This is a genomic window from Xanthomonas cucurbitae (genome assembly GCF_002939885.1).
GTDB lineage: Bacteria > Pseudomonadota > Gammaproteobacteria > Xanthomonadales > Xanthomonadaceae > Xanthomonas > Xanthomonas cucurbitae.
In genome coordinates, this window is record NZ_MDED01000014.1 from 1 (window position 1) to 57285 (window position 57285).

General features: G+C 66.2%; 47 protein-coding genes and 1 pseudogene. 22 read left to right on the plus strand and 26 right to left on the minus strand.

Annotated elements, in window-relative coordinates:
* From XcuCFBP2542_RS19815 to XcuCFBP2542_RS09170, 5 genes are all read right to left on the minus strand, one after another.
* Positions 1–323, minus strand: a 323-nt coding sequence (locus XcuCFBP2542_RS19815; protein ID WP_211292989.1) for a hypothetical protein, incomplete at its 3' end; no start/stop codon positions are given.
* 138 nt (positions 324–461) lie between these two features.
* A complete protein-coding gene (gene bphP / locus XcuCFBP2542_RS09155) occupies positions 462–2366 on the minus strand; it encodes a bacteriophytochrome BphP (protein WP_104603281.1) in 1905 nt (634 codons plus the stop codon).
* A complete protein-coding gene (locus XcuCFBP2542_RS09160) occupies positions 2363–2956 on the minus strand; it encodes a biliverdin-producing heme oxygenase (protein ID WP_104603282.1) in 594 nt (197 codons plus the stop codon). The genes bphP and XcuCFBP2542_RS09160 overlap by 4 nt, the downstream gene beginning before the upstream one ends.
* A gap of 100 nt (positions 2957–3056) precedes the next feature.
* On the minus strand, positions 3057–4322 hold the full coding sequence (locus XcuCFBP2542_RS09165) for a TCR/Tet family MFS transporter (RefSeq protein WP_104603283.1): 1266 nt from the start codon (positions 4320–4322) through the stop codon (positions 3057–3059).
* A gap of 254 nt (positions 4323–4576) precedes the next feature.
* A complete protein-coding gene (locus XcuCFBP2542_RS09170) occupies positions 4577–6739 on the minus strand; it encodes a lytic murein transglycosylase (RefSeq protein WP_104603284.1) in 2163 nt (720 codons plus the stop codon).
* A 438-nt stretch (positions 6740–7177) separates the two neighbouring features.
* Here XcuCFBP2542_RS09170 and XcuCFBP2542_RS09175 point away from each other — a divergent pair, with 438 nt between their 5' ends.
* Positions 7178–8593, plus strand: coding sequence for an amino acid permease (locus tag XcuCFBP2542_RS09175; RefSeq protein WP_104603356.1), 1416 nt, complete (start codon positions 7178–7180; stop codon positions 8591–8593).
* A gap of 204 nt (positions 8594–8797) precedes the next feature.
* Here the strand turns inward: XcuCFBP2542_RS09175 and XcuCFBP2542_RS09180 are convergent, their stop codons facing one another.
* The 4 genes from XcuCFBP2542_RS09180 to XcuCFBP2542_RS09195 form a co-directional block, all read right to left on the minus strand.
* Positions 8798–11275: a GH92 family glycosyl hydrolase gene (locus tag XcuCFBP2542_RS09180; protein ID WP_104603285.1), complete on the minus strand. Its 2478-nt coding sequence runs from the start codon at positions 11273–11275 to the stop codon at positions 8798–8800.
* Positions 11276–11376: 101 nt separating this feature from the next.
* Positions 11377–13116: a sensor domain-containing diguanylate cyclase gene (locus tag XcuCFBP2542_RS09185; RefSeq protein WP_104603286.1), complete on the minus strand. Its 1740-nt coding sequence runs from the start codon at positions 13114–13116 to the stop codon at positions 11377–11379.
* Positions 13117–13144: 28 nt separating this feature from the next.
* Positions 13145–14353 (minus strand): glycerate kinase, encoded by a 1209-nt coding sequence (locus XcuCFBP2542_RS09190; protein WP_104603287.1) that lies wholly within the window; start codon positions 14351–14353, stop codon positions 13145–13147.
* Positions 14354–14432: 79 nt separating this feature from the next.
* Positions 14433–14825 carry a hypothetical protein gene (locus XcuCFBP2542_RS09195; protein ID WP_104603288.1) on the minus strand — a complete coding sequence of 131 codons (393 nt, stop codon included), beginning with the start codon at positions 14823–14825 and terminating at the stop codon, positions 14433–14435.
* Here XcuCFBP2542_RS09195 and XcuCFBP2542_RS09200 point away from each other — a divergent pair.
* Positions 14824–16674, plus strand: coding sequence for an Svx/AvrXca family virulence/avirulence protein (locus tag XcuCFBP2542_RS09200; protein WP_104603289.1), 1851 nt, complete (start codon positions 14824–14826; stop codon positions 16672–16674). The genes XcuCFBP2542_RS09195 and XcuCFBP2542_RS09200 overlap by 2 nt on opposite strands.
* On the opposite strand, the gene XcuCFBP2542_RS09205 is transcribed toward XcuCFBP2542_RS09200, so the two are convergent.
* From XcuCFBP2542_RS09205 to XcuCFBP2542_RS09215, 3 genes are all read right to left on the minus strand, one after another.
* A complete protein-coding gene (locus XcuCFBP2542_RS09205; protein ID WP_104603290.1) occupies positions 16649–16828 on the minus strand; it encodes a hypothetical protein in 180 nt (59 codons plus the stop codon). The genes XcuCFBP2542_RS09200 and XcuCFBP2542_RS09205 overlap by 26 nt on opposite strands.
* A gap of 48 nt (positions 16829–16876) precedes the next feature.
* Entirely contained in the window at positions 16877–17197 is a 321-nt protein-coding gene (locus XcuCFBP2542_RS09210; protein WP_104603291.1) for a hypothetical protein, read from the minus strand.
* Between the two features lie 111 nt (positions 17198–17308).
* On the minus strand, positions 17309–18475 hold the full coding sequence (locus tag XcuCFBP2542_RS09215) for a class I SAM-dependent rRNA methyltransferase (RefSeq protein ID WP_104603292.1): 1167 nt from the start codon (positions 18473–18475) through the stop codon (positions 17309–17311).
* Positions 18476–18736: 261 nt separating this feature from the next.
* Here XcuCFBP2542_RS09215 and XcuCFBP2542_RS09225 point away from each other — a divergent pair, with 261 nt between their 5' ends.
* Positions 18737–19693: a TerC family protein gene (locus tag XcuCFBP2542_RS09225; protein WP_104603293.1), complete on the plus strand. Its 957-nt coding sequence runs from the start codon at positions 18737–18739 to the stop codon at positions 19691–19693.
* A gap of 398 nt (positions 19694–20091) precedes the next feature.
* Entirely contained in the window at positions 20092–20877 is a 786-nt protein-coding gene (locus XcuCFBP2542_RS09230; RefSeq protein ID WP_104603294.1) for a rhomboid family intramembrane serine protease, read from the plus strand.
* An 85-nt stretch (positions 20878–20962) separates the two neighbouring features.
* Here the strand turns inward: XcuCFBP2542_RS09230 and XcuCFBP2542_RS09235 are convergent, their stop codons facing one another.
* Positions 20963–22063 (minus strand): glycerophosphodiester phosphodiesterase, encoded by a 1101-nt coding sequence (locus XcuCFBP2542_RS09235; RefSeq protein WP_104603295.1) that lies wholly within the window; start codon positions 22061–22063, stop codon positions 20963–20965.
* A gap of 252 nt (positions 22064–22315) precedes the next feature.
* Positions 22316–24628: a TonB-dependent receptor gene (locus tag XcuCFBP2542_RS09240; protein WP_104603296.1), complete on the minus strand. Its 2313-nt coding sequence runs from the start codon at positions 24626–24628 to the stop codon at positions 22316–22318.
* 196 nt (positions 24629–24824) lie between these two features.
* Here XcuCFBP2542_RS09240 and XcuCFBP2542_RS09245 point away from each other — a divergent pair, with 196 nt between their 5' ends.
* Positions 24825–25682, plus strand: coding sequence for an acid phosphatase (locus XcuCFBP2542_RS09245; RefSeq protein WP_104603297.1), 858 nt, complete (start codon positions 24825–24827; stop codon positions 25680–25682).
* Positions 25683–25835: 153 nt separating this feature from the next.
* Here XcuCFBP2542_RS09245 and mnmE read toward each other — a convergent pair whose 3' ends face one another.
* From mnmE to rpmH, 5 genes are all read right to left on the minus strand, one after another.
* Positions 25836–27176, minus strand: coding sequence for a tRNA uridine-5-carboxymethylaminomethyl(34) synthesis GTPase MnmE (gene mnmE / locus XcuCFBP2542_RS09250; protein ID WP_104603298.1), 1341 nt, complete (start codon positions 27174–27176; stop codon positions 25836–25838).
* A gap of 163 nt (positions 27177–27339) precedes the next feature.
* On the minus strand, positions 27340–27495 hold the full coding sequence (locus XcuCFBP2542_RS19585; RefSeq protein ID WP_158251444.1) for a hypothetical protein: 156 nt from the start codon (positions 27493–27495) through the stop codon (positions 27340–27342).
* A gap of 57 nt (positions 27496–27552) precedes the next feature.
* Positions 27553–29274, minus strand: coding sequence for a membrane protein insertase YidC (yidC, locus tag XcuCFBP2542_RS09255; protein ID WP_104603299.1), 1722 nt, complete (start codon positions 29272–29274; stop codon positions 27553–27555).
* 25 nt (positions 29275–29299) lie between these two features.
* Positions 29300–29737 carry a ribonuclease P protein component gene (rnpA, locus tag XcuCFBP2542_RS09260; RefSeq protein WP_104603300.1) on the minus strand — a complete coding sequence of 146 codons (438 nt, stop codon included), beginning with the start codon at positions 29735–29737 and terminating at the stop codon, positions 29300–29302.
* A gap of 38 nt (positions 29738–29775) precedes the next feature.
* Positions 29776–29916, minus strand: a complete 141-nt coding sequence (rpmH, locus tag XcuCFBP2542_RS09265; RefSeq protein WP_002805908.1) for a 50S ribosomal protein L34 — start codon at positions 29914–29916, stop codon at positions 29776–29778.
* 239 nt (positions 29917–30155) lie between these two features.
* Between rpmH and dnaA the strand changes: the two genes are divergently transcribed.
* The 11 genes from dnaA to XcuCFBP2542_RS09325 all read left to right on the plus strand — a co-directional run bounded on the left by dnaA (position 30156) and on the right by XcuCFBP2542_RS09325 (position 43281).
* Positions 30156–31484, plus strand: coding sequence for a chromosomal replication initiator protein DnaA (dnaA, locus tag XcuCFBP2542_RS09275; protein ID WP_104603302.1), 1329 nt, complete (start codon positions 30156–30158; stop codon positions 31482–31484).
* A 275-nt stretch (positions 31485–31759) separates the two neighbouring features.
* On the plus strand, positions 31760–32860 hold the full coding sequence (dnaN, locus tag XcuCFBP2542_RS09280; RefSeq protein WP_104603303.1) for a DNA polymerase III subunit beta: 1101 nt from the start codon (positions 31760–31762) through the stop codon (positions 32858–32860).
* 810 nt (positions 32861–33670) lie between these two features.
* Positions 33671–34777 (plus strand): DNA replication/repair protein RecF, encoded by a 1107-nt coding sequence (gene recF, locus XcuCFBP2542_RS09285; RefSeq protein WP_104603357.1) that lies wholly within the window; start codon positions 33671–33673, stop codon positions 34775–34777.
* Between the two features lie 113 nt (positions 34778–34890).
* Positions 34891–37335, plus strand: coding sequence for a DNA topoisomerase (ATP-hydrolyzing) subunit B (gyrB, locus tag XcuCFBP2542_RS09290; protein WP_104603304.1), 2445 nt, complete (start codon positions 34891–34893; stop codon positions 37333–37335).
* 67 nt (positions 37336–37402) lie between these two features.
* Positions 37403–38239 carry a CPBP family intramembrane glutamic endopeptidase gene (locus XcuCFBP2542_RS09295; RefSeq protein WP_104603305.1) on the plus strand — a complete coding sequence of 279 codons (837 nt, stop codon included), beginning with the start codon at positions 37403–37405 and terminating at the stop codon, positions 38237–38239.
* A gap of 205 nt (positions 38240–38444) precedes the next feature.
* Positions 38445–39251, plus strand: coding sequence for a M48 family metallopeptidase (locus XcuCFBP2542_RS09300; RefSeq protein ID WP_104603306.1), 807 nt, complete (start codon positions 38445–38447; stop codon positions 39249–39251).
* A 282-nt stretch (positions 39252–39533) separates the two neighbouring features.
* A complete protein-coding gene (locus XcuCFBP2542_RS09305; RefSeq protein ID WP_104603307.1) occupies positions 39534–40730 on the plus strand; it encodes a tetratricopeptide repeat protein in 1197 nt (398 codons plus the stop codon).
* 152 nt (positions 40731–40882) lie between these two features.
* A complete protein-coding gene (locus XcuCFBP2542_RS09310; protein WP_104603308.1) occupies positions 40883–41548 on the plus strand; it encodes an energy transducer TonB in 666 nt (221 codons plus the stop codon).
* 85 nt (positions 41549–41633) lie between these two features.
* Positions 41634–42395: a TonB-system energizer ExbB gene (exbB, locus tag XcuCFBP2542_RS09315; RefSeq protein ID WP_104603309.1), complete on the plus strand. Its 762-nt coding sequence runs from the start codon at positions 41634–41636 to the stop codon at positions 42393–42395.
* A gap of 46 nt (positions 42396–42441) precedes the next feature.
* Positions 42442–42864, plus strand: a complete 423-nt coding sequence (locus XcuCFBP2542_RS09320) for an ExbD/TolR family protein (protein ID WP_010364790.1) — start codon at positions 42442–42444, stop codon at positions 42862–42864.
* Positions 42865–42867: 3 nt separating this feature from the next.
* Positions 42868–43281, plus strand: coding sequence for an ExbD/TolR family protein (locus XcuCFBP2542_RS09325; protein WP_104603310.1), 414 nt, complete (start codon positions 42868–42870; stop codon positions 43279–43281).
* Between the two features lie 157 nt (positions 43282–43438).
* Here XcuCFBP2542_RS09325 and XcuCFBP2542_RS09330 read toward each other — a convergent pair whose 3' ends face one another.
* The 3 genes from XcuCFBP2542_RS09330 to cls all read right to left on the minus strand — a co-directional run bounded on the left by XcuCFBP2542_RS09330 (position 43439) and on the right by cls (position 46157).
* Positions 43439–44206, minus strand: a complete 768-nt coding sequence (locus XcuCFBP2542_RS09330) for a pyridoxine 5'-phosphate synthase (RefSeq protein WP_104603311.1) — start codon at positions 44204–44206, stop codon at positions 43439–43441.
* An 8-nt stretch (positions 44207–44214) separates the two neighbouring features.
* The gene (locus tag XcuCFBP2542_RS09335; RefSeq protein ID WP_104603312.1) at positions 44215–44484 is read right to left on the minus strand and encodes a hypothetical protein; all 270 of its coding nucleotides are present in this window, start codon (positions 44482–44484) and stop codon (positions 44215–44217) included.
* A 212-nt stretch (positions 44485–44696) separates the two neighbouring features.
* Positions 44697–46157 (minus strand): cardiolipin synthase, encoded by a 1461-nt coding sequence (cls, locus tag XcuCFBP2542_RS09340; protein WP_104603313.1) that lies wholly within the window; start codon positions 46155–46157, stop codon positions 44697–44699.
* Positions 46158–46292: 135 nt separating this feature from the next.
* On the opposite strand from cls, the gene XcuCFBP2542_RS09345 reads away from it, so the two are divergent.
* Positions 46293–47387, plus strand: a complete 1095-nt coding sequence (locus XcuCFBP2542_RS09345; protein WP_104603358.1) for a PA0069 family radical SAM protein — start codon at positions 46293–46295, stop codon at positions 47385–47387.
* Between the two features lie 247 nt (positions 47388–47634).
* On the opposite strand, the gene XcuCFBP2542_RS09350 is transcribed toward XcuCFBP2542_RS09345, so the two are convergent.
* Together XcuCFBP2542_RS09350 and XcuCFBP2542_RS09355 are read right to left on the minus strand one after the other, a co-directional pair.
* Positions 47635–48336 (minus strand): 2OG-Fe(II) oxygenase, encoded by a 702-nt coding sequence (locus XcuCFBP2542_RS09350; RefSeq protein ID WP_104603359.1) that lies wholly within the window; start codon positions 48334–48336, stop codon positions 47635–47637.
* A gap of 221 nt (positions 48337–48557) precedes the next feature.
* Complete coding sequence (locus tag XcuCFBP2542_RS09355; protein WP_104603314.1) at positions 48558–49898, minus strand: outer membrane protein transport protein; 1341 nt, start codon at positions 49896–49898, stop codon at positions 48558–48560.
* A gap of 216 nt (positions 49899–50114) precedes the next feature.
* On the opposite strand from XcuCFBP2542_RS09355, the gene XcuCFBP2542_RS09360 reads away from it, so the two are divergent.
* The 3 genes and pseudogenes from XcuCFBP2542_RS09360 to XcuCFBP2542_RS09370 all read left to right on the plus strand — a co-directional run.
* Positions 50115–50807 carry a rhomboid family intramembrane serine protease gene (locus XcuCFBP2542_RS09360; RefSeq protein ID WP_104603315.1) on the plus strand — a complete coding sequence of 231 codons (693 nt, stop codon included), beginning with the start codon at positions 50115–50117 and terminating at the stop codon, positions 50805–50807.
* Positions 50808–50878: 71 nt separating this feature from the next.
* The gene (locus tag XcuCFBP2542_RS09365; protein ID WP_104603316.1) at positions 50879–51199 is read left to right on the plus strand and encodes a DUF1820 family protein; all 321 of its coding nucleotides are present in this window, start codon (positions 50879–50881) and stop codon (positions 51197–51199) included.
* 130 nt (positions 51200–51329) lie between these two features.
* A pseudogene (locus tag XcuCFBP2542_RS09370) lies at positions 51330–51536 on the plus strand (D-2-hydroxyacid dehydrogenase family protein); the annotation flags it as partial.
* Positions 51537–51556: 20 nt separating this feature from the next.
* On the opposite strand, the gene XcuCFBP2542_RS09375 reads toward XcuCFBP2542_RS09370, so the two are convergent.
* Together XcuCFBP2542_RS09375 and XcuCFBP2542_RS09380 are read right to left on the minus strand one after the other, a co-directional pair.
* Positions 51557–53041 (minus strand): S41 family peptidase, encoded by a 1485-nt coding sequence (locus tag XcuCFBP2542_RS09375; RefSeq protein WP_170066974.1) that lies wholly within the window; start codon positions 53039–53041, stop codon positions 51557–51559.
* A 299-nt stretch (positions 53042–53340) separates the two neighbouring features.
* A complete protein-coding gene (locus tag XcuCFBP2542_RS09380; RefSeq protein WP_211292990.1) occupies positions 53341–54639 on the minus strand; it encodes a murein hydrolase activator EnvC family protein in 1299 nt (432 codons plus the stop codon).
* Between the two features lie 97 nt (positions 54640–54736).
* Here XcuCFBP2542_RS09380 and XcuCFBP2542_RS09385 point away from each other — a divergent pair, with 97 nt between their 5' ends.
* Together XcuCFBP2542_RS09385 and XcuCFBP2542_RS09390 are read left to right on the plus strand one after the other, a co-directional pair.
* Positions 54737–55393, plus strand: a complete 657-nt coding sequence (locus XcuCFBP2542_RS09385; RefSeq protein WP_104603318.1) for a DUF4097 family beta strand repeat-containing protein — start codon at positions 54737–54739, stop codon at positions 55391–55393.
* A gap of 55 nt (positions 55394–55448) precedes the next feature.
* Complete coding sequence (locus XcuCFBP2542_RS09390) at positions 55449–57260, plus strand: M28 family metallopeptidase (RefSeq protein ID WP_104603319.1); 1812 nt, start codon at positions 55449–55451, stop codon at positions 57258–57260.
* Positions 57261–57285 lie beyond the last annotated feature (25 nt).

A 57285-nucleotide genomic window follows, 5' to 3' on the forward strand; every position in this document is an offset into this window, starting at 1 on the left:
GGAGGTTGCCGCTGCCGCACTTCACTCTGCCGAAGCAGCTTTCCGTGTAGCGAGCCGACCATCATAGCCGGGTTTTGCGTTTCGTCAATACCTTGTCGGTGTTTTCGAAACCCCTCGTTCGTTGCTGCGGTGCTTGGAGAAGCGCCGCCGTCCTGAGCGAGGTTGCGCAGTTTAGCGAGCCTGTGCAGAAGCGCAAGCACTTTTTGACACTGGCATGACATCGCCCTGGTTTGGGTGGCAGACAAGCCCACCGCCGGCTCACGTCTCAACGCAGATTCATAGCAATAGATAAGACGGGCAGTGGCGATCACCTTCTTGGTCACTGCCCCGGGGCTACCCCTGGGCGGGGTCGGCGCGGCGTTCCGGGGGCTGATGGCCGGCACGCTGAGGGTGCTGGCGCTGCGGCCGCAGCCTTCGGCGTAATGCGGCCCTGCCTGCCGCCGCTGGCAGGTGGGCGCCGCTTATTCGGGGTCGCGCAGTTGCAGCAGCCAATGCGCAGTGGCGCCGCTGGGGCTGGGCAACGGTTCAAGATGGAACTGGCGATAGACCGGCGGGCCATGCTGGGTGCGCAGCGGCAAGGTGACGTAGGCGGCACGCCCCACGCGCAGGGCGTCCTCGAACACCTCGACCCGGGCTTTGGCGGCATCGTCGGCCAGCAGCGCGAGAATGTCGCAACCGATCAGCTCGGCGACCTCGGTCTGGCTCAGCTCGGCGAACGCCGGGTTGACGAACATCAGCCGGTGCGCGCTGCTGTGCAGGCCACGCTCGATGATGGCCACGCCGTCGCGCAGGCGCGACAGCGAGGCTTCGAGCAAGCTGAAGTCCTGCTGGAAGCGCTTGCGCTCCATCAGTTCGATCAACACCCGCAGGCTACGGGCCGATTCCAGATGCAGCGGCGACCACCGGAGCGCGCGGCCGCAGACGGTTTGCTGCCATAGGTCGAAGCTCTTGCGCGGCGACAACCGCGAGTTGGGAATGTCCGCCAGCTTGGCCAGCTGCGGGTTGCCGGCCCATTTGATCTGTTGCACCTGCTCGCGGCGGGTCCACAGCAGGGCGCTGCGCGATTGCGGCATCAGCGGGACGAAGATGAAGCCAGCCGCCAACGGCGCCAGATCGGCCAACTCCGGAAAGACCTCGCCGATGGCATCCACATGCAGGGCACCCACCGCATCCTCGCGCAGGGCCTTGTGATGCCTGGATTCGACGTGGTCGCGGATCCGCCGCAGCGCCTCGACATCCGGCGCATTGCCATGGCGGCTGATCTCGCTGCCATGGAAGATGGCCACGCCGTCGGCATCCACCACGTCCATCAGATCCGGTGCCATGTCGGCCAGCATCTCGACGGTCATCTGATCGGCATCGTTGAAATCGGTAATCAGCTTTTCGCGGATGGTCAGCAGCACCGATTCCAGCCGCGCACGCGCCACCGCCTGCAACGCACCGATGCGCCCGGCCAGCGCGCGAGTGACCGCATCGGTGGCATCGCGCATGGCGTGGCTGGTGAAGTGCGGGCTGTAGTGGTGGCAGGCAATCAGCCCCCACAGCGCGTCATTGACGACGATGGAGGACACCAGCGTGGCGGTGACGCCCATGTTGGCCAAGTATTCCAGATGCACCGGCGAGACGCTGCGCAGGCTGACATCGCTCAGGTCCACCGGGGTGCCCAGGCGCGGATGCAGGGTGGGCTGGATCGGCGACGGCTGATAGCCGACATCGGCGATCTGGCGCACGCGGTTGCGCAGGTACAGCGCGCGCGCCTGCGCGGGGATGTCGCTGGCTGGGTAATGCAGGCCCAGGTAAGCCTCCAGCTCGGGCTGGCGGGCTTCGGCGATGACGTCGCCGTTCCACTCTTCGTCGAAGCGGTAGACCATCACCCGGTCGAAGCCGATCATGCTGCGCAGACCCTTGGCCGCGCGCACGGCGGCTTCGGCGATGCCGGGGTCGCGCTCGATGCTGCGCAATAGCGGCAACGCCTCGCGCAGGGTGACGTCCATCAGGCGCGCGTCGCGCGGCTCGATCTCGACCAGCCATTGCTCCGGATACAAATGCCAGCCAGCCACCCAGGCATGTTCGGGCGGCGTGGCACGCGCGGGGAAACGCACTTCGGCATGCAGCAGGTGCTGCGCTTGTTCGTCCACCGCGAAGGGCTGCGCCTCGGGCACCTCCAGCACCTGGGTGTAGGGCATGCCCAGCAGCGATTCCAACGGCACGCCGAGCAGGTCGGCGGCGGTGCTGCTGGCCTGCACGATGCGGCCATCGGCCGGCTCGATCACCAACAGCGCGCCGTAGGGCTGGATCAGGCCGGGGATGTGGATCGGTTCGCGCGCGCACTCATCCATATCCAGGGGTTCGGTGGTCTGGGTCACGCGTGTGGCTCCGCTGCGAGGCAGGTATGGAAGTGAGTGAACATGGCCTGTGCGCCTTCAATGGCGGCAACGCGCGCGCGCGGCGAGTCCAGGCGATGGTCGAGCACGCTCTGGAAACGGCGCCAGCCTGCAGGATCTTCGTCTGCCAGCTCGAAATATTGCAAGGCACCGGCCAATGCGGGGCGATGGCGGCGCAGGTGGCGGGCGATTACCCGGCCGCCCAGCTGCGATCCTTCGATCACGTACAGCATGCCCCAGCGCGCGGCATCGTCGTCGCCGGCCGGCGGTGGCAGCGGCGCATCCGGTGCCTGCGCGAGCGTGTAGAGATCCGCGCGCAGGGCAGGCACGCGACGACGATAGGGCCAGCCGCTACCAACCAGGGTGTTCAACCAGTCGCTCAGGCGCTCTTCGAAGCCGGCCAACAAGGCGTGATGACGGCGCAGGACCGTGGCATACCCATTGCGGTCGATCTGCCCGTGGCCGAGCGCCTGCATCAGCGGCACCGCCTCGACCAGACGGTGCGTGTCCTGGGTGGCATCGCGCAGCGCGCGTGCGGCCGATGATGGAACCGCCAGGGTGTCCGAACGCATAGCGAAGTCGAGGCAGTGCCGCAGCACGGAAGACGCCAGCCTAGCAGCGCAGACGCCAATCAGAAAAAGCAGGCGCAAGCGCCGGATGAATCCGTTGCCATCAACGCCCCTCCACAGCGGCCGGGCTCTGCGGGCGGCCGGCGCGTGCCCACGCCATCGCCCAACCGACGGCCAGTAACACGCCGGCCAGCAGCCAGGGCGCGCCGGGTAGATGCAGGGACGTGCCCTGGCTGATGAACCAGGCGAACACATTGGCGAACAGCAACGGCCCGACGATGCCGGCCAGGCTGATTAAGCTGGTCAACGCACCCTGCACGCGGCCTTGCGCGTCGGCGCCGACTTCGCGGGTGATGAGTGCTTGCGCCGCCGGGCCGGCGACGGCCCACAACGCACTGATCGGAATCCCGATCAGAAACATGCGGCCGCTGTCGGCCAAGCCATAGACGACAAAGCCGATCACCCCGCAGCCCAGGCCAAGCAGCAGCGCGCGGCGTTCGCCCAGCCAGCGCACCAGCCGACCGACCAGGGCCACGTTGACGAGGATGCTGCACACCCCCACCCCGGCCAGGACCCAGCTCACTGCGCGCGGACCCCAGTGGTATTGGTAGCCGGCGAACAGCACGAAGATGCTGGGGTAGACGTAGTGCGCCAGGTTGGCCAGGAACACCACCGAGGCCAGGCCGAACACCTGCCGGTAGCGTCGCAGCAGCCTGAGCGCGCCAAGCGGATTGGCATGCGACCATTCCAGCCGCGCGGTACGACGGTCGGCGGGAAGCGATTCGGGCAGTACGAAGAACCCGTACAGGACATTCACCAGCGACAGCCCGGCAGCAAACCAGAACGGCCAGCGCAGGCCGATGCTGCCCAGCCAACCGCCGATCAACGGGCCGGCCACGAAACCGATTCCGAACGCCGCGCCCAGCAGGCCGAATGCGCCCGCCCGCTTGTCGGCCGGGGTGACGTCGGCAATGTAGGCGGTGGCGGTGGAAAGACTGGCAGAACACACGCCGGAGATCACCCGCGCCAGCAGCAACATCGGCAGGCTGTGGGCGATGGCCATCAAAATAAAGTCCAGGCCCAGGCCCAGGCACGACAGCAGGATCACCGGGCGGCGGCCGAAACGGTCGGAGAGCGCGCCCTGCAGTGGCGAACAGACGAACTGGATGGACGCGAACAGGAAGCCGAACCAGCCGATCCAGCCAGCGGCCACCACGTAGTCGCCCCCAGTGAAATGCCGCACCAGATCCGGTAGCACCGGGATGATGACGCCGAAGGACAGCACGTCGATCAGCACGGTGATGAAGATGAAGATCAGTGCAGCGCGGCGCCGGCCCGGGACTGCAGCGGAATCGGGTGGGAGGGTCATCGCGCAGACCGGGAAGGATGAGGCCGGCAGTGTAGCTGTGGATGAGAGGCAGATGCCGGCGGGGATGTAGCCGCTGGGCTGGGTGGTGTCTTGTGCTGGGTGCTTGGGTTGGCTGTGGCCCTCATCCGCCCTTCGGGCACCTTCTCCCGCAAGCGGGAGAAGGGAGTCGGAAATGACCTTGCTCCCGCAGGCGGGAGAAGGGAGTCGGAAGTGGCCTTGCTCCCGCAGGCGGGAGAAGGGCATCTTGCGGCGCCTTATTCGACGCTGATGGTCTGGGTCAGGGTGTGACTGGCGCCGGGGGCGAGGTCGATCACGTCCGGGCCGGCATTGGCCGCTTCCAGGCAGACGTAGTCGCGCCAGCCCTCGCCCACGTCGGCCATCTTCTTGCCGGCGTCCTCGCCCGGGTTCCAGGCCACCAGCGAGCGGCTGCCTTCGGTGGCGATGACGATCCGACGGGCGAGGACCGGGTCGGTGAGCGTGTAGCGGCCGCCGGCGTTGACGTAGATGCGGTCGCTGCGGCCGGGATCGCGCGGGTCGCGCAGGTGCCAGTCGCCTTGCTGGCGGTAGGTGGTGGCGTAGTGTTCGTACTTGTCCAGGTAGTCCAGGCCGTCCAGGCCCTGCACGCTGACCTTCAGGGCATCGCCGACGCGGAAATAGGTATGCAGCGCCTGGGTGAAGCGCACCGGGGCGTTGCTGGTGTTGTCGGTCGTCAGGCGCTGCTGCACGGTGCGGCCGATATGCAGCGTCATGCGCAGGCGCAAGGCCAGGTCGTCGAAGGTCGGCGGAGCCAGCGTGAGCACCACGCTGCCGTCGTCTTCGCGGTGGCTGTCGATGAGCTGCCACTGCACGGTGCGCACGAAGCCGTGCGCGGGGACTTCGCCGGTCTGGTCCTGGCGGCCGAAGTACGGCCAGCACACCGGGGCGCCGCCACGGATCGGGGTGGGCGGTTGCTTGGCGCTGGGCGACAGCCACAGCACGTCCTGCCCGCCCTTGGGCACGAACGAGAGCAACTGGCCGCCGAACAGGCTGATGGCGGCGGTGGAGAACGGGGTGTCGATCAGCAGCGAGGGGAAGCCGTGGAAGTCGCCTGTGGTCAGGCCGGTGGTGTCGGACATGGGGGATGCCTTGTGGACGATGGGAGATTGGGCGAATGCCGGATAAGCGGCCGGCAGTTTGAAGGCGGTGCCGCGCACGGCCGCCAGGCCGGTGAGCGGTGGGGCGGCACGCAGGGCGGTGAGGATGCGCTGGCCGGGGCGGCCGTCGGCCGGCTGCAGGCCCAGGCGGGTCTGCTCGACCTGGATGGCGCGGCGGGTGGCGCTGCCGACCATGCCGTCGGCCTCGCCGATCTGGTGGCCGCGGGCGAGCAGCAACTGTTGCAGCGCGCGGCGTTCCGGGCGGCCCAGGCCGGGGTCGTCGGTGGGCCAGGCCACCGCCAGGCCAGGGCCGCCACGCAGGCGGTCGGCCAGCAGCGCGATCGACAGCGCATAGCTTTCGGCGGCGTTGTAGGCGTAGATCGCGTCGTAGTTGCGGAACACCAGGAACGCCGGGCCGGCGGCGCCGGCCGGCAGCAGCAAGGCGGCGGGTGTCTCGGCCGGCAGCCCGCTCGGGGCGAGCGGTTGGCCATCGGTGCCGAGCAGACCGCTCTTTTGCCAGGCCTGGAACGGCTGGCGGCGGGTGCGGCCGGCCTTGCTGGCGTCGAAGCCGGGCGGCAGGCGCACCTCCATGCCCCAGGGGCGGGCGCGCTCCCAGCCGGCCTTGACTAGGTAGTTGGCGGTGGAGGCGAGCGCGTCGGGAATGCTGGCGACCAGGTCGCGGTGGCCGTCGCCGTCGCCATCGACCGCGATGCGCGCGTAGGTCGAGGGCATGAACTGGGTCTGCCCGAACGCACCGGCCCAGGAGCCGGTCAAGCCCTCCGGCGACAGGTCGCCTTGCTGCAACAAACCGAGCAAGGCGATCAATTCGCCGCGGAAGAATGGCTGGCGGCGGCCGGCGCACGACAAGGTGGCCAGCGACACCAGCAGCGGGCGCTTGCCGGTGACCCGGCCATAGTCGCTCTCCACACCCCAGACCGCGACGATGGTGGCTGGGTCCACGCCGGTCTGCCCGGACAACCGGGTCAACAGCGCGCGGTGGGTGAGCAACATGGCCTGGCCGTCGCTGACCCGCTGGCTATCCACCAGGCTGGCCAGGTAGTCCCAGATGGGGGTGGTGAACTCCGGTTGCGCGTCCAGCAGCGGCAGCACGCTGGGGTCCGGAGCCAGGCCAGCGGTGAAGCGCTGGAAGCTGGCGGCATCCACGCCCTTGGCGGCGGCCTGGGTCTGCAGCCCAGCCAGGCAACGGTCGAAGACCGCATCGGCCCAGGCGACGGCAGGCAGCAAGGCGATCAACAGCGGTAACGCGCGCAGTGTCGGCGTCATGGCCGGGGAGCCGGCGGGTGCATGGAGGTCATGCGCTACGGCACTCCTGTGGCGGCAAGTCGGTGGGCGAGGATAGCCAACCTGGCCGGGCGCGGGCGTGCAGGCTGATGGCGATGGCGGTGGCGGCGCACTGCGCAGGTCGCGCGCGCCTGCGGACCGGTGGCGCAGCAGCAGGCTGCACACCGTTGGCCGAGCGTGGCACGGCGGCAGGCAGTGGCACGGCGGTTGCCCGCGCTGCGGGGCCGGCGGGCAGTGGTCGAACGGCCAGCGCGGCAGCGGCCCGCCGTTCTGCCGCACGCGGCGAGGTTTGTTGCGCGGGCTGGCCCGACCACGGCGGTCAGCCCGCACGGGTGCGCTGCCCGCGTGACCTCGGTTGGATAGCTTTGCTGCGCTGCATTGCGCCAAACTGGTGAATTCTTCTGGTTCTTCGAGGTCCGCATGTCGTCCTGGCTACGGCGCAAATCCATCGATCAGGTCACCGTGCACGAGGCCGGCCGGCAACTGGTCCGCAGCCTGAGCTGGCCGCACCTGATTGCGCTCGGCATCGGCGCCATCGTCGGTACCGGCATCTACACCCTGATCGGCGTGGGCGCCGACAAGGCCGGCCCAGCGGTGCTGTTGTCATTCGTGGCCGCCGGCATCGTCTGCGCCTGCGCGGCACTGGCGTATGCAGAGATGGCCACGATGATGCCGGCCGCCGGCAGCGCCTATACCTACAGCTACACCGCGCTGGGCGAGAGCATCGCCTGGGTGGTGGGCTGGAGCCTGGTGCTGGAATATTCGCTGGTGGTCAGCACGGTGGCGGTGGGCTGGTCCGGCTACTTCGTCGGCTTCCTGCAATGGCTGGGGGTGGAGCTGCCACAGTCGCTGATTGCCGGGCCGCATGCCGGCGGCATCGTGAACCTGCCGGCGGTGGTCATCACCTTCCTGGTCGCCGGCATGCTGATGGCCGGCACCAAAGAGAGCGCCACGCTCAACGCGGTGCTGGTAGTGCTGAAGATCATCGCGCTGGGCGTATTCGTGGCGATTGCCTTGCCGGCCTTCGACAGCGCGCACCTGCAGCCGTTTATGCCGTACGGCTTCTCCAAGGCGATGGGGCCCGATGGCGTGGAGCGCGGGGTGATGGCGGCGGCGGCGATCATCTTCTTCGCGTTCTATGGCTTCGACGCCATTTCCACTGCGGCCGAAGAGACCAAGAACCCCGGGCGCGATCTGTCGATCGGCATCGTTGGCTCGATGATCGGCTGCACGCTGATCTACGTGCTGGTGGCACTGGCGGCGGTCGGGGCGATGAGCTTCAGCGTGTTCGGCAAGAGTCCCGAGCCGCTGGCGCTGATCCTGCGCGAGCTAGGCCACGGCAAGGCGGCGTTGGTGATTGGTGCGGTGGCGATCATTGCATTGCCGACGGTGCTGCTGGCGTTCCTGTATGGGCAGAGCCGGATCTTCTTCGTGATGTCGCGCGACGGGCTGTTGCCGCGCGGCTTGTCCAGGGTCAATGCGCGCACCGGCACGCCGGTGGCGATCACCCTGTTCACGGCGGTGCTGGTGGCGGCATTGGCAGGCGTGGCGCGGCTGGACGAGATTGCCGCGTTGGCCAACGCCGGCACGTTGGCAGCGTTCACGGCGGTGGCCGCGTGCCTGTTGGTGCTGCGCGTGCGCGAGCCTGGCCGTGCGCGGGCGTTCCGCACGCCGCTGGCCTGGGTGGTGGGGCCGGTGGCGATCCTGGGCTGTCTGTATCTGTTCTGGAGCCTGCCCAGCAAGACGCAGGGGTGGTTCCTGCTGTGGAACGCGCTGGGCGTGGTGGTGTATCTGGTGTATGGACGGCGCAATAGCCGGTTGAATCAGGCGAAGTGAGGCGTTTTCGAGAGGACGCTTCCAGCTGGATTGCGCGATGCTGACCAATCCCTTCTCCCCCCTGCATGGGGGAGAAGGTGGCCCGAAGGGCCGGATGAGGGGACGGGCGAAGCCTCGTGTCATCCACCTTGGTCAGTGGCTTTGCCGCGTACCCTCACCCCAACCCCTCTCCCGAGGGGAGAGGGGCTCCAGCAGCGAATACGGTCACTGCGCCGCTGCAGGTGTGGCGCAGAACGAGGTCGGCAACGCATCCGCCTGGGTGCCCCAGCCTTGCGTGGGTGCCTGCTCGGTGAGCGCAAACGACAACGTGCCACCCTGCTGCAACTGCGCCCAATCCAGGAACACCTGCGGCTGCGGTTTGCCGTTGAGACGCACGCCTTGCACGTATTGCAACGCGCGGCCGCTGGCGCCGGGGGCGTCGATGCGCAGGCGCTTGCCATTGCCCAGGTCCAGCGTGGCGCGCTTGAAGCGCGGGGTGTGCAGCAGGAATTGGCCGCTGCCCGGTACCGCCGGATACAGGCCCAAAGCGCTGAACAGGTACCAGGCCGACATGGTGCCGAGGTCGTCGTTGCCGGTGACGCCATTGGGCGCGTTGGTGAACAACTGCTGCGCGGCACGCACCACGGTGGCGGTCTTCCACGGCTGGCCGATCAGCGTATACATCCACGGCACATGCAGGTCCGGCTCGTTGTTGGGGTTGTAGCGGTACTGGTTGTAATAGCTGTACGGGCCGACCACCCAGTGCGTGCGTGCGCCATTGAGCGGGTCCTTGAGCAGGTCGTCGTAGGCGAAGAAGGTGTCCAGGCGTTTGCCTGCCTGTTCGGTGCCGTGCATGGCCTGCAGCATGCCGGGGATGTCCTGTTGCACCAGCCACTGGTATTGCCAGGCGGTGCCTTCATGGAAGCCGTGCTGCGAGCGTGGGCTGTACTGGTCGTTGGACGGTGCGTACCAGCTGCCGTCTTCCAGACGCGGACGCGGGAAGCCGGCAAATCCGGTGTCGGCATCGCGCACGGTGGCATCCCAGACCTTGTGCCAGTTGCTGCCGCGCGCGCGCAGCTGCGTGCTGTCGTCGGCATGGCCCAGGGCGTGGGCCATCTGCGCCAGCGCGCAATCGGCCAGCGCGTATTCCAGCGTGGCCGAGCCGCCGTGGTGCGGGTCCACGTCCATGCCCTTGGAGGGAAACGCGCGGTCGTATTGCACGAAGCCATTGGCGAGATAATGCGCATTGCCCGATCGCCCGGAATGCCGCGAGTTGATCGGCGGTTGGCCGAAGGCGTTCTGGCGGAGCGCGGCGTAGGCCTCGGCCTCGCGGCCCTGCAGCGCGCCGAAGCGCCATAGATCGACCAGGAACGGAGTGACCGGGTCGCCGGTCATGATGTTGGTATCAAAGTTGGCATAGCCCCAGCGCGGCAGCCAACCACCCTGCTGGTGGATGGCCAGCAACGAGCGGCCGATATCGCGCGCGCGCTGCGGGCGCAGCAAGGCCAGCAACTGGTTCTGCGAGCGATAGGTGTCCCACAGCGAAAAATATTCGTAGTAGGTCCAACCCTCGGCGCGGTGGATGGCATCGTCGTAGCCGCGATAGCGTCCATCGGCATCGCTGCCGGTGAGCGGTTGCAACAGCGCGTGGTAAAGCGCGGTATAGGCCACGCTGCGGTCATCTTTGGTGGCGCCCTCCAGCTGCAGGCTGGCCAGTTCGGTGCGCCAGACCTGCTGCGCGCGCTGGCGCATCTGCTCCAGGCTCAGCAGTGTGCCGCCCTGCATGCCGTCGGCGCGCAGATTGGTGCGGGCGCCTTCGGCATCCACGTGCGAAATGGCGCTGACCACGGTCACCGCCCGCGCGTGCTTGTCCTTGCCCAGTGGAAAGCTGAGCCAGGCGCCATTGGGTTTGAGTTCGCCGCCCATGCCGTGACGCGCGCCGGGCACGCCGCCGTCTTCGCCCCAGATGCCGTGCGCGGTGAACGGGCGGTCGAATTCCAGCCGGAACCAGGTGGTGTATTCGTGGCCGCCGCAAAAACTCTGCGTGACCAGCTTGCCTTCGACCACGCGGTCGCCGACCAGCTGCACCTGGCTGCCGATCACCACATGGCGGTCGTTGGCCTGGGCCACGTTGATGAGCACATGGCCGGTGTCGGCGCCGGGCGCGAAGGTGTAGCGCTCGGCGGCGGCGCGGGTGAGCGCGCTGGCCTCGGCGTCGATGCCGCCGTAGTCGGTGAGCCGCACCTTGTAGTAGCCGGCCTGCCCCACTTCGCCGGCGTGCGTATAGCGCGCCGCATAACGTTTCTGGTCGAAGGTCTTGGCATCACCCGTGTCAAAGTCGCCACCGGGGCCGATGCGGCCGGTGACCGGCAACACCGAGACCTGCCCGCCCTGCTCCCAGCAGCCGGCACCGGACAGGAACGAGTGCCCGAAGCCGCGGATGCTGGGGTCGTCGTAGCGCCAGCCGGCGTAGTGCGCGCCGATCGGGCTGACCTGGATCAGGCCGAACGGGGCAGACGCGCCGGGGAAGGTATTGCCATCGTCTTTGCTGCCGATGAAAGTGTTGACCTGCGCCGGGTCCTGCGCGGCCAGCGGTGGCGCAATCACCATGCCCAGCAGACACAGGCTGGCGGCGGCGCGGCGCCACAGCGGGACGCCGGATGCAGGAAACAACGAACGATCGGATGCAACGGCAGAACGCATGCAGGACACCTCAAGGGAGCGGGCGGCCAGCGCCGCCGGTGGAATGACGCATGGCCCGACGCGATGCCCGGCGCGCGCATCGCAGACGGCGGCGCAGGACGCTAGCGTTGATCGGCGGTGCCGGTGCCGCGGCGTGCCCGGCGGCGTGCGTACAGCGAGCGGTCGGCGCGGTCGACCACGGCGGCCAGCACTTCGCCTGCCTGACGCAGCGCCGTGCCCAGCGTGAACTGGATGGGCGCTTCGGCGGCAGCGGCCAGGTAGTCGCGCGCCAGCCTGTCCAACTGCGCCTGGATCGGTTGGTGCAGCAATACCAGGAATTCGTCGCCGCCCAGGCGCACCAGTCGGTCCTGGGTGCGCAACGGTTGGTTGAGGAACCAGGCCATCTGCACCAGCACTTCGTCGCCGCGCTGGTGGCCATAGGTGTCGTTGACCAGCTTGAACTTGTCCAGATCCACCACGATGCACCCCCAGCACCCGCCGGGATCGCGCTTGTCCAGCTCGTCCAGGTAACGGCGGTTGTAGCAGTTGGTCAGCGGGTCGGTGAATGACCACTCCAGCAACTGCTTTTCCTGCTTGTACTGGTTGGTGACATCTTGCGCGTGCGCCAGCACGACGGTGGCATCGGCCTCCACGTCGAGGACGTTGTGGTACTGCCAGTGCCGCAGGCTGCCGTCGCCGGCCACCAGTTCGATCACTCCCGAGTCCTGGCCATCGAGCACCATGCGCGAGAGGTAACCACGCAAGGCCGCATGCCGCTCGGGGCGGACCAGGTCCTCCAGCCGGCACCCCTCCATCTGCTCCACGCTACGGTCGAGCGAGCGCGCAGCGGCAGGGTTGACGCTAATCAGGCGGCCCTCCATGTCGTGTGTGCAGATCAGGCCCAGGCTGTACTGGAACAGTTTGCGGAACTTGCGCTCGCTGGCCGCCAGCGCATCGACCGCGCAATGCCGGTCGGTGACGTCCTGCACTGCGCCGATCAGGCGCATGCGTCCCTGCACATGCTCCACCGACCCGGTGCTGTGCACCCACAGGTGACGCCCGCGAGCGCTGATCAGCGGCAATTCCAGATCCCAGGGGGTGCCATCGCGTAAGCAGGTTTCCACCGCATCGGTAATCACCGCACGCGCTTGCAGCGGATAGAAGCCGATCGCCTCGGTCAGGCTGGGGCGGTAGCCTGGGGGCAGGTCATGCAGGCGGCAGGTCTGGTCGGACCAGGTCAGCGTGTTGCTGGCCACATCCACCTCCCAGCCACCGACCCCGGCGACCCGGCCGGTGCGTTCCAGGAAGGCTTCGCTCTCGCGCAGCCGCTGCTGCAGCTCGTCATTGGCCGCCTGTCGCTCGAGCATCGCCCGGCGCTGCTCCAGACCTTCTGCCGCGACCCTGGCCAGCTGTTCCAGCGCCGCCAGCTGGGCCGGTTCCAGCGCGCGCGGGCGTTGGTCGATCACGCACACCGTGCCCATGCGCAGGCCGTCGGACAACACGATCGGCGCGCCGGCGTAATAGCGGATACCGGGCGCCCCGGTGACCAGGACGTTGTCGTCGAAGCGCGGGTCTGCGGGTGCATCGCGCACTTCCATCACCGCATCGCTCTGGATGGCGTAGGCACAAAACGCCAGTTCGCGCGGAGTCTCGGAGACGCCAGGCAGGCCGATGCTGGCCTTCCACCACTGCCGATGTGCATCCACCAGCGAGACCAACGCGATCGGAGTGCCGGCGATGGCCTGCGCAGCGGAAACCAGGGCATCGAAGAACGGTTCGGCCGCCGTGTCGACCACCTGCAGCGATGCCAGGCGGGCCAGGCGCTCGACTTCGCCGAACGGTGCAGCGTCGCGCGGATTCAATGGGCAGCTCGCTCGGCGAAAGTCATTTTTACAGTCTAGCCGAGCCGGCCGGCACGGTACGGCCGGTCGACTCGCGTTCGACGGCAGCGGCCGGTTCCGTCAACGCCCTGCCCAGCTGCAGCGCGGCGGCCACGTTGCGCGCGGCGCGGCGTACATTGCCGGCCGCCTCGGCCAGCGCCTGCTCCACCGTGCAGGGGCGGTGCACCACGGCGAACATCGCCGCGATGCCATGCGCATGCAGCAGCCCGGCATCGTTGCCCAGGCCACCGGCGATGGCGATCACCGGCTTGGCGTGCCGCTGCGCCAGCTGCGCAACGCCCAGCGGGGTCTTGCCGTGCAGGCTTTGGCGGTCCAGCCGGCCTTCGCCGGTGATGACCAGGTCGGCCTGGGCGATCAGTGCCTCCAGGCCCAGCGCCTGCGCCACGATCTCCACCCCGGGCCGCAGCTGCGCGCCCAGCACGGCCACCAGCGCCGCGCCCAGCCCGCCTGCCGCACCGCCACCGGGCAGGTCATGCAGGCGCAAGCCGAGGTCGCGCTGCAGCAGGTCGGCATAGTGCTGCAGGTTGGCCTCGAGCTGCCGCACCATGTCCGGCGTGGCGCCCTTCTGCGGCCCGAACACCGCCGAGGCGCCCGTCGGGCCAAGCAAGGGGTTGTCCACGTCACAGGCCACCTCGATCCGGCAGTGCTGCAGGCGCCGGTCGAGACCGTCGGTCTGGATCCGCGCCAGCGCGGCCAACCCGGTGCCGCCAGCGCCGATCGGCGTGCCGTGCGCATCCAGCAACAGCGCGCCCAGCGCCTGTGCCATGCCGGCGCCGCCGTCGTTGGTGGCGCTGCCGCCAAGGCCAATGATGAGGTGCCGCGTACCGGCGTCCAGCGCCGCCAGGATCAGCTCGCCCACGCCCGCAGTGCTGCTGCGCAGCGGGTCGCGCGCGGCGGCCGGTACCAGTGCCAGGCCGGCGGCGGCGGCCATCTCGATCACCGCCGTGCGGCCATCGCCGGTCACCCCGAAGAACGCCAGCACCGGCGTGCCCAACGGCCCGCTCACGATGCGCTCCACCACCCGGCCGCCAGTGGCCGCGACCAAGGCCTCTACCGTGCCTTCGCCGCCGTCGGCCATCGGAACCGTGATGTAACTCCAGTCGGGGAATACCTCGCGGAAGCCGGCTTCGATCTGGGTAGCCACCTCCAGCGCGGACAGACTTTCCTTGTAGGAATCGGGGGCGATGACGACCTTCATGGGACGCTCGCTTGAATGGATGCAGGGTTGGTGGCCGCGTCGATACGTGCGTTGTTGCGGCAATGCTGCAGCATGCTCATCAAGCCCAGTCCTTGCCCGTCATGGAAGCTCCGCGATGTCGGAACGGTGACCCATTGACCGTGTTTTCCATGGTGATGTACAGCATGCGCGGCCGACGTGCCTGACGCATCGGTGCAAGGTGGCCAAACGCCGAAGGGCACACAGTAGCGGCCCCCTGCCGCGGCGTGCACAAGTTCAACCCGCGCCACATCGCGAGCGCCGAGCGCTTAGCACTTTTGAAGAATACATTTAAAATCAGTTGCTTCGCGCACGCAGCCGCGCACACTTGCGTGGTCGCCGCCGTCTGCGGCCTGCCCCTACGCATCTCCACGTCCGCAGCATGAAGCAGGTCTTTTGCAGGCGCGTATTGCGTGCGTACATCGCACATCCCCTTTTCGCGAGAATCAGCCATGTCCACTGCATTGCACGCGCTGCACCGCCGCCTGCTCACCGTTGCCCTGATCGCGGCAGGCCTGGGTAGCGCTGCTACCGCCAGTGCGGCCTGTACCGCCGGTAGTTGGGTTGCGCGCATCGATGAGGCCGGCATGCCGCCGGTGCGCTACGAAACCGCGCATTTCGCGTTCCGCTGGAATGGCGACAGCGTCGCCGTTGCCGATGCACGCGCGGCCGGCGAACATATGGAAATGGTCTGGGACACCTTCATCAACCGCCTGCAGTTTCCCGAACCGTTCTGCGCCACCGCCACCAAGTACAAGGCCAACCTGCATGTGGACCCGAGCTTTGGCCTGACCGCTGGCATCTCCAGCAGTGGCGGCATGGCCATGTGGATCGGGCCAGGTGGCCTGCGCGATCACTGGGGTCTGGCGCATGAGTTCACGCATACCTTGCAATATCAGTCCGGCGGTTTGCAGGACTCCCCATACACCGGCTGGATCTGGGAATCGCACGCCAACTGGATGACCCACCAACTGCCGGAATTCCACTCCAGCAACGTGCATTGCTCGACCATGCTGGTGAACTACCCGCATGTCTATCTGGGCTCTACGCGTGATCGCTATTGCAACTGGCAGTTCATGGAGTACCTGAAGGATCGCTTTGGCTACGCCATCATCAACGACATGTGGGGCAAGGCACCGCGCATCGACAATCCCGCGCATCGCAGCGCCGATCCGTTCTCGGTCATCAAGGCCAACATGGGCTGGACGCAATCACAGATGAACGATGTCTTCGGTGACTGGCCCATGCATAACGTCAACTGGGACTACACCAATCCCGACGGCAGCGACCAGGGTGCGCTGTACCGCCTGAGCTATGGCAGCAATCTCTCCTTCGATCCGCAGCAAACCCAGGATTGGAACAACCGCGATCGTGCGCTGCGCATGACGATGCTGGATCCGGTCCCGAGCCAGGCCAATCGCTACCGTGTGCCATTCGAGTGGGCACCGCAACGCTGGGGTTACAACCTGGTGCAGCTGATTCCCGCCAGCGGCGTCAGCAGCATCAAGGTCGCCTTCGAAGGCCAGGTGCAGAGCGCAGCGGCCGTCACCAGCCTGCCTGGCCTGCTCAACGACCCGTCCAGCATCCCCTCGCCGAACTCGGACTGGCGCTGGGGTGTGGTGGCCATCGATAGCCTCGGCAAGGCGCGTTACAGCACGCTGCAGCGCGGCGCCAAGGCCACCCTCACCATGGCGGTGAAGACCAGCGACCGCGCCGTGTATCTGATGGTGATGGGCGCGCCCAGCAGCATGCAGCAGATCAAGTGGGACCAGTCCTACTATGCGATCTACCGCTACCCATGGAGCGTGACACTGACCAATGCCGCGCCGGCCGGGAGCCAGCCCAACGCGCCTACGCCGACCCCGGCCGGCCGCCGTCATGCCAACGGCGGCGGCTGGGTCGCCAACACCGCCAATGTCGCCTCCACCGCTTACGTGGGACCGTCTGCGCGAGTCCTGGCCGGCAACGTGCTGGGCAATGCACGCATCGACGGGCATGCCACGGTGATGGGTGGCACCGTGCAGGGCAATGCCGTGCTGGGCGGGCTGACCGTGTGGCACCCGGGTGCCACCATCGGCGCCAACGCACAGGCGCATACCGTGTTCATGGGCCCCGGCGCGTTCGGTGCGATCAATGTCGGCGGCACCGCGCAGCTGCGTGGCGATGTTGAAGAACAAGGTGCCTCGCCCACCCAGGGCGTGTTTTACGGCTATGTCGATCCGTCCACGATGACCAACCCGGAATTTGGTGCGGACCTGCGTCAGGCGGTACCAGAAATCACCGCACGCCCGGCCGGGTGGTGAGCGCTCGCAGCTGCACTACGCAGCTGCAGACCAGGGTGAGCGACGATGCAGCCAGGCCAGGGATGGCCTGGTGTGCAGATCGGTCCACGCCAAGGACCTCTTCCACCGGCGCCTGCCAACGGGTGCGGATCGGCACGTCTGGTTCCAGCGGCATGCCGGCGATCGATGAAACTGCCGGATGCGCGACGGGGTGCCGGCAGGCTCACCTGTCCAGTTCGGCCAACCGCGCGCGCACGCTTTCCACATCGATATGCTCACGCACGTGTGGCCACTGCCGTGCCCACACCGAGCGGAATACGATCCACGCACCGAACACGCCCAGGCAAGTCGAGCCCAGCGCCAGCAACAGCGGGTGCAGCGGCGAGCTGGCGCCGGTCTGGAACAGGTACATGAAGGCCCCGGAAAATAGCAGCCACATGCCAAACACCGGCCAGTTGCTGGCCAGCAGGCTGGCCTGCGGCCGCTCGATCTGGCGCAGCAAGTGGCGCAAGACCTTGCGTTCGTCTTCGTCGCTGGAGGTCATCGGCGGCCGGCTCCCTGGTTGCTTATCCGCATTGAATCCGTGTGCCGGCCGCTGCGTGGCGCTGCCAAAACCGCAGGCTGCGCAATGCCGGCCCTGCATCGGCAGGCGCGGCTACATCACGCGGCAGAACACCGCCTTGAGGTAACGCGACTCCTGCACATGCGCCATGAACGGATGATCGGGGCCAGCGCCGGCCACCTTGAGGATCTGGATGGTGCGCCCGGAGAAATACGAGGCGCGCCGCAACATGTCCAGAAACTCCTGCTCGGCCACCAGCCCGGTGCATGAGAAGGTGGCAAACAGGCCGCCCGGCTTGACCACGCCCAGCGCCAATTTGTTCATGTCCAGATACTTCTTCAGCGCCGGAATCACCTGCTCGCGGTCGCGGGTCATCTTGGCCGGATCCAGGATCACCACATCGAACTGTTCGCCGCGATTGGCCGCATCGCGCAGCCACGGAAAGATATCGGCCTGCACGAACCTGGGCCGCACGTTATTGAGCTTGGCGTTGCCCTTGGCTATGGCGATGACGTCCTCGTCGATATCCACGCCCAGCACCTCGGCCGCACCGCGCGCGGCCGCATACACCGCAAACCCGCCGGTGTTGCAGCACAGGTCCAGCACGGTCTTGCCGTCCACCTGCTCGCTCAGCCACTGACGGTTGTCGCGCTGGTCGGCGAAAAAGCCGGTCTTGTGTGCGCCGGCCGGGTCGGCGCGGAACTTGATGCCGTGCTCGGTGATGACCGCAGCTTCCGTGGTGGTGTTGCCGTGGAAGTCGAAGCTCTCCTGCTTTTGCACATGTTCGTCGGCAAAGCTGTGGAAGCGGCAGCCCGGGAACTGTTCGCGCAGCGCGTCGTAGATCCATTCGCGGTGGCGGAACATGCCGGCGGCGAAGAACTCCACCACCACCAGGTCGCCATAGCGGTCCACCACCAGGCCGGACAGGCCATCGCCTTCGCTATGCACCACGCGCCAGGCATCGGAGACGCCGTCGAGCTTGAGCCAGTCGCGGCGCAGGCTCACCGCAGCGGCAATCTTGCGCGCGAACCAGCCCGCATCCACCGGCACCGTCTGGTCGGTTTCCAGGATGCGCACGGCAATGCGCGAATGTCCGTTATAGAAGCCGCGGCCGATCCACTCGCCATCCACGCCGACCACCTCGACAATCGTGCCGGGTTTGGGCTTGGCGGCGGGCTTTTCCACCAGCTTCTGGAAAATCCACGGGTGGCTGGAGCGCCACGCATTCTTGAGTCGGACGACGGGGACAGGAGTATTCATCCGCCCATTGTATCCGGCTGGATTGACGTGCCTGCGCCTGGCCCGCAGAATCGGGCCCAGAAGGGGAGTAGCTCCCAACGTTGTCGCCGTCATGACGAGTCCTGCCAGCCAGGCTCCGGTGCAACGGCAACCGGCCCAGCCGGTTGCGAGCGAGACCTTCGCCGCGCAGGCGAAGGTCCGTCACCCGGAATCCACGAATTCCGTGTCACAAGACCTCAGCCCACGCGGCTGGCCCAGGTCGTTTCACTTTCGGAATTTCTTATGCAAACCATTGGCAATGTCTGGTTATGGGGTGGCTTCGCGGTCGTGGTGATCGCCGCGCTGCTGGTCGATCTGGTGTTGATGCGGCACGGCGGCGCGCACAAGGTGACCTTCAAGGAAGCCACCTGGTGGAGCATCGGCTGGGTGCTGCTGGCGCTGGCCTTCAATGCCGGCCTGTGGTGGTACCTGCAGGGCAGCATGGGCGATGCGGCCGCCGACCGGATCGGGTTGGAGTTCCTCACCGGCTACCTGGTGGAAAAATCGCTGGCGGTGGACAACATCTTCGTGTTCCTGATGGTCATGACCTACTTCGGCGTGCCAGAGGAACAGCGCCAGCGGGTCCTGATTATCGGGGTGCTGGGCGCGATTGTCCTACGCGCGATCATGATCTTCGCCGGCTCGCTGCTGCTGGCCAAATTCCACTGGCTGCTCTATGTGTTCGGCGCGTTCCTGCTGCTGACCGGCATCAAGATGTGGTTCTCCGCCGGCAAGGAGCCAGACCTGGAAGCCAATCCGGTGCTGCGCTGGATGCGCGGGCACCTGCGCCTGAGCCCGCAGTACCACGGCAACCTGCTCAGCGTGATGAAGGATGGCAAGCGCTGGTTCACGCCGCTGTTCGTGGTGTTGATCCTGATCGCGGTGATCGACGTGATCTTCGCGGTGGACAGCATCCCGGCGATCTTCGCCATCACCACCGACCCGTTCATCGTGCTCACCTCCAACGTGTTTGCAGTGCTGGGCCTGCGTGCGATGTTCTTCCTGCTGGCCGGCATGGCTGACCGCTTCCACCTGCTGCCGTACGGGTTGGCGGTGATCCTGGTGTTCATCGGCACCAAGATGATGATCATCGACCTGTACAAGATTCCGGTGTTGGTGTCGCTGGCCGCGGTGGTGGCGATCCTGGTTGCGACCATCGTGCTGAGCCTGCTGCGCCCGCCCAAGCCGGCCGGGCACTGAGGGGCTGGGAATCGGGAATCGGAAATCGGTACAGTCCGTTCCGCGTGCGCTGCTGACAACCATGCGCACCGACCATCTCGACAGGTCTTGCCCGCCCACCGTCGCGGGACCTTACGCGGCATGGATGCCGCGTAAGAGCTTACATGGACGTACTTGCAGCGTGTCCCGCGATGGTGGGCGGGCAAGGGCCCTGCAGCAGAGCTGCAGATCGGACGGAAGGGAACTTTACAGATGGCGGATGGCGCGGCACGTGCGCTGTCACGCCTCACCCACTTGCATGATGTGCGGCTGACTACGCCAATGATTCGGCAGCGGGATTGGATTATCCCGCTGCCGGGCCTGCTTATCCCGAGCCGGATAGGCTTGTAAAAAATTCGCGCGCCGCCATCCGTGAGTGCATGACAACGCATTTTCTCGCCCCCGATGCCGCCACCCAGAGCCGCCTGGACCGCTCGCGGGTGCTGCGTGCCTTCAACCTCAGCCTGGCGGCCGTATTGCTGCTGGTGGCCGTATTCACCGCGCAGGGCATGTTCGACTGGCGCGCCTGGGCGGTGGCGCCGCTGCAAGCCGACGGCCTGATCGGCATCCTCACTGCCCCGCTGTTGCACGGCTCACTCGCACATCTGGGCGCCAATGCGGCCGCGCTGCTGATCCTGGGCACCCTGGCCGGCAGCGTGTACCCACGCGCCACCGTCCTGTCGCTGCCGCTGCTGTGGCTGGGTTCGGGGCTGGGCGCGTGGCTGCTGGGCGAGCCCGGCAGCCGCCATCTCGGCGCCAGCGGCATCACCCACGGGCTGATGTTCCTGGTGTTGGTGCTGGGCCTGCTGCGCCGCGACCGCCCGGCGATCGCCACCAGCATGATCGCCTTCCTGTTCTATGGCGGCATGCTGCTGACCATCCTGCCGCACGAAGCCGGCGTGTCCTGGCAATCGCACCTGGGCGGCGCGGTGGCCGGCCTGATCGCCGCTCTGCTGCTGCGCCTGCGCGACCCGCAGCAAGCCAAGCCACGTTACAGCTGGGACGACGAGGACGAAGATGCTGCCTGGGAAGTAAGCAACCCCGAGCACGCGATGCTGGAACCGCCGCCACCGCGGCAGGTGCCGGTGCTGTGGCAACGCCAGGAAGACGGCTCTGACAACGTGGTGCTGCAGTTCCCCCCACGCGAACGGCCACCAGGAACGTAGGAGCGCGCCTGAGCGCGCCTGAGCGCGACGGGCGTTACCGGGAAGGCCTCGCGCGCAAGCGCGCTCCTACGGACCGCATGGGCGTTTAACGCGTTGCACGCTCGCTCAAGGCACGCCGCGCCAGGCCCGGATCGTCGGCGAAGAACGCATCGATGCCAGCATCCAGATACGTCTTGAGTTCGACCAATGCACCTGCGTCGTTACGCTCGGTCACTGCACCATTGCTGCGGTTGTCGGCGGCCAGGAAATAATTCTCCGGACGAAACGTGTACGGCTGCACCTGCAGCCCGGCCGCATGCGCATCGTGCACCAGGCTGGTCGGTGTACCCAGGCGTTGCTGCGCATCCAGCGGGATGATGCTGCGGATGTCAGGGCCGATCGCGTCGGCATAGGTGGCGACCTGCTTCAAGCCGTCGGGCGTGAGCATCTCCCCGTAGGTCTTCGGCGCCTTGCCTGGGCCGGCATCGGGCAGCGGCATCTGCGCGCCGCCCAGTAACTGCAGCAGGCGGATGGTGCTGGTGCGCCCGATCTTGCTGCGCAGATAACGCAGATTGCCGGTCTCGAACGACTGGATCACCACCGGTGCGGTCTGCGTATAAGCGTGTGCCTGCAGCGTGGCCAGCACCTTGTCTTCCATCGGCAGGCCGAGCGCCTGGAAGTAGCTCGGATGCTTGATCTCGGGAATCAGCCCGACGGTACGGCCGGTGGCGGCCGACTGCGCCGCAACGAAATCGATGATCTCGTCGAAGGTCACGATCTGAAACTGGCCATCCCAGCGCGTGCCACGCAACTGCGGCAAGCGCTCGCGTGCGCGCAAGGTCTTCAGTTCGGCCAGCGTGAAGTCCTCGGTGAACCAGCCGTCCATCGATTGACCGTCGATGGTCTTGCGGGTCTTGCGCGCGGCAAATTCCGGATGGCTGGCCACATCGGTGGTCCCGCCGATCTCGTTCTCGTGGCGTGCCACCAGCACACCATCTTTGGTGGACACCAGATCCGGCTCGACGAAATCCGCGCCATCGGCAATGGCTTTGGCGTACGAGGCCAAGGTGTGTTCCGGCCGCAACGCGCTGGCGCCACGGTGCGCAAAAATCTGCACCGTCCTGGCCAACGGTGCCTCGGCAACCGCCGGGTCGCTCATGCCAACCATCATCGCTCCCACCAGCCAGATACGACCGAACTGCATCATGCCTATCTCCAACGAAGAACAGCTACCGAATCGACGCAGGCCGCCAGGCGCGCCTGGCCAATGAGCGACGCAGGAGGTACGACTGTACATCCCACGTCCACCGCATCGTCCGCACCTGCCCGACAACCACGCAAGACGTCTTGTTGACCACTCTAGCCGGCCCGCGTCGACGGACCTCGGAAATCAGAAGTCAGTGAGCAACAGCAAAACCCGCTCTTGCGATTCCCGATTCCCGATTCCCGATTCCCATCCTCAGAACTTCGCGTCCAAGGTCAAGAACACCTGCCGCGGCGCACTGGCGTGGAAGGCCAACTGCCGCCCATTCGGATCGCTGTTGGCGAACGCGGTGAGGTTGGAGGCGTAACGCTTGTCGGTGAGGTTGGTGACATTGAGCGAGAGCTTGAGCGCCTGCAACACGCCGACCTGGCCGAATGCATAGCCGGCGCCGGCATCGAACGAGGTGTAGCCGCCAAAACCTTGGTCGTTGGTGTAGGTATAGAAGCGCTCGCCGGTGTACTTGCCGCGCAGGTTGAGGTTCCACCCTGCGTAGTTGAAGGCGATTTCGCTGGCCAGCATGCGCTTGGGGGTGTCCACCGTGGTCTTGCCGGCGGTGGGAATCACCACGCCGTTCTGCACGTAGTTGTCGTCGTAGGTGGAACGGTTGATCGAGGCCGAGTTGTACCACTGCAGATAGCTGGTCGGCTTCCAGATCACCGTCAGCTCACCACCACGGCTGCTCACCGAGCCCACGTTGAAGAAACGCGTGGTGCAGGCCGGCGTGGTGCCCTGCTGGATGCTGGCGCAGGGGTTGAGCGAGAGCAGGCGGTTGTCGAAGGTCACGTCGTAGCCGACCAGCGAGGCCTCGAAGCGGTCACGCACGAAGCGGTAACCGGCTTCCAGCGTGCGCGACTTTTCTGGTTCCAGCGCACCCACGCTGGCATCGAACGACGCTTGCGTCACCAGCAACGGGCCACCGGCACCACCGCCCTGGAACGCGGCGATATTCTCCGCGTACGAGGCAAACACTTCCTGGCCCTCAGCGATGCGATAGCCCAGCCCGATCTGCGGCAACACCGATTCGCTGGCCTTGAGCGAGCCGGTCGCCACCGGCGCTTCCACCGCCACGCCCGGCGTCTCGCGCGCGGTCATTTCGGTGCTCGGGCTCTTGATGCCCAGGTCCAGGCTCAGGCGCTCGTCCAGGAACTTGAAGTTGCCCTGCACGTAGAACTGCCGCGTGGTGATGATGTAGTTCTGCGAGAACAGCCGGCGATCGGGATTGCGCAGGAACGTATCATCGTCCACTGGACCGGTGATCCAGTAGAAATTGCGCTCCACATCGTGGTGGTTGCGCTCGTACCACAGCCCGGCTTCCAGATGATGCGGGCCCAAGTCCCAGCCCAGCGAGGCGATGCCGCCGGTGCGGTTGATCCAGTAGTTGGTGCTGCGGATGGAGATCGGCAGTGCCTGCGGCGTTCCCGGATTGGAGGCCTGGCCCGGCGACCACCAGTGGCCCTGGCCCTTGTTTTCGTGGTGATAGACCTGGGTGTGCAGGCTGATCGCATCGTTGGGCTGGAAGTCGCCGGCCACGTAGAACAGGTCGTCGTCGCGCAGCGCGCGGCTCTGGTAGTACGCATCGTCGATGTTGTCCACGCCGCCACTGAATCCGCAGCGCGCCGCATTGCGTGTGGCCGGCGCGCAGTACGCCGCGGCCAGGGCGCGGTTCCAGTCCGGCGCATACAGGTTCCAGTCCCAGCCCAGGCCGCGCGCCAGGCCACTCTTGGACAGATAGGAATAGTCCGCCTGCGAGGTGCGCGAGGTATCGGCAAAGGCGGTCAGCTTGCCGCCATCGAATTGATACACCCCCTTGGCGTTGAACTGCCGCGTGGTGGTCGGCGATTCCGGGCGCGCCCACATGTCCGCTTCCGCATTGATACCGGAAAGGTACGCCGAAAAGCCGTTGTAATCGCCGGTGTCCACGCGCAGGAAGGTGCGGCGGTTGGCGTCCGAACCCACGGTCTGCGACACCTGCCCACCGAATACGCTGGACGGATCGGCCGAGTAATACTGGATGGTGCCACCCAGGTTGCTGGTGGACGCGGTACCCAACGCACCGATGCCCGAGGCCAGCTCCACGCCACCGAAGTTTTCCGCGATCAACGCGCGGCTGATGTTGAGGCCGTTGTAGTTGCCATAAGCGTTATCGCCCAGCGGCAAGCCGTCCAGCGTGTAACCCAGGCGCGTGCCGTTGAAGCCGCGCAGGCTGATCGTCTGCGACTCTTCGTTGGCACCGAAGGCATCGTTGGATTGCACGTTCACACCCGGCATGCGGTTGAGCAGCTTCTGGATGCTGGTGCCCGGCGGCAGCACCGGGATGTCCTGGGCGGTGATGCGCTGCACCTGGCGGGTTTCGCCCTGCCCGATCACCGACACCGCATCGAGCTGCTGCACGCTGTCCGCGGCGGCGGCATCGGCCGATGGGTCGGCAGGCGTATCGGCCGCCTGCACGGCCGGCGACAACATGAGCGCGGCGAGCACGGCAGCACTGAGGAGATGGGTCTTGGGCATGGGCGGCGTGGGGGAAGAGTCAAAAGATGGCGGCAAGCGTGCGACAGCTGTCTTGCGTCGACACGACGACCAGATGACAGTGCCGCGACAATCGGTGCGCATGCCGCGCCGCAGCTGCGTTGCGCTGGCATGCAGGTGTCATCTGCGCGTCGTAATCTGCGAACTCTTCCCGTCTTGCCGTTCCGAGGAGTTGCCCATGTCCCACCGCATCGCACGCCGCTGGCAACCCACGCTGGCAGGCGTCGCCATCGCCACGCTGCTGCTCGGCAGCGGCATGGCCGGTGCGCGGCAACCGGCAGCGCCGGCAGGCTCGGTGATCGCCACCGATGCACGCGGCTACCTGGACACGCCACAACTGCCCGACAGCCTGCGCCTGGTTCCGCCGCCGCCGGCAGACGGCAGCACCGCGCTCGCCAACGACGAGGCCATCGCCAAGGCCATGCTTGCCCTGCGCGGCACCCCGCGTTGGGACCTGGCCGCGCACGATGCCGTGCTGCGCTTTCCCGCCGCCGCCAGCACCTTCAGTTGCGCGCTCGGCGTGCAGGTGGACCAGGCCACCACCCCGCACCTGCTGCGCCTGCTCGAACGCAGCATGCGCGACGCCAGCACCAGCACCAGCGCCGCCAAGGCGCACTACCAGCGTCCGCGTCCGTTCATGCGCAACGCGCAGCCAACGTGCACCCCCGACGACGACGCCAGCCTGCGCAAGAACGGCTCCTACCCCTCCGGCCACACCGCCATCGGCTGGGCCTGGGGGCTGATCCTTTCGGAGATCGCGCCCGCCCGGCGCGATGCACTACTGGCACGCGGCCGCGCCTTCGGCGACAGCCGCCTGGTCTGCAACGTGCATTGGCAGAGCGATGTCCTGCAGGGCCGCATCATGGGCGCGGCCACCGTAGCCGCCTTGCATGGCGATCCAGCGTTTCAGAAAGACCTGGCCGCCGCCCGCGAGGAGATCGACACCGCGCGCGCAACGCCGTTGCCTGCCGCTGCCGCTGCCGCCTGTGCCGCAGAGAACGCCGCATTGCAGACCGTATTACCGGGCGTGATGTAACGCATCTCGGCGTGGAGCCTCCAGGCAGTGGGGCTCGCCTGTCGATGGATGCATGACGCCGATGCGCTCAACGCCAGCAATCCACGCTGTCGGCAGGCCACGTTCCATGGATGCAAGGTGGTCAGATGGCGCAGACAGCATCGCCACGTCGTTTCACTTGCCGATGCAGAAGCTCGAGAAGATCTGGCCCAGCAAGTCGTCGGCGCTCATCTTGCCGGTGATCTCGCCCAGTGCTGCGTGCGCCAGGCGCAGCTCTTCGGCGGCCAGTTCGAGCTGTTCGAAACCCAGCTCCAGGTCGGCGGCTTCGGCGTGTTGTTCGGCGCGGCGCAGCGCTTCCACATGGCGGGCGCGCGCGGAGAATTCGCCTTCCACGCTGTCGCTTGCATCGCCAAGCGCCAGCTCGCGCAGACGGGCGTGCAGGTGCTCCAATCCATGTCCGGTCATGGCCGAGATCGCAATCGCGTCGTCGCCCAACGGCGTGCTGTCGGCCAGCAGATCGCATTTGTTGTGGATCCACAGTTGGCGTGGCACCGCATCGATGGCATCGCCGATCGCATCGCGCGCCGCCTGCGGGTCGCGCGCATCCAGCACCACCAGCGCCAGATCGGCACGTTCGAGCTCGGCGCGCGCGCGGCGCATGCCTTCGCGCTCGATCGCATCGCCGCCTTCGCGCAGGCCGGCGGTGTCGACCAGGGTCAGCTCGAAACCATCGAGCTGGATGGCTTCATGCAGGGTGTCGCGGGTGGTGCCGGCCACATCGGTGACGATGGCGCGCTCGCTGCCGGCCAATGCATTAAGCAGCGAACTCTTGCCGGCATTGGGCGGGCCGATCAGTACCGCATGCAGGCCATCGCGCAACTTGCGTCCGCGTTCTGCGTCGCCCAGCAGCTGCGCCAGCGCTGTCCGCGCCTGCTGAAGCCCGTCGCGCACCTGCGAGCCCCCCAGGGTGTCCAGTGGCTCGTCGGCGAAGTCGATCGCCGCCTCCACATGCACGCGCAGTCGCGTCAGTTGCGCACTTACCGTCTCGATACGGCGCGAAAACACGCCATCCAGCGAACGCCGCGCGGCACGTGCAGCGCGCACGTCGCCGGCGGCGATCAGGTCGGCGATGGCCTCGGCCTGGGCCAGGTCGAACTTGCCGTTGAGGAAGGCCCGCTCGCTGAATTCGCCCGCGCGTGCCTGGCGTGCGCCCAGCGCAACGCAGCGCGCCACCAACTGACGCAACAGCACCGGGCTGCCATGGCCTTGCAGCTCCACCACCTCTTCCCCGGTAAAGCTGCGTGGCGCCTTGAACCACAGCACGATGCCATCGTCGATGACCTCGCCCTGCGCATCACGAAAGCGCGCGTACTGCGCCTGCCGCGGCTGCAACGGCGCAATGCCCAACCCCATGGCGATCAGCATTGCCTGCGGCCCGGACAGGCGCACGATTCCCACGCCACCGGCTCCGGCAGCACTGGCGATGGCAACGATGGTGGAGGTGGAAGACGACATGCGCACTGCTCTGAGATGGATTGAAAAAGACAGCCGTGGCGGTGCGGCGACGTGTTGCCGGCAACGGCAGCAGGCCGATACCCGGGTCCTTGGTGAATCACGCCGCCGTCCCGGGGCGGGTTTTCCAGGCGAGAGTTCGCCGCAATGCGTCAGCTGGGTTGAATCACAACGACTGCCGCTGCGTGCTCACCTGCTTCGCACCGCTGCTCTGCAGCTGCAGATACGTGGAGTACGCCTTGTGCGCCGTCCCGCGATTGCCGGTCTTGGCATGGGCATTGCCAGGATCGAGATAGGTCACGGCGGGCAGGAGGATCTTCAAAGTGTTTCCAGCCAATGCGCATGCACAAGGCCCGCCTTGCGGCGGGCCTTGGTGAACTTACTTGGCGTTGGCCTGGATGATCTTGCTCGGCTGCTCGCCGTGCTGGCGGATCATCCACCACTGGATCAACAAGCCCAGACCGCCGTTGACCACCCAGTACAGCACCAGGCCGGCCGGCATGAAGGCCATCATGACGCCGAACACCAGCGGCATGAACTGCATCATCTTGGCCTGCATGGGGTCCATGCCCGGGGTCGGGGTCAGCTTCTGCGTCGCCCACATGATGGCGATGTTGAGCACCGGCAGGATGAAGTACGGGTCGCGCGCGGTCAGGTCCTGGATCCAGCCCAGCCAGGGCGCCTGGCGCAATTCCACCGATTCCACCAGCACCCAGTACAGCGCGAAGAAGATCGGCATCTGGATCAGCAGCGGCAGGCAGCCGCCCATCGGGTTGATCTTTTCCTTCTTGAACAGCTCCATCGTCGCCTGCTGGTACTTGACGCGATCGTCGCCGTAGCGCTCCTTGAGCTGGGCCAGACGCGGCTGGAAGCGGCGCATCTTGGCACCAGATTTGTACTGCGCGGCCGACAGTGGATACAGCGCCAGACGCAGCAGCACCACCAGGCCGATGATAGCCCAGCCCCAGTTGTGCAGGAAGCTGTGCAGGTGGCTCAGCACCCAGAACAGGCCCTGGCCGATGATGGCCATGAGCGAGAAGCGGCTGTAGTCGACCACCCGGTCCAACCCCTTCACGTCTTCCTTGGCGATCTGGCTGACCAACTTGGGACCCACCCACAGGCGTGCCTCGGTGCTGGCGGTCTGGCCCGGCGCCACGGTGAAGGCCGGGCCACGCAGCTCGGCCACGTCGCGCGGGCCGTCCTGGGCCAGCACGTACAGCGAGGCCTGGTCCTTCTGCGGAATCCATGCGGTAAAGAAGTGGTGCTGCAGCAGCGCCACCCAGCCACCGGTGATCTGGCGGTTCAAACCGCCGTCGTCCATGTAGTCCTTGAACGCGCGGCGCTCATAGCCTTCCTGCGGGCTGTACCAGGTTGCCCCGTTGAAGCTGAAGGAGTCCGGGTTGGTCATGCCGCGGCTGAGGATGGTCGGCACCCGGCTCAGCTTGCGGAACACGTAGCCGTTCCACGCCGCACCGCTCTTGTTGATGACCTCGTCCTTGATCGAGATCGCATAGCGACCGCGTTCCAGGGTGAAGGTGCGGCGGATCGACACGCCGTTGGGGCCATTCCAGATGAACGGCACCACCAGGCTGTTCTGGCCCTTGGCCAGTGCGAAACTGCTACCCGGCTGTTCGGCGCGGAAGCCGCCCATGCCCGGCACCGGCGAGTGCTCGCTGGCCCAGCCGCTGGTGGCGTTGTACGGGTGCGCCGCATCTTCGGTCAGCAGGCTGACCGGTGCAGTGCCGTCCTTGGTCTGCGGAAACTGCAGCAGCTCGGCATCCAGCACGCTGCGGCCATCCAGCTTCAGGCGCAGCACGTCCGAGGTGACGGTCACCACCGGCGCGGCACCGGCGGCGGCCGGCGTCGCCGTGGTGGTGCCGATGGACGGCACCGCGCCCGGGGCGCCGGCCTGCGGGATGGCCTGTGCGCTGGGCACGTTAGCGGGCGTGGCCGCCGCATCCGGATCGCGCGCGGCCGGCACCGATTGGGTGGCCACCGCAGCGGGTGCATTGGCGGCCGCCTTGTCCTTGCCCCACTCCATCCACAGCAGCGCCGCGACCATCAGCCAGGCAAAGATCAGGAAAACACGGGTCTGGTTCATCGGGCAGCAACTCGCTCAGTCGGAACTAGCGTTCCGGCTCTGTCGGGGAAAGGGAGGATGGGTGCATCGTCCTGGCGGGCGGCATTGTGCCGGGCGCAGCAGGCAGGGGCAATGCACCGGCACGGCGCAGCAGGCGCACGAAGGCATCGCGAATCTGTGGATTGGTCGCCTTGGCGGCTGCCGAACGCGCCACAATCACGTAATCGCCGCCGGCCAGTTCGGGCAATAGATGGCGCATGGCATCGCGCAGTACGCGCTTGATGCGGTTACGACCCACCGCGCGGGTATCGACCTTGCGCGACACCGCCATGCCCAGGCGCGGCGGCGTGTCGCCGGTTCGCCAGTGCAGGCTGAGCAGCGGATCGGAGGTCCGACGCGCGGTGTCGAAGACAACCGTATATTGCGCACGCGTACGAACCCGCGCAGAGCGAGGAAATCGCCTGCACGGGTTCGATGCGTTCACGGTAGGGACTGCCTCGGCCGCAGGGAGCGGCGCGGCAATCAAGCGCTCAGGCGCTTGCGGCCCTTGGCGCGGCGGCGAGCCAGGATCTTGCGGCCGTCGGCGGTTGCCATACGTGCACGGAAACCATGGTCGCGTGCTCGCTTCAGGTTGCTGGGTTGGAAAGTACGCTTGGTGGCCATGGGGCCCTCTGCATGAATGGAAACGGTGAACCGGCAATTTTAGACGCCTGATCCAGGCCAGGTCAACTACCCGCTTGCGCGGCCGCGATGCACATGACCGCAGCCTGTGGATGGATCTGTGAATAAGTCTGGGAAAAGCCGGCCTGCGGTGCTAGGCTGGTCCATCCTTTTTTCACTTCCGGGCTGCGTGCACGGCGCCTTGCTGCGCGCCGCAGCCAGCAATCGATGATGACACTTTGATGGATGCTTGGCCCCGCTGTCTGGAACGTCTCGAAGCCGAATTTCCGCCCGAGGACGTGCACACCTGGTTGAAACCCCTGCAAGCCGAAGACCGCGGCGACAGCATCGTGCTGTATGCGCCCAATGCCTTCATCGTGGATCAGGTACGCGAGCGCTACCTGCCGCGCATCCGGGAGCTATTGGCGTATTTCGCCGGCGCCGGCGAGGTTGCGCTGGCGGTGGGCTCGCGTCCGCGCGCGCCGGAGCCGGTGGCTGCACCAACGGCGGCGGCCAGCGCAGCGGTTGCCGCGCCGATCGTGCCGTTCGCCGGCAACCTGGATTCGCACTACACCTTCGCCAATTTCGTCGAAGGCCGCAGCAACCAACTCGGGCTGGCGGCGGCGATACAGGCCGCGCAGAAGCCCGGCGACCGCGCGCACAACCCGTTGCTGCTGTATGGCAGCACCGGCCTGGGCAAGACGCACCTGATGTTCGCCGCCGGCAACGCGTTGCGCCAGGCCAACCCGGCCGCCAAGGTGATGTACCTGCGTTCGGAACAGTTCTTCAGTGCCATGATCCGGGCGCTGCAGGACAAGGCGATGGACCAGTTCAAGCGCCAGTTCCAGCAGATCGATGCGTTGCTGATCGACGACATCCAGTTCTTCGCCGGCAAGGACCGCACGCAGGAAGAGTTCTTCCACACCTTCAACGCGCTGTTCGATGGCCGCCAGCAGATCATCCTGACCTGCGACCGCTACCCGCGCGAGGTCGAGGGCCTGGAACCACGGCTGAAATCGCGCCTGGCGTGGGGCCTGTCGGTGGCGATCGACCCCCCGGATTTCGAGACCCGCGCGGCCATCGTGCTGGCCAAGGCGCGCGAACGCGGCGCCGAGATTCCCGACGACGTGGCCTTCCTGATCGCCAAGAAGATGCGTTCCAACGTGCGCGACCTGGAAGGCGCGCTCAACACGCTGGTGGCGCGCGCCAACTTCACCGGGCGCGCAATCACGGTGGAATTCGCCCAGGAGACCCTGCGCGACCTGCTGCGAGCCCAGCAACAGGCGATCGGCATCCCCAACATCCAGAAGACCGTGGCCGACTACTACGGCCTGCAGATGAAGGATCTGCTGTCCAAGCGCCGCACCCGCTCGCTGGCGCGGCCGCGCCAGGTGGCCATGGCGTTGGCCAAGGAACTCACCGAACACAGCTTGCCCGAGATCGGCGATGCCTTCGCCGGCCGCGACCACACCACCGTGCTGCATGCCTGCCGTCAGATTCGCACCTTGATGGAGGCCGACGGCAAGCTGCGCGAGGACTGGGAAAAGCTGATTCGCAAGCTCAGCGAGTGAGGCAAGGGCGGCCTTCCCGCCGGGCTTGGAAAAAAGCGTGGATGAGTTGGTACTAAATGCGGGAGAATCTGTGGATAAAGAGGCTTGCGGCGGCGAACGCAAAAGTATCCACAGGTTTTCCCACCGCCCCAGGCTGACTAGTCCAATGGGTTTGTGGGTCTGAAAAGTCTTTGGAAACAAGAATTTAGAGTGGTTGTCCGCAGAAAACGGCCCTACCATCACCACCAAGCTTTTGATTTATTCCACATCTTTAAAGCATAGGGGCACGGAACCACATGCGTTTCACACTGCAACGCGAAGCCTTCCTCAAGCCGTTGGCCCAGGTGGTCAATGTGGTCGAACGACGTCAGACCTTGCCGGTGCTGGCGAACTTGCTGGTGCAGGTGCGGCAGGGGCAACTGTCGCTCACCGGTACCGACCTGGAAGTGGAGATGATCTCCCGTACCCTGGTCGAGGACGCACAGGACGGCGAAACCACGATCCCGGCGCGCAAACTGTTCGATATCCTGCGCGCACTGCCCGACGGCAGCCGGGTGACCGTGTCCCAGAATGGGGACAAGGTCACCGTGCAAGCCGGGCGCAGTCGGTTCACATTGGCCACCCTGCCCTCGAATGACTTCCCGTCGGTGGACGAGGTAGAAGCCACCGAGCGCGTCGCCGTGCCGGAAGCCGGGTTGAAGGAGTTGATCGAACGCACCGCGTTTGCCATGGCCCAGCAGGACGTGCGGTATTACCTCAATGGATTGCTATTCGACCTACGCGACGGCCTGCTGCGCTGCGTGGCCACCGATGGTCATCGCCTGGCACTGTGCGAGACCGAGCTGGAGAACGCTGGCGGTGCCAAGCGGCAGATCATCGTGCCGCGCAAGGGCGTCACCGAACTGCAGCGCCTGCTGGAAGGCGCGGACCGCGAGGTTGAGCTGGAAGTGGGCCGCAGCCATATCCGCGTCAAGCGCGGCGATGTCACGTTTACGTCCAAGCTGATCGATGGCCGTTTTCCGGACTACGAAACGGTGGTTCCAATTGGTGCCGATCGCGAGGTCAAGGTGGATCGTGAAGCGCTGCGTGCGGCATTGCAGCGTGCGGCGATCCTGTCCAACGAAAAGTACAGGGGTGTCCGCGTCGAAGTGTCGCCCGGCCAGCTGAAGATCAGCGCACACAACCCGGAGCAGGAAGAAGCGCAGGAAGAAATCGAAGCCGACACCAAGGTGGATGATCTGGCCATCGGCTTCAACGTGAATTACCTGCTGGATGCCTTGTCTGCATTGCGCGACGAACATGTCGTGATCCAGCTGCGCGATGCCAATTCGTCCGCGCTGGTCCGCGAGGCGAGCAGCGCGAAATCCCGTCATGTGGTGATGCCGCTGCGGTTGTGACCTGCGGTTCCACGTGGAACACGAAGCCCGGCAGATGCCGGGTTTTTTGTTGGACAGATAACGGCTGGGTTGTGGGGGCGGATGTTTGTGGTGTGGTGTCGGTTGCATACAGCGCTTGTGCACGGGATGACAGGTTGCACCATCCAGGTCGCAACTCCGCACCGGTCCGGCAACGCGGAGGCACCGGCATACGATTGTTGATTGCGCCGTCGGTAGAGCGGCTGCGAATCATCAGGATCATTCGGAAGCAGGGTGCGAGCTGAACGTGGCGAATCGCTGATGACGTGGTCATCGCCGCGTGTCCGGCGATCGACACCGAAGTGACTTTACCGACGTTTACGCCAAAAGCGCAGCTATCTAAAAATCTCTGAGACGGCCACCTACCGCCGAGTTCGAATCAAGCCGCTGTTGTGGATGTGAATTCATTCATGTAGCTGCCGCCTCCGTTCCGAGATGACTGTTTGTCTGGCGCGTGGCTCGAAATCCAGTTATGCACACGCTCCTCTGCTTTTAAATCTATAAATAACTTAAGAGCTTTGTGGTGATGGTAGACGTAGATTTCGCCGAAAAGTAGGTTAAGTCATTGTTCTAAAAGTACTTTAATGGCTTGAAACCCTGTGGTTTGGAGCCCGTCTTCCCCGTAGGAACCTGTGCATAAGGCAGTCGGCGGCCAAGACAGCGCTTTTTGTCCACATGTTATCCCCAACAAGCCAGCCGGACCCGGGCGCATGTCCTCCCCACGGCTCGAAGCGATCACGTATGCTGCGCACCGACCGGGATGCCGGATCCCATCCCGGAGCGCAGGTCTCGATGCACGTCGTTAGGCTATCCATCCACCGTCTTCGCCGCTTCGAGTCGGTCGAGTTCCATCCTGCGGCAGGATTGAATCTGCTGACGGGCGACAACGGAGCCGGCAAGACCAGTGTGCTGGAGGCTTTGCACCTGATGGCCTATGGGCGCAGTTTTCGTGGACGTGTCCGCGATGGCCTGATTCGCCAGGGCGCGTTGGACCTGGAGGTATTTGTCGAATGGAGCGAGCGGTCCACCGGGCCACTGGCGCGTACCCGGCGCGCAGGCCTGCGTCACAGCGGGCAGGAATGGACGGGCCGGCTGGACGGTGAAGATGTGGCGCAGCTTGGCGCATTGTGTGCCGCCCTGGCAGTGGTGACGTTCGAGCCAGGTAGCCATGTGCTGATTAGCGGTGGGGGCGAGCCGCGGCGTCGTTTCCTGGACTGGGGCCTGTTCCACGTGGAACCCGACTTCCTGGCCCTGTGGCGGCGTTATGCGCGCGCGCTCAAGCAACGCAACGCATTACTGAAGCAGGGCGCGCAGCCAAGCTTGCTGGACGCCTGGGACCATGAACTGGCCGACTCCGGCGAAGCGCTCACCTCGCGCCGCCAGCGCTACCTCGATCGTCTGCAGGAGCGGCTGGTTCCCGTTGCCACGGCCATCGCCCCCAGCCTCGGGCTTACGGCGCTGACCTTCGCGCCGGGCTGGAAGCGCCACGAGCTCTCACTGGCCGATGCGCTCCTGCTGGCACGCGATCGCGATCGGCAGAACGGCTATACCTCGCAGGGCCCGCATCGCGCTGATTGGTCCCCCACATTCGACCTGCTGCCGGGCAAGGACGCCCTGTCGCGCGGCCAGGCCAAGCTCACTGCTTTGGCCTGTCTGCTCGCGCAGGCCGAGGATTTCGCCCACGAGCGTGGCGAGTGGCCGGTGATCGCGCTGGACGACCTGGGGTCGGAACTAGACCGGCATCACCAGGCCCAGGTGCTGCAGCGCTTGGCGCAGGCACCTGCCCAGGTGTTGATGACGGCCACCGAACTGCCGCCAGGCCTGGCGGCATCGCAGAGTGTGCTACATCGGTTTCACGTGGAACACGGGCAGTTGACTGCAGCAGCAGTCCCGATCTGAGGTCAACGGCCCAGGCGGGCCGACTGGTATAATTTCCGTGCTATCCCCCTTTTCCCACGGTGCGAAGCGGCTCCCGCCGTCTGCGCCCGTGTTGTGGAGCCAACGGCACGCGCATGACCGACGAACAGAACACCCCGACGACCCCCAACGGCACCTACGACTCCAGCAAGATCACCGTGCTGCGAGGTCTGGAAGCCGTCCGCAAGCGGCCCGGCATGTACATCGGCGATGTCCATGACGGCACCGGCCTGCACCACATGGTCTTCGAGGTCGTCGACAACTCGGTCGACGAAGCCCTGGCCGGCCACGCCGACGACATCGTGGTGAAGATCCTGGTCGATGGCTCGGTGTCGGTGTCCGACAACGGCCGCGGCGTGCCGGTGGATATCCACAAGGAGGAAGGCGTGTCCGCGGCCGAGGTCATCCTCACCGTGCTGCATGCCGGCGGCAAGTTCGACGACAACAGCTACAAAGTCTCCGGCGGCCTGCATGGCGTGGGCGTGTCGGTGGTCAATGCATTGTCCGAGCACCTGTGGCTGGATATCTGGCGCGATGGCTTCCACTACCAGCAGGAATACGCACTGGGCGAGCCGCAGTACCCGCTCAAGCAGCTGGAAGCCTCGACCAAGCGTGGCACCACGCTGCGCTTCAAGCCGGCGGTGGCCATCTTCAGCGACGTCGAATTTCATTACGACATCCTGGCGCGCCGCCTGCGCGAACTGTCCTTCCTCAATTCCGGCGTCAAGATTGCGCTGATCGACGAGCGTGGCGAAGGCCGGCGCGACGATTTCCACTACGAAGGCGGCATTCGCAGCTTCGTGGAGCATCTGGCCCAACTCAAGTCGCCCCTGCACCCGAATGTGATCTCGGTGACCGGCGAGCACAACGGCATCGTGGTGGACGTGGCCCTGCAATGGACCGACGCCTACCAGGAAACCATGTACTGCTTCACCAACAACATCCCGCAGAAGGACGGCGGCACCCACCTGGCCGGCTTCCGCGGTGCGTTGACCCGTGTACTGAGCAACTACATCGAGCAGAACGGCATTGCCAAGCAGGCCAAGGTCTCGTTGACCGGCGACGACATGCGCGAAGGCATGATCGCGGTGCTGTCGGTGAAGGTGCCCGACCCCAGCTTCTCGTCGCAGACCAAGGAGAAGCTGGTCAGCTCGGACGTGCGCCCGGCGGTGGAAAATGCCTTTGGCGCGCGGCTGCAGGAGTTCCTGCAGGAGAACCCGAACGAAGCCAAGGCCATCACCGGCAAGATCGTCGATGCTGCGCGTGCACGCGAAGCCGCCCGCAAGGCGCGCGACCTGACCCGCCGCAAGGGCGCGCTGGACATCGCCGGCCTGCCCGGCAAGCTGGCCGACTGCCAGGAAAAGGACCCGGCGCTGTCGGAACTGTTCATCGTCGAGGGTGACTCGGCCGGTGGCTCGGCCAAGCAGGGCCGCAATCGCAAGAACCAGGCGGTGCTGCCGCTGCGCGGCAAGATCCTCAACGTCGAGCGCGCCCGTTTCGACCGCATGCTGGCCTCCGACCAGGTCGGCACGCTCATCACCGCGCTGGGCACCGGCATCGGCCGCGACGAATACAACCCGGACAAGCTGCGCTACCACCGCATCATCCTGATGACCGACGCCGACGTGGACGGCTCGCACATCCGCACCCTGCTGCTGACCTTCTTCTACCGGCAGATGCCGGAGCTGATCGAGCGTGGCTATATCTACATCGGCCTGCCGCCGCTGTACAAGCTCAAGCAGGGCAAGAGCGAGCTGTACCTGAAGGACGATGCTGCGCTCAATGCCTATCTGGCCAGCAGCGCCGTCGAAGGCGCGGCGCTGATTCCGGCGGCCGATGAGCCGCCCATCACCGGCGAGGCGCTGGAAAAACTGTTGCTGCTGTTCGCTGGCGCCAACGATGCGATCGCCCGCAACGCGCACCGTTACGACCCGGCGCTGCTCACCGCGCTGATCGACCTGCCGCCGCTGGACGTGGCCCAGCTGCAGGCCGAAGGCGACGTCCATCCCGCCCTGGAGGCGCTGCAGGCCGTGCTCAACCGCGGCACCCTAGGCACGGCGCGCTACCAGCTGCGCTTCGATCCGGCCACCGAGCACACTGCGGCAACGCTGGTGGCGATCCGTCGCCATATGGGCGAGGAATTCACCCAGGTGGTGCCGATGGGTGCTTTCGAAAGCGGCGAGCTGCGTCCACTGCGCGAAGTGGCGCTGGCACTCAACGGCCTGGTCCGCGAGGGCGCGCAGATCGTGCGTGGCAACAAGTCCCACCCCATCACCAGCTTCGGCCAGGCGCATGCGTGGCTGCTGGACGAAGCCAAGAAAGGCCGCCAGGTGCAGCGCTTCAAGGGCCTGGGCGAAATGAATGCCGAGCAGCTGTGGGAAACCACGGTCAACCCCGACACGCGCCGGCTGTTGCAGGTGCGCATCGAGGATGCAGTGGCCGCCGACCAGATCTTCAGCACCCTGATGGGCGATGTGGTGGAACCACGCCGCGACTTCATCGAGGACAACGCGCTGAAGGTCTCCAACCTGGATATCTGAGCCGCCGTTGTCGTACGCGCGCAGCGCGACAGTGCTGCGTCGGCGATGCGGTGTTCGCAGGACGACGATGCGCACAGATCTCCCCCCTCCCCCGGCGCCATCCGGTGCCGCCGGCAAGCCGCCGCTGCTGCCCGCGTTGCTCGGGTTCGGCATCGATGCGCTGATCGCCATCGGCCTGTTGCTGGGCCTGAGCGTGGCCGGTTTCGCGCTATGGGGCGCGCTGCGCGGCCTGGAACATGTGCAGGCCGCCAAGGCGCAGGGCCTGACGCCCTCGCCCGCCGAGGTCATGGCCGCGATCGGCCAGCCCGGGGTGATGGTGCAATTGCTCACCGCACTGGTCAGCACGGCCACCCCGGCGGTACTGCTGTATTACTGGCGCCGCCGCGCAAGCGCGAGCGAGCGGGCGTCCTCGCGCGCTGCGACGTGCCGCGCCGCCACCTGGGGCTGGACAGCATTGATCGCCGCCGCGGTCTTCCTGCTCAGCAACCTGGTCAGCGTGGCGGCCTCGGCCCTGGGCATCAAGCCGGTGCCGACCAACCTGCCGCTGATGGAAGAAGCCATCCAGCAATGGCCACTGGCGCTGACAGTGTTTGCGGTACTGATCGCGCCCGCGTACGAAGAACTGCTGTTCCGACGGGTGCTGTTCGGCCGCCTGCTGGCCGCCGGCCGTCCCTGGCTGGGCATTGTGCTCAGCGGTGTGTTGTTCGCGCTGGTGCATGAGGTGCCCGGCATCAGTGGCAATGGCCCTGCCGCCATCGTCCAGCTGTGGCTGGTCTACGGCAGCATGGGCGCGGCATTTGCGTGGTTGTACTGGCGCACCGGCACCTTGTGGGCGCCCATCGCGGCCCACGGCATCAACAATGCCACTGCCCTGGCGGCGTTGTACTTCTTCGGCTTCGGCTGAGCCTGACCATCGCACCGGCACGCCTCCGGCCCACGGTGTGCAGCCGGTGACCGGCATGCAGGCATCGATCGCGCGCGCCGGATTCGGTGCGGCATCTGTCCGCACCGGACGACCGCTGACCATGTTTTGACGGGCATTCCAGCTCGCTTGACGAAAAGTTAAGACGAGCCTGCCAAAATGGCCCTCAGCGTGACAGGGGGATCCAATGAAAGCCAAGTTGTTGATCGTTGTTGCCGTCCTCGCATTGACGGCATGTGCCACTGCGACCTCGCCGACCGGCCGTCGCCAGGTGGTGGGAGGCGTGTCCCAGGAACAGCTTGACCAGCTGGGTGCGCAGTCGTTCGCGCAGACCAAGGCCAAGGAGAAGGTCAGCACCGATGGCAGGCAGAACGCCTACGTGCAATGCGTGGTCGGTGCGCTGGTGGCGCAACTGCCGCCGCAATGGCGCCAGACCAACTGGGAAACCGCGCTGTTCGTCGATGACGAGGCCAACGCGTTCGCCCTGCCCGGCGGCAAGGTCGGCGTCAACACCGGCATCTTCACCGTGGCCAAGACCCAGGACCAACTGGCGGCGGTGCTCGGGCACGAGATCGGCCATGTGATCTCGCGGCATCACGAAGAACGCATCACCCGCCAGCTCGGTGCGCAGACCGGGCTGGGCATCATTGGAGCCCTGGCTGGTGCGGCGTACGGCGACGGGGCGGCCAGTGCCGTCAACCAGGTCGGGGGTATGACCGCTCAGACAGTATTCCTCTTACCCGGCTCGCGTACCCAGGAAAGCGAGGCTGACATCGTCGGGCAGCGGCTGATGGCGCAGGCCGGGTTCGATCCAGCCCAGGCGGTCACGCTGTGGCAGAACATGATGGCCGCCAGTGGCAATCGTCAGCCGCAGTGGCTGTCCACCCATCCCGATCCGACCAACCGCATCCGCGAGCTGCAGGCCGACGTCGGCCAGTTACAGCCTGTCTATCAGCAGGCACGCCAGGCAGGGCGTCAACCGAAGTGCGGTTAGACACCGTGCCGGGCGGCGCGGTGTTCGAAGACGCGGGGCCGCGCCGATCCGCAGACGCGGCAGCCGGAGGGCTCAGGACCTCGTCCGCGTCGCATCTACTCGCTGCCTGCTGGCGACCGTTAGCCTTGCTCAACAACTGTCACATTGCACAATTGCCGCAGCACAGCATGGGAACCGTTTTCGGGAACTGAGACTTTCTGCTAAGTTTGCCGGCTCAGATTTTTCGTACAGCGTCCATTCCGCTTTTCGTACCGCCACACGGCGGCTCGTCCGAGGTGAATCATGAAACTGCTCAACCGCAAGCAAGCCCTGTTGTCCTTGTTCATCGCCGCGTCGCTGGGTGGGGCTGTCGTCGCCGATGCAGTTGCGCAGTCGGACCGCTCGTCCGAGCGCGCCAGCCGCAAGTCCAAGAGCAGCGGCAAGGCCGAGGAGCTGTACCCGCAGTCGACCCGCCAGGCGCCGACCATCAAGCCCTCGTCCAAGCTGAGCAGCAAGCTGCAGAAGCTGATCGAAACCTTCAACAAGGGCGAAGACTACGCTGCCGTGCGCAGTCAGGCCGACGAGATCCTGGCCAACAGCGCCGCCAACGAAGCCGACAAGGCGCTGGCCGCCCAGCTCGCCGCGCAGGCCGCCTACAACCTGGACGACACCGCTGCCGCCAAGACCTATCTGCAGCAGGCCATCGGCCTGAATGCGCTGGATAACAACGGCCAGTTCCAGTCGATGTTGATGCTGGCCCAGCTGCAGATGCAGGACGACCAGCAGGCCGAGGGCCTGGCCACGCTGGACAAGTATCTGGAGCAGAGCAAGTCGCAGCGTCCGGAAGACCTGATTCTCAAGGGCCAGGCGCTGTACCAGGCCGAGCGCTACAAGGAAGCGATCCCGGTGTTGAAGCAGGCCATCGCCGCCTCGCCCGAGCCCAAGGACACCTGGAACCAGCTGCTGATGGCGTCCTACGCCGAAGCCGGCCAGACCGGTGAAGCGGTCGCCGCTGCCGAAGCATTGGCCGCCAAGAGCCCGAACGACAAGAAGGCCCAGCTCAACCTGGCCAGCATGTACATGCAGGCCGACCAGATGGACAAGGCCGCAGGCGTGATGGACAAGCTGCGCACGGCGGGCCAGTTGACCGAAGAAAAGGAGTACAAGCAGCTGTACTCGATCTACGCCAACACCGACAACAAGGAAAAGGACGTCATCGCCGTCATTAACGAAGGTATGCAAAAAGGCATTCTCAAGCCTGATTATCAGACATACCTTGCGCTGGCGCAGTCGTACTACTACAGCGAGGACGTGCCCAAGGCGATCGAGAACTGGCAGAAGGCTGCACCACTGTCCAAGGACGGCGAGACTTACCTGAATCTGGCCAAGGTGCTGCATTCGGAAGGCCGCATCCCGGAGGCCAAGCAGGCCGCGCAGCAGGCGATCGCCAAAGGTGTCAAAAAGCCGGAAGACGCCAAGAAGATCATCAACCTGAAGTAAAAAGAAAAATAAACCCCCGAAATCCCTGTGTTTTGAGTGGTTACAGGACTCGGGATTGGTATAAGCTTGGGAGTTACTGCGGTGTCACAGCCGTCCGAAAACCTGGGGATCATCACAGTGATCCGGGCCCCCACTGAAAGAGCCATTGGCGCATGACGGAACAACTCGTTATCCACAGGCATGACTATGATGCCGGGAACCAGGGTCTGAGCTGGGCCCGCATTATCGGTATTGCTTTTGTAATTGCCCTGCACCTCACTGCACTGATGATGTTGCTGATCCCTGCAGTGGCGCCGAAGGCTCCGGCAGAGAAGGAGCGCACCACCATGGTCACCCTGGTGGATGCACCGCCTCCTCCCCCGCCGCCGCCGCCGCCGCCGGAAGACAAGCCGCCACCGCCGGTCAAGAATCTGTCGCCGCCGAAGCCGTCACCGGTTCCGCCGCCGCCGGAAGCACCGGTTGTCGATGTTCCCGAACCGCGTCCGAGCGATATCGTCACGCCGCCGAGCCCTCCGTCTCCGCCGCAGCCGCCGAGTGACATCGGCGCCAGTGTCGATATCTCGTCCAAGAACATGAACCCACCCAAGTACCCGCCGGCAGCATTCCGTGCCGGTGTCCAGGGCGAGGTGATCCTGATCGTGGATGTGGATGCCAGCGGCAACGTGACCAACGTGTCGGTCGAAAAGTCCAGCCGCAACCGCGACCTTGACCGTGCCGCGATGGACGCAGCACGCAAGTGGAAGTTCAACGCCTCCACTGTCAACGGGCAGAAAGCCGCCGGACGTGTCCGCGTCCCGGTGAACTTTGCTCTGAACTGATCCCACGGGCCGGCTGTGGTCGGCCCAGGATCCTGTCTTCCTTTCGCTCCACCCTTCATCACCACACACAACAAAGGTAAGCGTCATGCTGCAGGAATTCTTTATCGCCGCCGCTGCAGGGGGCTCCAATCCGTCGGCCGCTCTGTCGCAGATGGGCTTCGAGCACTTGATCACCGAAATGACCTCCAGCCCCGGCGACTTCGCCGTGTCCTGGGTCGTGTTGGTCACCCTGATCGCCATGTCCGCTGCCTCCTGGTACTGGACCGTCATCAACATCTTCCGCGCCACCCGCCTGAAGAGCGCGGCTGACCGCGTCACCACCGCCTTCTGGGAAGCCCCGAACGCGCAGGACGCCATCCGCGCCATGGAAGAACAGCCGGCTTCCGAGCCGTTCTCCAAGATCGCACTGGACGCTGCGCAGGCGGCTGCCCACCACCAGCGTGCCGAAGGCAACACCGGCGGCCTGGGCGAGAGCCTGAGCCGTTCGGAATTCGTCGACCGCGCCCTGCGTCAGGCCGTGACCCGCGAAAGCACCAAGCTGCAGTCGGGCATGACCCTGCTGGCCACCGTCGGTGCGACCGCGCCGTTCGTCGGTCTGCTTGGTACGGTGTGGGGCATCTACGGCGCCCTGATCAAGATCGGTGCGACCGGTTCGGCCTCGATCGATGCCGTTGCCGGCCCGGTGGGTGAAGCGCTGATCATGACCGCGATCGGTCTGTTCGTCGCCATCCCGGCCGTGTTCGCCTTCAACTTCTTCTCGAAGGTCAACAGCTCGGTGATCGCCAAGTTCGACACCTTTGCCCACGACCTGCACGACTTCTTCGCCACCGGTTCGCGCGTTCGCTAATCCGGTCGTCAAGAACGCCTTCGCAACGATTTAGACGGAGCCCGTTATGGCCTTCAGTAGTGGAAACAGCGGCGGCCCGATGGCCGACATCAACGTGACGCCCCTGGTGGACGTCATGCTGGTGCTGCTGATCATCTTCATCATTACGGCACCGCTGATGTCCCACAAGGTCAAGGTGGAGCTGCCACAGGCCAACTTGATCCAGAAGGAAGATGCGGAGAAACGCGCCGCGCCGATCACCCTGGCCGTCAAGGAAGACGGGTCGCTGTACTGGAACGATGAGCCGATCTCCAAGGAAGCCCTGGAGTCGCGCCTGTCCACCGCAGCGCAGCAGACCCCGCAACCGCCGCTCAACCTGCGCGGCGACCGCACCACCAAGATGCGTACGATCAACGAGATCACCAAGATCGCGCAGGGTCAGGGCATGCTGGACGTCGGTTTCGTTGCAACCAAAGTCAAGGGGCAATAAGCCATGGCATTTAGTACTGGTGGCGGCCGTGGGCCGATGGCCGACATCAACGTCACGCCCCTGGTGGACGTGATGTTGGTGCTGCTGATTATCTTCATCGTGACCGCGCCGATCATGACCTACCCGATCGCCGTGGATCTGCCGCAGCGGGTGCTCAACCCGCCACCGCAGACGACCGAACCGCCGCCGCCGATCGAGCTGCGCATCGACGCCAGCAACCAGGTGTTCTGGAACAACAGCCCGACGCCGGTGGATCAGCTGCAGCAGAAGATGGAAGAAGTGGTCCAGTCCGATCCGACCAACCAGCCGGAACTGCGCATCGATGCAAACCAGGATGCGGAGTACGAGGTGATGGCCAAGGTGCTGGCCGCTGCGAAGAACTCGCAGATGAAGAAAATCGGCTTCATGCAGCAGTAAACGTAGTTGCAAGACCGCAACACAACAGTCATGACGCGACTGCAACGCCACCGGAAACGGTGGCGTTTTTTTATGCATCGTGCACGGTAATTTCTGCTGCCTTGTTGCGAAAGTGTGCCTGCTTGCGTGCACCACCCACGAGATGGGTCTGAAGACCCTAGGCCTGCGCGCTCGGCCCGCACACAAGCTGCACATACGCGCGCACCGTGGCATCCAGCCCGTGGTACAGCGCTTCGCCGATCAAGGCGTGGCCGATCGACACTTCCAGCACGCCCGGCACGCTGGCGAGAAAGGCGCCCAGATTGGCCTGCGACAGATCGTGCCCGGCATTGATTCCCAGCCCGTGTGCAGCGGCGCGACGCGCCGCGTCCGCGAACGCGGCCAACGCTTCGGCCGGATGCCCGTCGGCATGCGCCTGCGCATAGGGACCGGTGTACAACTCGATGCGGTCCGCTCCCAGCACTGCCGCCTGGCCGAGCTGCGGATTGCCGGCATCCACGAACAGGCTCACGCGGCTGCCCAGGGCCTTGAATGCGCCGATCAACCCGCCCAGCTCGGCGGTGTCCTGCGCAAAGTCAAAGCCGTGGTCGGAGGTGAGCTGGCCGTCGCCGTCGGGAACCAAGGTGACCTGCTGCGGACGCGTGGCACGGCACAACTCCAGCAAGCCCGGGTAGCCGGGACGTGGCGGCGCGAACGGATTGCCTTCGATATTGAACTCGACTCCACGCTCGCTGGTCAGCGCACTCAGCGCCAGCACGTCGTCGGCGCGGATATGCCGCTGGTCTGGACGCGGGTGCACGGTGATGCCGTGCGCGCCGGCGGCCAGACAGGCGCGCGCAACCTCCACGACATCCGGATCACGGCCGCCACGCGAATTACGTAGCACGGCGATCTTGTTGACGTTGACGCTGAGCTGGGTGGTCACTGGCGCACTCAGGCCTGCGGCTCGCCGTCGCGCGCCGCGGCCGGCGCCGCCGCTTTGCGGGCCTGCGCCACTTCACGCAGGCGCCGCAGCTCGGCCGGGTCGATCATGCTGCTGGTATCGCGTTGCGTCTCGCCCATGCGCGAGGCGAACCAGCCGCGCGTCCAGAGCAGCAACAGCACCAGCGCCGCCAGCAGCGCCGCGATCAGCAACCACATGTGCGGCGTGCTAAACGCCAGCACCAAAGCTCCCAGTGCCATAAGCAGAAACAGCCAGTGCATGACGCGCTCCCCGTTGAGTGGCAGCAGTGTAGCGCTGCGCTGCAGAGGGTTCCACGTGGGGCGCGATCGATGGGCTGGAGCGGCAAGCCGCGTCTGACCAGCAATCGCCGAAGGGGGGCGGACGCCGCCTGCTGCTGCAACGACGTTCGCTGCCAACGTCCAACCGCGGCTGCCCCCGCCCGCTGGCTGCACGGCAATCTTGCAGGCCACGCTTACAGCAGTGGCGACAGCAGCCGTGCGAAGGCCTCGGGCAGGCGCGAACGCCACAACGGACGCCGGCGCACGAAGCGGACTTCCTGCGCGTGTTGCAGCTCGGTGTCGATCATGCCGGCCAGTTCGGCGGCCACCGCCTGGTCGCGCAACAGCATCGACAGTTCGAAATTGAGGCGGAAGCTACGGCTATCGAAATTGGCGCTGCCGATGATGCAGACCTCGTCGTCGGCCAGCAATGCCTTGGTGTGCAGCATGCGCGGGCCGTATTCGTAGATGCGCACGCCGGCCTCTAGCAACTCATCGAAGTACGACCGCGCCGCGTACGTCACCAGGCGCGAGTCGCTCACGCGTGGTACCAGCAGGCGCACGTCCAGCCCGCCCAATGCGGCCGAGGTCAGCGCCATCCGCGCCGCCTCGCCGGGCACGAAGTACGGGGTGACCAGCCAGACCCGGTGCCTGGCCTCATGGATGGCCGCGACCATCAGCCGGTGGATCGCCTCCCACGACGAATCCGGTCCGGACACCAGCACCTGTGCATCGATGCTGCCCTGCGCGCGGGTGGGCACGTCCTCGGGCCATAGTTGCTGGCCCTGGAAGACGGCGCGCCCCTGCCCGGTGGCGTACAGCCAGTCCTCCAGAAACACCAGCTGCAGGCTGCGCACGACATGCCCCTGTACGCGCACATGCAGGTCGCGGTAAGCATCGGTGCGCACCTGTTCGTTCTCCTCGTCGGTGACATTGATGCCACCGGTGAAGCCGATCCGCCCATCGACCACCACCACCTTGCGGTGGGTGCGCAGGTTGAGCCAGGGCCGCTTGAACGGCTTGAGGAACTGCGAGGGATGGAACCAGGCGGTTTCCACGCCGGCCTCGCGCAGCGTGCGCAGGACGCGCCGGGTCATCGCCGAGGAGCCGATCGCATCCATCAGCAGCCGCACCTTGACCCCGGCACGGGCACGTTCCATCAGCGCATCGCAGATCGCAGTGCCGCTGTGGTCGGGCTGGAAGATGTAGTACTCCAGATGGATGTGGTCGCGTGCGCCGGCAATGGCGTCGATGATGGCGGCGTAGGTGGTCGCCCCATCGACCAGCCAGTGCACCTCGGTGGCGGTGCTGGGCGCCAGGCCGGTGGTGGACTGGGCAACCTTGGCCAGCTCGGTGCAATCGGCATCGGGCGGGCACACGCTGCTGTAGCTCTCCATCCCCGAGCGCGAGCGGCCGCGGCGCAGGCGCTGCCGTTTCACCTTCTGCGGCCCGAGCCAGTAATAGATCAGCAGGCCCAGGTACGGCAATGCCGCCAGCGACAACACCCAGCTCAACGTGGCCACCGGCTCGCGCTTTTGCAGCACGATCCAGCTGGCGATCCACAGCAGGTACAGCACGTAGGCGGCGATGAGAAGCGCTTCGAGGTGGGGAAGGCTGACCAACCAGTCCCACGCGCCCTGTGCGAATGCGAGCATGCGTGGATTCTACGGGCCACGCGCGCCATTGCGATGACCGCGAGGTCATGCCCAGCCGCTCGGCGCCGGATGCATGTGTCTGCGCGTCCGTTCGTGGTCGCGGCGCATGAGACTGGCGCGCCGTACCATGCCTGCATGGCAAGCGCGATCAAAGGCCGGGGAGCGACCGGCCATCTGCCCGCACGGTTCGAGGCCACCACCTGGCAGGCGGTGGACGATGGCTGGTGCGCGGACGCCGATGAGGCGTTCACCGCACCGGCGTTGCGCACCCAGGTCACCGACGAAACGGCGCGCCGCATCATCAGCCGCAACCACTCGCCGGATATCGGTTTTTCGCAGTCGGTCAATCCGTATCGCGGCTGCGAGCATGGTTGCAGCTACTGCTTCGCGCGACCATCGCACGCGTATCTCAATCTTTCGCCAGGCCTGGATTTCGAAACCAGGCTATTCGCCAAGACCAACGCGCCGGAGCTGCTGCGCCGAGAATTGTCGCGGCCGAATTACGTGCCCAGCCCGATCGCACTGGGCATCAACACCGATGCTTATCAGCCGATCGAACGTAAGCGCGCCTTGACGCGCCAGTTGATCGAGGTGCTATGGGAAACGCGCCACCCGTTCACGCTGATTACCAAGAATGCGCTGGTGACGCGCGACCTGGACCTGCTGGTCCCGTTGGCGCGCGAGAACCTGGTCAACGTGCATTTTTCAATCACCACGCTCGACCCGCATCTGTCGGCCAGGCTCGAACCGCGCGCTTCAGCCCCGCACGCCCGCCTGCGTGCGATGCGGGCACTGCATGAGGCCGGCGTGCCAGTCGGAGTGATGGCTGCGCCAGTGATCCCGTGGATCAACGACCACGAGCTGGAAGCGATCCTGCAGGCCGCCGCCGATGCCGGCGCGCACAGCGCCGGTTATGTACTGCTGCGCTTGCCGCATGAAGTTGCGCCGCTGTTCCGCGACTGGTTGCAGACCCATCACCCGCAGCGCGCTGCGCATGTGATGAGCACCATCCAGCAGCTGAGTGGCGGCAAGGATTACGACAGCACCTTCGGCACGCGCCTGCGTGGGCAAGGCGTGTATGCCGATCTGCTGGCGCGTCGCTTCACCCTCGCCCACCGCCGCGCCGGTTTCGATGCACATAACATGGCGACATTGGAGACCGGCAAGTTCAAGCGCCCCGCCCCGCCAGCCAAAGCAGTACCTGAGTCGCCCCAGGGGCAGTTGTTCTAGCGGCGGAGATTGGGGAATCGCAACGGCAATGACGCATCGACCGACCATTGCCGATTGCCCGCCATGCAACGTCGGCGATATCTGGCCGATCCGGCTGGTCGCCAAGGTACTCTCGTCATTCGCGCCAACGCGCGGATCAACCCGCGGCGGCTGTTCGGGCAGCACAAATCAGTCGCCGCAATGAAAGCTAGCAGGCTACAGCAGCAACGCCGCGCCGTTGCCGTTGCGATTCCCCACTCCCGATTCCCTATTCCCCGCCATAAAGCGCTTGCGCAGACCGGAACAGGATCCAGCTGGTGGCGATGAACTTGTCGCCGCCGACCGGGCGGTTGCCGCGGTGGGTGTGGGTGAAGGCGGTGGGGGCGATCAGCAGGCTGCCGGTGCGCGGGCGGGCCTTGCGCTGCTGGAACAGGAATTCGGTTTCGCCCTGCTCGAACGCGTCGTTGAGGTACAGCGTCCACAGCAGATGCCGATGCAGGGTGTCGGCGCTGGCATCGCGCGGATACAGCTCGCAATGCCAGTACGGGTAGCCGCCCTGATCGGCGGTGTACCACTGCAGATTGATCGCGCCCGGGCGCAGGCAGGTGCGTGCCAGATCGCCCAGTGCCTGGTCGCTCATCGGCACGATGTCCTCGGCCAGCAGCCGGTGCGGCGTGCCGTCGGCGGTCGTGACCTGCAGCATCAACGGCGAGATCAGCGCCTGCGGGTACTGCCGCAGATAGGCCAGCACGCCGTCGAACACGGCCTGCTGGATGCGGCCTTCCACCGCCGCCCATTCGGCGATGCCGCTGATGCGCAGGTCGCGGCTGTGCTTGAGTTCGGGAAACACGCCGCCGCCGACCCGGCCTGGATGCAGCTGCTGGCTGTCGCGCATGCGCTGCACGATGGCGGCGCAATCGGCAAGCGAAAGGGCGTTGTCGGTGATCTGGATGAAGTCGGGTTGGCTCATGCGCACGACCATAGCAATCCGTCGTGCAGGCTGCACGGCCCTGCCGCACAGCGTGCAGCTGGCACAGGTGGGCATGCCGATGCAGCGCCGGCGTCGGCTGCTCCGTGCGGCTGCGCCAGCACGCGATTCCCCTGGCCGGCCCGTGCGCGCGAACGGTGGACCAGGACCAAAGAAAAACCCCGCCGTAGCGGGGTTCGTCGTCGTGCGGCCTGCAGTAACGATCAGAACTTGTACTGGACCGATGCAGCCAGGATGTCGCCCCTCACGTCGTAGCTGCCCGCCAGGCGGTCGCCGGTGGCGCTGCGGGTATCGGTGGTCGGGTCGCTGACGAACAGGTGGGTGTAGCCGAAGTTGTACTCGGCCTGCTGCGAGGGACGCCAGCTCAGACCCAGCGAGACCCACTTGCGGCTCGCATCCGGCACGCGCACGTCGCGATGCTCGGCACTGGTCGGGGTCTGGTCATAGGCCAGGCCGCCGCGCAGGGTCAGCGTGTCGCTCATGCGGTAATCGGTACCGATCGAGGCGAAGGTGGTGTCGTGGTAGGAAAAATCCAACACGCTGTCGGGCTGGTTGGAGGCGAAGTCCACCGTCACCCGGTCGAACTTGCTCCAGGCGGTGCGGGTGACGTCGGCCATGATCGACCACTGCTCGTTCACGTTGTGGGTGAAGCTGGCAGTGGCACTGACCGGCATGGTGACGGTGGCGCGGCCCTTGGTGTCGACGAAGGTGCCGGGGGCGGCGAACGCCAGCACGGCAGCTGCATTGCTCGGCGTGGTGAAGTCGGCCTCGCCGTCGGTGATCTTGTGCTCCACTTCCGAGCGGTAGCTGAAGCCGATGTGGGTGTTTTCGTCGATGCTGAACAAGCCGCCCAGGGTAAAGCCGACTTCGGTGCTGTTGCCCTTGATGCGCGAATAGCCGTCGGCGCTGCCCGGTGCGAAGCCCGGCACGCGGCGCGCGGCCAGGATGCTGCCGAAGTCCACGGCATTGGCCAGGTCGATGTCCAGGCGCTCGGCAAACACCGAGGCTCCGAAGGACACGTACGGGTTCACGTCGTAGGAGAACGCCACGTTGAAGTCGACCGCCTGCAGCTCGGTCTTGGTGCCGTGGTAGCGGCCCACCCAGTCGCGGTCGTATTCGGTCTTGAAGCCGAACGGCGCGGTGATCGAGGTGCCCAGGTGCATGTTGTTGTTCTCGCCGAACGGCACATGGAAATACATGGCCGGAACCGGCGCGATCATGCCGGCATCGCCGCCATTGCCACCGGAGACCGGGGCGCCATTGGCGTAGGTGGCGGTGTCGGGCTTGAACTTGGCTGAGAAGCTGATGGCGCTGACGTCGGCCTGGAACAGGCGGCCGTCGAGCTGGCGCATGCCGGCCGGGTTGTTGGCGATGATCGAGGCATCGTCCGGGGCGCTGCCCGAACCCGCAAACGCGCGGCCGAGGCCCTTGGCGCTGTTTTCCTTCAGCTGGAAAGCGGCACCGTGTGCCTGGCCAACGGCCAGGACGCCGGCGATGCCGACGGCGAGCAGGGTGGCGCGGCTGAGAGTGGAAGCAGTAGACATGAGTTGTTGCTCTCCGGATAAGGACTGCAATGGTCGATTCAGCGCCCGCGCCCAGCACCAATCCAGTGCCCGGGGCGCGCCGGAGACCCCCCCCGACATACGACGCCGTACGCAGTATACCCACGACAATTAACCGAACAATAACGATCGTCCCTTTCTGCACGCCGACGGGTTAGGGTTGGGTTCAGGCCCGCGGGCGGCTATTGTGCCCCTCCGATGTTCGTCTCCCTCCCCTCCCGCAAGAAACCCACCCCACGCTGGGCCGTGCCGTTGCTGTTCGCTGCGGTGTGGTTGGCCTATCTGTGGTCGATCAGCCAGCCAGGCGAGGCGCGCAAGACGCTGTGGCTGGATTGGGGCGCCTTGTCCAGTGGCGTGTCCAACCTGGGCGCCTGGTTGGCCACCCTGCGCGACGGCAGCGTGTTGCGCTTGTTCACCGCGTTGTTCCTGCATGCCGATTGGTCGCACCTGCTGGGCAACCTGGTGTTCCTGCTGATCTTCGGGCTGCCGGCCGAGCGCATCCTGGGCCCGTGGCGGTTGCTGCTGCTGTTCCTGCTGGGCGGCGCAGCTTCCAACCTGGCGGCGATCTTCGCCATCGGCACGCCGGACCGGGTCATCATCGGCGCGTCCGGTGCGGTGTCGGCCTTGATCGGCACGTATCTGGCGCTGTTTCCCGGCGCCAAACTGGGCGTGGTGCTGCCCTTGGGGTTGTTCCTGGAATTCATCCGCGTGCCGGCGCCGCTGCTGATCGGTGCCTGGGCCTTGCTGCAGGTGGTGTTCGCCTACATCGGCCCGGCGTTCGGTATGGTGGCCTGGTCGGCGCATATCGCCGGCTTCGTGTTCGGCGTCGTCTACGGGCTGTCTGTGCGCGCGGCCATCGCCCGGCGCCTGCGCAAGCGCCACGGCTTCTAGCGTGCGCGGTGGTGCGCGGCTGGCCGATGTGCGCACGCTGTCAGGCGTGCCCGCGCGCCTATAATCGGTGCATGGTCAAGCCTCTCTACAAAGTCACCTTCCTCAACCATGGCAGGGTGTACGAGCTCTACGCACGCGAAGTGACCGGCAGCCATCTGTGGGGCTTCAACCAGATCGGCGAGCTGGTGTTCGATGTGCACGACGGGCTGGTGGTGGATCCCACCGAAGAACGCTTGCGCGAGGAATTCGGCAACACCCGGACCTTGCACCTGCCGATGCAGAGCATCGTGCGCATCGAAGAAGTGGAAAAGAAGGGCCAGTCGGTGATCCGCGATGCGGCCACCGGCGACAAGGTGGTCACGCCCTTCCCGCTGCCGGGCAAGCCGCGCTGATGCGCATCGTGGTGCCCGACGATTATCAGGGCGCTGTAAGCAGCCTGCCCTGTCTGCAGCACCTGCAAGGCCACGATGTGCAGGTGCTGGGTGCCCTGCCCACCGAGCCCAGCGCATGCGTCGAGCGCTTGTCAATGTGTTCGAACACGAGCCGGTGTTCGATCCACACGATGCATTGCTGCAGCATCCGCGCGTGCTGGCCACGCCGCATCTGGGATACGTGGAACGCGACAGCTACGCGCTGTATCTGGATGCGGCATTTGACAATGTACTGGCATTCGCTTCTGGAACGCCGCGCAATCTGGTCAATCCCGAGGCATTGACCAGATTGCGCTAGCCCGTTGTGATCGATCGCCCCTACTTGGTCGGCGGGCTGGGTTCGGGCGTCTGTGCCGGTGCGGACTCGGCTGGCGCGGCCGGCTTGGCCTTGTCGGTGGCCGGCGGACGCGCCGCCGCCGGCTTGGATTCTGCCGCCGGCTTGGCGGCTGCCCTGGCCTTCTGCGCTGCCTGCGCCTTGGCCTTGCGTGCCGCCTCGGCCTTGGCCGCCGAGCCGGGCTGCTTGAGTTCGGCCAGGGCGGCGGTGATGGGACCGTCGCCGGGCAGCACGTCGCCGGCGGTATAGCCCTCTTCGCCTTCGGCGTCGCCGCGCAGATGGCCGGGCAAGGTGGCTTCGCTGTAGTCGCTCAGGCTGGCCGGCAGCTCGGACTCGCCCGGTTGCGGGTCGGGCGTAAGCAAGACCTCTGGCACGATGCCGCTGGCCTGGATCGACTTGCCGCTGGGCGTGTAGTACCGCGCGGTGGTGAGCTTGACCGAGTCGCCGTTGTCCAGCGGTAGTACGGTCTGCACCGAGCCCTTGCCGAAGGTGCGGCTGCCGATGATGCGCGCGCGCTGGTTGTCGCGCAGCGCGCCGGCCAACACCTCGGACGCACTGGCCGAGCCGGCGTCCACCAGCACCACCACCGGCGCGCCGCCAAGCAGATCGCCCGGGGTGGCATCGAACTTGGCATCGCTGATGGAGATGCGCCCGCGGGTGCTGACGATGTTGCCCTTGTCGAGCAGGTCGTCGGCCACCTGCACCGCCGCGGTCAGCAAGCCGCCGGGGTTGCTGCGCAGGTCCAGCACCAGGCCGCGCAGCTTGCCGCCGGCCTGCAGTTGCTTGAGGTTCTTCTGGAAGTCGGCACCGGTATCGGCCTGGAAGGTACTGATACGGATATAGCCATAGCCCGGCTCCAGCAGCTTGCTGCGCACGCTGGCCACGCGGATGGTCTGGCGTTGCAGGGTGACATCGAACGGCTTGGGTGCCCTCTCGCGCAGGATGGTCAAGGTAACCTTGCTGCCGGACTCGCCGCGCAGCGGCTCCATTGCCTTGCTGGCGTCGATCGGCTTGCCGTCGATGGCCACGATTACGTCGCCGGCGCGGATGCCGGCGCGTGCGGCCGGGGTGTCGTCGATCGGCGCGATCACCTTCAGCGTGTTGTCCTGCTGCTGCTGCAGTTCCACGCCGATGCCGTCGTAGGCACCGCTGGCCTGCTCGTCGAAGGCTTCGGCGTCTTCCTTGTCGAAGTAGGTGCTGTGCGGATCCAGGTCCGAGAGCAGGCCGCGCACGGCCGCGTGCATCAGTTTCTTGTCTTCCACCGGGTCCACATAGGCCTGCTTGACCGCGTTGTACACCGCCACGAAACGGCGGATCTCCTCCAGCGGCACCTTGGAGACGGCGGCTTCATCGGCGTCCGGATCGTCTGCAGCGGGCTGCGCGGCAGCGGCGGGACGGTCGGTCTGCGCCCAACCAGGCGACGCGAACAAGGCCAGCGACAGGGCAACAGACAGAACGGCTACGCGCATGAAGCACTCCGGCAAAGAGACAAGACGCCCCGCAGCGCGGAGCTGCCCGATTATGCGCGAAGCGGCGGTAAATCCACGTTGAATTGCAGACGCGTTGCGCGGGCCGTTGCAGGGCCGCCTGCTGGCGAGGCCATCGCAGGTGGCGTGCGTTGCACGGCCGTGTCGGCAGGTCGCAACGCAGGGCAGAGGGCAGGCAGGCTAGCCGCCGGGCAGATCACCGCTCAGGCGGTGTCCACGCAGCGCACTATTGACGCCGTACTACCCATCGCTGCCGCCTAGCGTGCCACCGCGCGCGGCCACTAACGTCGCTGCAGCCAGCTTGAAGGGTCGACCGGCTGGCCGTTGCGGCGCAGCTCGAAATACAGCGCCGGCACGCCCTGCCCGCCCGAGCTGCCGACCTTGGCCACCGCTTCGCCGCGTTTGATCGCCGCGCCGGCGTCGCGCAACAAGGTGTCGTTGTGCGCGTACAGGCTCATGTAGCCGTTGCCGTGATCGACGATCAGGATCATGCCGTAGCCGGTCATCCAGTCGGAGAACACCACCGTGCCATCGGCCACCGCAGTGACGGTGGTGCCCTTGGGCGCGCCGATCAGCACGCCCTTGCTGGTATGGCCATCGGGCAAGCTGGCATTGAAGCGGGCCAGCAGATTGCCGGACACCGGCCAGCTGAGCCCACCGACCTTGGGCGCTGGTGCGTTCGCCACCACCGTGGGTGGCGTCTTGCCGGCACGCTCGGGGCGCTCGGACTTGCCGCGTTTGGCCTGGGCGGCAGCAGCGGCAGCGGCGCGCTTGGCGGCGGCGCGGCGTTCGGCTTCGGCCTTGGCGGCAGCGGCGCGCAGATTGGCGAGCAGCTGTTCCAGCGCCTTGGCGTCCTGGCCCAGGGCCTTCTCGCGTTCGGCGCGTTGTTTGTAGCGGTCGTCCAGTTGCGCGACGGTGGCCGCCTGTTGCGAGCGATCCTTCTGCAATACCGCTGCCTGCGCCTTCTGCTGTGCGCGTGCGGCATCCAGCGCCTGGCGACGGCTGGCGATGTCTTGCTCCACCTTTGCCAGCGCGTCCAGCTGGGTGGTCAGGGCCTGGATCTGCTGTGCACGGGCGTTCTGCACGTAGCGGTGGTCGGCCAGCATGCGCGTGGCATCGCCCACGGTGTCCTGCGACAGCAAGACCTTCAGCGGCGCATTGCGGCCCACCTGGTCGGCGGCGCGCAGCAACGCGGCCAGCTGCGCGCGCTGGCCCTGCAGGCCACGCTGCAGGCGCGCGCGGTCTTGCTGCAGCGTGGACAGGTGCAGCTGCTGGGTCTGCATCGCGGCTTCTGTTTCGCTGAGCGAGCGCGCGGTTTTGGCAACTTTTTCGTCGGCCTGGCGCAGCTGTTGGGCGGCGGTGCCGCGCTTGCCTTCCAGGTCGCGGCGGTCGGCGCCGATGGTCTTGAGTTCATCGCGCAGCTGCTGCAGCTTGCGTTCGGTCTCGCGTTGGCTTTGCGCGATGGCACCGGCGCTGCCCAGCAGCAGGCAGGCCAGCACGGTCGCGGCCAGCCACGCGCGTCCACGGCCGGTGGCACGGGCCAGTGGCGGACGCGACAGCGGTGCAGGCGAACAGGCCAACGAACGGTCCAGTGACTTCAGGCAGGTGCGCGATTGTAGCCACCCATGGTGTGATCGCTGCCACGTCCCAGACTGCCGCCACCGCGCGAGGTTCAGCATGAAGTCCCAAATTCTTCTCCTGGCGTTGTCCCTGACCTGCGCGAGCGCCTGGGCCAGCGAGGACATCAGCAAGGTCAATGGCCGCATCAGCGCCGAAGCCGGCAAGGTGTATGGCGGCCTGGAAACGGTCAACGGCTCCATCGAGGTCGGCGCCGGCGCGCAGACCAAGGACGTGGAAACCGTCAACGGCGGCATCCGGATCGGCAATGGCGCACGCACCGGCGGGGTGGAAACGGTCAATGGCGCGATTGCGCTGAGTGAGAGAGTCATCGTCTTCGGTGGCCTGGAAACGGTCAACGGCAGCGTGCTGGTGGAGCGCGGCAGCCAGATCAGTGGCGGGGTGGAAACGGTCAACGGCAGCATCGGCCTGGTGGAAACCGAACTCGGCAAGGGGATCGAAACGGTCAATGGCGACATTACCGTCGGTGTGGGCTCGCATGTGCGCGGCGGCATCAAGGTGACCAAGCCGAACTTCAGCTTTGCGTTCAAGCCGGCGCGCAAGCCGCGCGTGGTGATCGGCCCCAAGGCCGTGATCGACGGCCCGCTGCAGTTCGAGCGCGAGGTGGATCTGTATGTGCACCGCAGCGCCAGGATCGGCGCGGTCAGCGGTGCCACGGCGCGCCGCTTCGACAGCGATGTGGCGCCCAAGGACTGACGCGCTCACCACACGGACGCTCTAAGATCGGAACTCCGCTGCACGAGGAGTTCCGATGCCCCGCAAGACCCTGTTGTGCCTGGCCGCGACCTTGGCCGTGGCCGGCTGCACGCGCGAGGCGGCCGATGCGCCAGCCACGCCGGCCGCGCAAACACCGGCCCAGACCACGCCCAGCGCACCGGTCAGCCGGCATGTGTTCTCGCCGGAACTGACCGAAGGCGACTTTGCCGAGCTGGTCAAGACGCTGGCCTCGGATGCGTTCGAAGGGCGCGGCCCGGGCACGCCCGGCGAAGAAAAGACCGTGACTTACATTCGCGACCAGATGCAGCGCATCGGCTTGCAGCCGGGTAATGGCGACAGCTGGTTCCAGGAGGTGCCGATGGTGGAAACCACCGCCGATGCCGCCACCGCGCCCAGCCTGCGCAGCGGCGAGCAGACCCGCACCCTCGCCGTCGGCACCGACATCGTGGTGGGCACCCGCACCGGCCAGGCGGAGGTCAAGCTGGACAACAGCGAGCTGGTGTTCGTCGGCTATGGCGTGGATGCGCCCGAGCAGCAGTGGAACGATTACGCCGGCCAGGACTGGAAGGGCAAGACGGTGGTGATGTTCGTCAACGACCCCGGCTTCCACAGCAATGACCCCAAGCTGTTCGACGGCAAGCGCATGACCTACTACGGGCGCTGGACCTACAAGTTCGAGGAAGCCGCGCGCAAGGGGGCGGCCGCAGCATTGATCGTGCACGACACCCCTGGCGCCAGCTATGGCTGGGATGTGGTCAAGCACTCCTGGTCCGGCCCGCAATACGATCTGCCGGCCAAGGACGACCCGGACCCGCGCCTGCCGGTGCAAGGCTGGATCAGCGCCGAGACCGCCCGGCAGCTGTTTGCCGATGCCGGGCTGGACCTGACGCAGGCGTACAAGGATGCCGGCAAGCGCGGCTTCAAGCCGGTGCCGTTGAAGGCCCGCTGGTCGGTGGATCTGAAGAGCAGCATCGCCGAAAAGACCTCGCGCAACGTGGTTGGCGTGCTGCCGGGCACCCGCCATGCCGACGAGGCGGTGTTGTACATGGCGCACTGGGATCACCTGGGCAAGCATCCGGGCGAGAGCGGCGACAACATCTACAACGGCGCCGTGGACAACGCCACCGGCGTGGCCGGCATCCTGGAAATCGCCGATGCGTTCGCGCATCAGGACCCCAAGCCGGAGCGGTCGGTGGTGTTCGTGGCGGTGACCCTGGAAGAATCCGGCCTGCTCGGCTCCAAGTATTACGTCGCCAACCCGAGCTTCCCGCTGGACAAGATCGCTGCGGTGATCAACCTGGATGCCATGTCGGTAGCCGGCCGCGCGCGCGACATGACCGTGGTGGGCATGGGCAGTTCGGAACTGGAGGACATCCTCAAGCCGATCGCCGCGATGCAGGGCCGCCGCCTGCACCCCGAAGCGACGCCGGAAAGCGGCTCGTATTTCCGCTCGGATCACTTCAACTTCGCCAAGGCCGGCGTGCCGGCGCTATATGCCGATGGTGGCGAAGACCTGCGCGAAGGCGGCACCGCCGCCGGGCGTGCGGCGGCCCAGGATTATGGCCGCCATCGCTACCACGCACCTGGCGACGAATACGATGCGGCCACCTGGAAACTGGACGGCACCATCGAAGACCTGCAGGCGATGTATGGCGTGGGCAAGGAGGTGGCGGCAGCGGGGCGCTGGCCGAACTGGTACGCCGGCAATCCGTTCAAGGCTGCGCGCGACCGCATGATGGCCAGCAAGCCGGCGGCGAGCGCCGATGACGCGACGCGGCCGGCCGCTGCCGACCGCGCCTCGCCAGGCAGCAAACCCGTGCACACAGCCCCGCCCAGGCAGCGATGAGCCAAGCGGCGGCCTCGCCGGCAGT

Bases quoted from the DNA above. Each gene is read 5' to 3' on its own strand.
- recF (WP_104603357.1), top strand. From the start codon at position 33,671: ATGCACGTCGTTAGGCTATCCATCCACCGTCTTCGCCGCTTCGAGTCG.
- XcuCFBP2542_RS09390 (WP_104603319.1), top strand. From the start codon at position 55,449: ATGCCCCGCAAGACCCTGTTGTGCCTGGCCGCGACCTTGGCCGTGGCC.
- XcuCFBP2542_RS09295 (WP_104603305.1), top strand. From the start codon at position 37,403: ATGCGCACAGATCTCCCCCCTCCCCCGGCGCCATCCGGTGCCGCCGGC.
- XcuCFBP2542_RS09360 (WP_104603315.1), top strand. From the start codon at position 50,115: ATGTTCGTCTCCCTCCCCTCCCGCAAGAAACCCACCCCACGCTGGGCC.
- XcuCFBP2542_RS09310 (WP_104603308.1), top strand. From the start codon at position 40,883: ATGACGGAACAACTCGTTATCCACAGGCATGACTATGATGCCGGGAAC.
- XcuCFBP2542_RS09180 (WP_104603285.1), bottom strand. From the start codon at position 11,275: ATGCGTTCTGCCGTTGCATCCGATCGTTCGTTGTTTCCTGCATCCGGC.
- XcuCFBP2542_RS09345 (WP_104603358.1), top strand. From the start codon at position 46,293: ATGGCAAGCGCGATCAAAGGCCGGGGAGCGACCGGCCATCTGCCCGCA.
- XcuCFBP2542_RS09300 (WP_104603306.1), top strand. From the start codon at position 38,445: ATGAAAGCCAAGTTGTTGATCGTTGTTGCCGTCCTCGCATTGACGGCA.
- XcuCFBP2542_RS09305 (WP_104603307.1), top strand. From the start codon at position 39,534: ATGAAACTGCTCAACCGCAAGCAAGCCCTGTTGTCCTTGTTCATCGCC.
- XcuCFBP2542_RS09240 (WP_104603296.1), bottom strand. From the start codon at position 24,628: ATGCCCAAGACCCATCTCCTCAGTGCTGCCGTGCTCGCCGCGCTCATG.
- yidC (WP_104603299.1), bottom strand. From the start codon at position 29,274: ATGAACCAGACCCGTGTTTTCCTGATCTTTGCCTGGCTGATGGTCGCG.
- XcuCFBP2542_RS09205 (WP_104603290.1), bottom strand. From the start codon at position 16,828: ATGCCGCTGGAACCAGACGTGCCGATCCGCACCCGTTGGCAGGCGCCG.
- XcuCFBP2542_RS09385 (WP_104603318.1), top strand. From the start codon at position 54,737: ATGAAGTCCCAAATTCTTCTCCTGGCGTTGTCCCTGACCTGCGCGAGC.
- XcuCFBP2542_RS09365 (WP_104603316.1), top strand. From the start codon at position 50,879: ATGGTCAAGCCTCTCTACAAAGTCACCTTCCTCAACCATGGCAGGGTG.
- XcuCFBP2542_RS09170 (WP_104603284.1), bottom strand. From the start codon at position 6,739: ATGACGCCGACACTGCGCGCGTTACCGCTGTTGATCGCCTTGCTGCCT.
- gyrB (WP_104603304.1), top strand. From the start codon at position 34,891: ATGACCGACGAACAGAACACCCCGACGACCCCCAACGGCACCTACGAC.
- XcuCFBP2542_RS09195 (WP_104603288.1), bottom strand. From the start codon at position 14,825: ATGGCTGATTCTCGCGAAAAGGGGATGTGCGATGTACGCACGCAATAC.
- dnaN (WP_104603303.1), top strand. From the start codon at position 31,760: ATGCGTTTCACACTGCAACGCGAAGCCTTCCTCAAGCCGTTGGCCCAG.
- XcuCFBP2542_RS09245 (WP_104603297.1), top strand. From the start codon at position 24,825: ATGTCCCACCGCATCGCACGCCGCTGGCAACCCACGCTGGCAGGCGTC.
- XcuCFBP2542_RS09375 (WP_170066974.1), bottom strand. From the start codon at position 53,041: ATGCGCGTAGCCGTTCTGTCTGTTGCCCTGTCGCTGGCCTTGTTCGCG.
- mnmE (WP_104603298.1), bottom strand. From the start codon at position 27,176: ATGTCGTCTTCCACCTCCACCATCGTTGCCATCGCCAGTGCTGCCGGA.
- XcuCFBP2542_RS09200 (WP_104603289.1), top strand. From the start codon at position 14,824: ATGTCCACTGCATTGCACGCGCTGCACCGCCGCCTGCTCACCGTTGCC.
- XcuCFBP2542_RS09235 (WP_104603295.1), bottom strand. From the start codon at position 22,063: ATGATGCAGTTCGGTCGTATCTGGCTGGTGGGAGCGATGATGGTTGGC.
- XcuCFBP2542_RS09175 (WP_104603356.1), top strand. From the start codon at position 7,178: ATGTCGTCCTGGCTACGGCGCAAATCCATCGATCAGGTCACCGTGCAC.
- XcuCFBP2542_RS09325 (WP_104603310.1), top strand. From the start codon at position 42,868: ATGGCATTTAGTACTGGTGGCGGCCGTGGGCCGATGGCCGACATCAAC.
- XcuCFBP2542_RS09165 (WP_104603283.1), bottom strand. From the start codon at position 4,322: ATGACCCTCCCACCCGATTCCGCTGCAGTCCCGGGCCGGCGCCGCGCT.
- XcuCFBP2542_RS09230 (WP_104603294.1), top strand. From the start codon at position 20,092: ATGACAACGCATTTTCTCGCCCCCGATGCCGCCACCCAGAGCCGCCTG.
- cls (WP_104603313.1), bottom strand. From the start codon at position 46,157: ATGCTCGCATTCGCACAGGGCGCGTGGGACTGGTTGGTCAGCCTTCCC.
- XcuCFBP2542_RS09350 (WP_104603359.1), bottom strand. From the start codon at position 48,336: ATGAGCCAACCCGACTTCATCCAGATCACCGACAACGCCCTTTCGCTT.
- dnaA (WP_104603302.1), top strand. From the start codon at position 30,156: ATGGATGCTTGGCCCCGCTGTCTGGAACGTCTCGAAGCCGAATTTCCG.
- rpmH (WP_002805908.1), bottom strand. From the start codon at position 29,916: ATGGCCACCAAGCGTACTTTCCAACCCAGCAACCTGAAGCGAGCACGC.
- XcuCFBP2542_RS09215 (WP_104603292.1), bottom strand. From the start codon at position 18,475: ATGAATACTCCTGTCCCCGTCGTCCGACTCAAGAATGCGTGGCGCTCC.
- XcuCFBP2542_RS09320 (WP_010364790.1), top strand. From the start codon at position 42,442: ATGGCCTTCAGTAGTGGAAACAGCGGCGGCCCGATGGCCGACATCAAC.
- XcuCFBP2542_RS09355 (WP_104603314.1), bottom strand. From the start codon at position 49,898: ATGTCTACTGCTTCCACTCTCAGCCGCGCCACCCTGCTCGCCGTCGGC.
- XcuCFBP2542_RS09190 (WP_104603287.1), bottom strand. From the start codon at position 14,353: ATGAAGGTCGTCATCGCCCCCGATTCCTACAAGGAAAGTCTGTCCGCG.
- XcuCFBP2542_RS09210 (WP_104603291.1), bottom strand. From the start codon at position 17,197: ATGACCTCCAGCGACGAAGACGAACGCAAGGTCTTGCGCCACTTGCTG.
- XcuCFBP2542_RS09160 (WP_104603282.1), bottom strand. From the start codon at position 2,956: ATGCGTTCGGACACCCTGGCGGTTCCATCATCGGCCGCACGCGCGCTG.
- exbB (WP_104603309.1), top strand. From the start codon at position 41,634: ATGCTGCAGGAATTCTTTATCGCCGCCGCTGCAGGGGGCTCCAATCCG.
- XcuCFBP2542_RS09225 (WP_104603293.1), top strand. From the start codon at position 18,737: ATGCAAACCATTGGCAATGTCTGGTTATGGGGTGGCTTCGCGGTCGTG.
- XcuCFBP2542_RS09335 (WP_104603312.1), bottom strand. From the start codon at position 44,484: ATGCACTGGCTGTTTCTGCTTATGGCACTGGGAGCTTTGGTGCTGGCG.